At 61.7% G+C, this 53,701-nt stretch carries 56 protein-coding genes (1 of these 56 only partly in view); 25 read left to right on the plus strand and 31 right to left on the minus strand.

What is annotated here, in order from left to right:
- The 3 genes in view from NCT03_RS28905 to NCT03_RS28915 are tightly spaced (at most 18 nt apart) and all read left to right on the plus strand, a layout consistent with a single transcriptional unit that may run on beyond the window.
- A protein-coding gene (locus NCT03_RS28905) for a maleylacetate reductase (RefSeq protein ID WP_250494844.1) crosses the window boundary here: on the plus strand, positions 1–37 show its final stretch. Its footprint begins 1,043 nt before the window's first position; the window shows 37 of its 1,080 coding nt (coding positions 1,044–1,080); its start codon lies beyond the left edge, outside the window; it ends in the stop codon at positions 35–37.
- A 9-nt stretch (positions 38–46) separates the two neighbouring features.
- Entirely contained in the window at positions 47–913 is an 867-nt protein-coding gene (locus NCT03_RS28910) for an intradiol ring-cleavage dioxygenase (RefSeq protein ID WP_250494845.1), read from the plus strand.
- A gap of 18 nt (positions 914–931) precedes the next feature.
- Positions 932–1,738: a sugar phosphate isomerase/epimerase family protein gene (locus tag NCT03_RS28915; RefSeq protein ID WP_250494846.1), complete on the plus strand. Its 807-nt coding sequence runs from the start codon at positions 932–934 to the stop codon at positions 1,736–1,738.
- Positions 1,739–1,740: 2 nt separating this feature from the next.
- Here the strand turns inward: NCT03_RS28915 and NCT03_RS28920 are convergent, their stop codons facing one another.
- Both NCT03_RS28920 and NCT03_RS28925 read right to left on the minus strand, forming a co-directional pair.
- Entirely contained in the window at positions 1,741–2,610 is an 870-nt protein-coding gene (locus tag NCT03_RS28920; RefSeq protein ID WP_250494847.1) for an IclR family transcriptional regulator, read from the minus strand.
- Between the two features lie 13 nt (positions 2,611–2,623).
- On the minus strand, positions 2,624–3,532 hold the full coding sequence (locus NCT03_RS28925; RefSeq protein ID WP_502800437.1) for an alpha/beta fold hydrolase: 909 nt from the start codon (positions 3,530–3,532) through the stop codon (positions 2,624–2,626).
- Between the two features lie 87 nt (positions 3,533–3,619).
- Between NCT03_RS28925 and NCT03_RS28930 the strand changes: the two genes are divergently transcribed.
- From NCT03_RS28930 to NCT03_RS28940, 3 genes are all read left to right on the plus strand, one after another.
- Positions 3,620–4,006, plus strand: a complete 387-nt coding sequence (locus NCT03_RS28930) for a MerR family transcriptional regulator (RefSeq protein WP_250494848.1) — start codon at positions 3,620–3,622, stop codon at positions 4,004–4,006.
- Between the two features lie 65 nt (positions 4,007–4,071).
- Positions 4,072–4,539: a cyanase gene (gene cynS / locus NCT03_RS28935; protein WP_250494849.1), complete on the plus strand. Its 468-nt coding sequence runs from the start codon at positions 4,072–4,074 to the stop codon at positions 4,537–4,539.
- Between the two features lie 237 nt (positions 4,540–4,776).
- Entirely contained in the window at positions 4,777–5,712 is a 936-nt protein-coding gene (locus tag NCT03_RS28940) for a LysR family transcriptional regulator (protein WP_250494850.1), read from the plus strand.
- A gap of 129 nt (positions 5,713–5,841) precedes the next feature.
- On the opposite strand, the gene NCT03_RS28945 is transcribed toward NCT03_RS28940, so the two are convergent.
- From NCT03_RS28945 to NCT03_RS28975, 7 genes are all read right to left on the minus strand, one after another.
- On the minus strand, positions 5,842–7,032 hold the full coding sequence (locus NCT03_RS28945) for an NAD(P)/FAD-dependent oxidoreductase (protein ID WP_250494851.1): 1,191 nt from the start codon (positions 7,030–7,032) through the stop codon (positions 5,842–5,844).
- Positions 7,029–7,199, minus strand: coding sequence for a rubredoxin (locus NCT03_RS28950; protein ID WP_250494852.1), 171 nt, complete (start codon positions 7,197–7,199; stop codon positions 7,029–7,031). Before NCT03_RS28950 ends, NCT03_RS28945 begins: the two co-directional genes overlap by 4 nt.
- 26 nt (positions 7,200–7,225) lie before the next feature.
- Positions 7,226–8,281, minus strand: coding sequence for a Rieske 2Fe-2S domain-containing protein (locus tag NCT03_RS28955; protein WP_250494853.1), 1,056 nt, complete (start codon positions 8,279–8,281; stop codon positions 7,226–7,228).
- Positions 8,282–8,434: 153 nt separating this feature from the next.
- Positions 8,435–9,454, minus strand: a complete 1,020-nt coding sequence (locus NCT03_RS28960; protein WP_250494854.1) for an alcohol dehydrogenase — start codon at positions 9,452–9,454, stop codon at positions 8,435–8,437.
- Between the two features lie 136 nt (positions 9,455–9,590).
- Positions 9,591–10,205: a 3-isopropylmalate dehydratase small subunit gene (gene leuD / locus NCT03_RS28965; RefSeq protein ID WP_250494855.1), complete on the minus strand. Its 615-nt coding sequence runs from the start codon at positions 10,203–10,205 to the stop codon at positions 9,591–9,593.
- Positions 10,202–11,620 carry a 3-isopropylmalate dehydratase large subunit gene (leuC, locus tag NCT03_RS28970; RefSeq protein WP_250494856.1) on the minus strand — a complete coding sequence of 473 codons (1,419 nt, stop codon included), beginning with the start codon at positions 11,618–11,620 and terminating at the stop codon, positions 10,202–10,204. Before leuC ends, leuD begins: the two co-directional genes overlap by 4 nt.
- Before the next feature lie 4 nt (positions 11,621–11,624).
- Positions 11,625–12,503 (minus strand): alpha/beta fold hydrolase, encoded by an 879-nt coding sequence (locus NCT03_RS28975; protein WP_250494857.1) that lies wholly within the window; start codon positions 12,501–12,503, stop codon positions 11,625–11,627.
- A 116-nt stretch (positions 12,504–12,619) separates the two neighbouring features.
- Between NCT03_RS28975 and NCT03_RS28980 the strand changes: the two genes are divergently transcribed.
- The 3 genes from NCT03_RS28980 (at position 12,620) to NCT03_RS28990 (ending at position 15,941) form a co-directional block, all read left to right on the plus strand.
- A complete protein-coding gene (locus NCT03_RS28980; protein ID WP_244831649.1) occupies positions 12,620–13,510 on the plus strand; it encodes a LysR family transcriptional regulator in 891 nt (296 codons plus the stop codon).
- A 261-nt stretch (positions 13,511–13,771) separates the two neighbouring features.
- The gene (locus NCT03_RS28985) at positions 13,772–14,143 is read left to right on the plus strand and encodes a YciI family protein (RefSeq protein WP_244831651.1); all 372 of its coding nucleotides are present in this window, start codon (positions 13,772–13,774) and stop codon (positions 14,141–14,143) included.
- Between the two features lie 316 nt (positions 14,144–14,459).
- Entirely contained in the window at positions 14,460–15,941 is a 1,482-nt protein-coding gene (locus NCT03_RS28990; protein WP_250494858.1) for an FAD-dependent monooxygenase, read from the plus strand.
- A 233-nt stretch (positions 15,942–16,174) separates the two neighbouring features.
- On the opposite strand, the gene NCT03_RS28995 is transcribed toward NCT03_RS28990, so the two are convergent.
- From NCT03_RS28995 to NCT03_RS29005, 3 genes are all read right to left on the minus strand, one after another.
- Positions 16,175–16,504 (minus strand): YciI family protein, encoded by a 330-nt coding sequence (locus NCT03_RS28995; protein WP_244831655.1) that lies wholly within the window; start codon positions 16,502–16,504, stop codon positions 16,175–16,177.
- 261 nt (positions 16,505–16,765) lie between these two features.
- Positions 16,766–17,671, minus strand: coding sequence for a LysR family transcriptional regulator (locus NCT03_RS29000; protein WP_250494859.1), 906 nt, complete (start codon positions 17,669–17,671; stop codon positions 16,766–16,768).
- 79 nt (positions 17,672–17,750) lie between these two features.
- Complete coding sequence (locus NCT03_RS29005) at positions 17,751–18,500, minus strand: SDR family NAD(P)-dependent oxidoreductase (protein WP_250469618.1); 750 nt, start codon at positions 18,498–18,500, stop codon at positions 17,751–17,753.
- A gap of 406 nt (positions 18,501–18,906) precedes the next feature.
- On the opposite strand from NCT03_RS29005, the gene NCT03_RS29010 reads away from it, so the two are divergent.
- The 10 genes from NCT03_RS29010 to NCT03_RS29055 all read left to right on the plus strand — a co-directional run bounded on the left by NCT03_RS29010 (position 18,907) and on the right by NCT03_RS29055 (position 28,113).
- On the plus strand, positions 18,907–19,056 hold the full coding sequence (locus NCT03_RS29010) for an efflux RND transporter permease subunit (RefSeq protein ID WP_250494860.1): 150 nt from the start codon (positions 18,907–18,909) through the stop codon (positions 19,054–19,056).
- A gap of 38 nt (positions 19,057–19,094) precedes the next feature.
- Complete coding sequence (locus NCT03_RS29015) at positions 19,095–19,625, plus strand: DUF1003 domain-containing protein (protein WP_244831662.1); 531 nt, start codon at positions 19,095–19,097, stop codon at positions 19,623–19,625.
- Positions 19,626–19,758: 133 nt separating this feature from the next.
- Positions 19,759–20,613 (plus strand): ABC transporter ATP-binding protein, encoded by an 855-nt coding sequence (locus NCT03_RS29020; RefSeq protein WP_250494861.1) that lies wholly within the window; start codon positions 19,759–19,761, stop codon positions 20,611–20,613.
- Entirely contained in the window at positions 20,606–21,418 is an 813-nt protein-coding gene (locus tag NCT03_RS29025; RefSeq protein WP_250494862.1) for an ABC transporter permease, read from the plus strand. Before NCT03_RS29020 ends, NCT03_RS29025 begins: the two co-directional genes overlap by 8 nt.
- Positions 21,415–22,395 (plus strand): ABC transporter substrate-binding protein, encoded by a 981-nt coding sequence (locus NCT03_RS29030; RefSeq protein WP_250494863.1) that lies wholly within the window; start codon positions 21,415–21,417, stop codon positions 22,393–22,395. Before NCT03_RS29025 ends, NCT03_RS29030 begins: the two co-directional genes overlap by 4 nt.
- Positions 22,396–22,398: 3 nt before the next feature.
- The gene (locus NCT03_RS29035; protein WP_250494864.1) at positions 22,399–23,709 is read left to right on the plus strand and encodes an amidase; all 1,311 of its coding nucleotides are present in this window, start codon (positions 22,399–22,401) and stop codon (positions 23,707–23,709) included.
- Between the two features lie 23 nt (positions 23,710–23,732).
- Positions 23,733–24,395, plus strand: coding sequence for a GntR family transcriptional regulator (locus NCT03_RS29040; RefSeq protein WP_250494865.1), 663 nt, complete (start codon positions 23,733–23,735; stop codon positions 24,393–24,395).
- Between the two features lie 6 nt (positions 24,396–24,401).
- Positions 24,402–25,886, plus strand: coding sequence for an amidase (locus NCT03_RS29045; RefSeq protein WP_250494866.1), 1,485 nt, complete (start codon positions 24,402–24,404; stop codon positions 25,884–25,886).
- Between the two features lie 71 nt (positions 25,887–25,957).
- Entirely contained in the window at positions 25,958–27,259 is a 1,302-nt protein-coding gene (locus NCT03_RS29050; RefSeq protein WP_250494867.1) for an aspartate aminotransferase family protein, read from the plus strand.
- 29 nt (positions 27,260–27,288) lie between these two features.
- Positions 27,289–28,113, plus strand: a complete 825-nt coding sequence (locus NCT03_RS29055) for an amidohydrolase family protein (protein WP_250494868.1) — start codon at positions 27,289–27,291, stop codon at positions 28,111–28,113.
- Positions 28,114–28,142: 29 nt separating this feature from the next.
- On the opposite strand, the gene NCT03_RS29060 is transcribed toward NCT03_RS29055, so the two are convergent.
- Positions 28,143–29,705, minus strand: a complete 1,563-nt coding sequence (locus tag NCT03_RS29060; protein WP_250494869.1) for an FGGY-family carbohydrate kinase — start codon at positions 29,703–29,705, stop codon at positions 28,143–28,145.
- Between the two features lie 123 nt (positions 29,706–29,828).
- Here NCT03_RS29060 and NCT03_RS29065 point away from each other — a divergent pair, with 123 nt between their 5' ends.
- Complete coding sequence (locus tag NCT03_RS29065; protein WP_250494870.1) at positions 29,829–30,599, plus strand: SDR family NAD(P)-dependent oxidoreductase; 771 nt, start codon at positions 29,829–29,831, stop codon at positions 30,597–30,599.
- Positions 30,600–30,603: 4 nt separating this feature from the next.
- Here NCT03_RS29065 and NCT03_RS29070 read toward each other — a convergent pair whose 3' ends face one another.
- Complete coding sequence (locus NCT03_RS29070; RefSeq protein ID WP_250494871.1) at positions 30,604–31,770, minus strand: mandelate racemase/muconate lactonizing enzyme family protein; 1,167 nt, start codon at positions 31,768–31,770, stop codon at positions 30,604–30,606.
- A 97-nt stretch (positions 31,771–31,867) separates the two neighbouring features.
- Here NCT03_RS29070 and NCT03_RS29075 point away from each other — a divergent pair, with 97 nt between their 5' ends.
- Together NCT03_RS29075 and NCT03_RS29080 are read left to right on the plus strand one after the other, a co-directional pair.
- Positions 31,868–32,824: a LysR family transcriptional regulator gene (locus tag NCT03_RS29075; RefSeq protein WP_350030181.1), complete on the plus strand. Its 957-nt coding sequence runs from the start codon at positions 31,868–31,870 to the stop codon at positions 32,822–32,824.
- 112 nt (positions 32,825–32,936) lie between these two features.
- Positions 32,937–34,460: a glycosyltransferase family 39 protein gene (locus NCT03_RS29080; protein WP_250494872.1), complete on the plus strand. Its 1,524-nt coding sequence runs from the start codon at positions 32,937–32,939 to the stop codon at positions 34,458–34,460.
- 9 nt (positions 34,461–34,469) lie between these two features.
- Here the strand turns inward: NCT03_RS29080 and NCT03_RS29085 are convergent, their stop codons facing one another.
- The 6 genes from NCT03_RS29085 to NCT03_RS29110 form a co-directional block, all read right to left on the minus strand.
- Entirely contained in the window at positions 34,470–35,417 is a 948-nt protein-coding gene (locus tag NCT03_RS29085; protein ID WP_244831684.1) for an amino acid ABC transporter substrate-binding protein, read from the minus strand.
- Between the two features lie 13 nt (positions 35,418–35,430).
- Positions 35,431–36,738 (minus strand): dicarboxylate/amino acid:cation symporter, encoded by a 1,308-nt coding sequence (locus NCT03_RS29090; RefSeq protein WP_250494873.1) that lies wholly within the window; start codon positions 36,736–36,738, stop codon positions 35,431–35,433.
- A 278-nt stretch (positions 36,739–37,016) separates the two neighbouring features.
- Positions 37,017–38,087: an ABC transporter ATP-binding protein gene (locus NCT03_RS29095; RefSeq protein ID WP_250494874.1), complete on the minus strand. Its 1,071-nt coding sequence runs from the start codon at positions 38,085–38,087 to the stop codon at positions 37,017–37,019.
- Positions 38,088–38,105: 18 nt separating this feature from the next.
- Entirely contained in the window at positions 38,106–38,897 is a 792-nt protein-coding gene (locus NCT03_RS29100) for an ABC transporter permease (RefSeq protein ID WP_244831687.1), read from the minus strand.
- Positions 38,894–39,829, minus strand: a complete 936-nt coding sequence (locus NCT03_RS29105) for an ABC transporter permease (protein WP_244831688.1) — start codon at positions 39,827–39,829, stop codon at positions 38,894–38,896. Before NCT03_RS29105 ends, NCT03_RS29100 begins: the two co-directional genes overlap by 4 nt.
- 22 nt (positions 39,830–39,851) lie before the next feature.
- Positions 39,852–40,970: an ABC transporter substrate-binding protein gene (locus NCT03_RS29110; protein ID WP_250469634.1), complete on the minus strand. Its 1,119-nt coding sequence runs from the start codon at positions 40,968–40,970 to the stop codon at positions 39,852–39,854.
- Between the two features lie 50 nt (positions 40,971–41,020).
- Between NCT03_RS29110 and NCT03_RS29115 the strand changes: the two genes are divergently transcribed.
- Positions 41,021–41,338 carry a hypothetical protein gene (locus NCT03_RS29115; RefSeq protein ID WP_250494875.1) on the plus strand — a complete coding sequence of 106 codons (318 nt, stop codon included), beginning with the start codon at positions 41,021–41,023 and terminating at the stop codon, positions 41,336–41,338.
- Positions 41,339–41,561: 223 nt separating this feature from the next.
- On the plus strand, positions 41,562–43,025 hold the full coding sequence (gene zwf / locus NCT03_RS29120; RefSeq protein WP_244831691.1) for a glucose-6-phosphate dehydrogenase: 1,464 nt from the start codon (positions 41,562–41,564) through the stop codon (positions 43,023–43,025).
- 3 nt (positions 43,026–43,028) lie between these two features.
- On the opposite strand, the gene NCT03_RS29125 is transcribed toward zwf, so the two are convergent.
- The 9 genes from NCT03_RS29125 to NCT03_RS29165 form a co-directional block, all read right to left on the minus strand.
- On the minus strand, positions 43,029–44,027 hold the full coding sequence (locus NCT03_RS29125; protein ID WP_244831692.1) for a GlxA family transcriptional regulator: 999 nt from the start codon (positions 44,025–44,027) through the stop codon (positions 43,029–43,031).
- Between the two features lie 93 nt (positions 44,028–44,120).
- Positions 44,121–44,882 (minus strand): CbtA family protein, encoded by a 762-nt coding sequence (locus NCT03_RS29130; RefSeq protein WP_250494876.1) that lies wholly within the window; start codon positions 44,880–44,882, stop codon positions 44,121–44,123.
- A gap of 13 nt (positions 44,883–44,895) precedes the next feature.
- Positions 44,896–45,105: a CbtB domain-containing protein gene (locus tag NCT03_RS29135; protein ID WP_244831694.1), complete on the minus strand. Its 210-nt coding sequence runs from the start codon at positions 45,103–45,105 to the stop codon at positions 44,896–44,898.
- 49 nt (positions 45,106–45,154) lie between these two features.
- The gene (locus NCT03_RS29140) at positions 45,155–45,502 is read right to left on the minus strand and encodes a nitrile hydratase accessory protein (protein WP_244831695.1); all 348 of its coding nucleotides are present in this window, start codon (positions 45,500–45,502) and stop codon (positions 45,155–45,157) included.
- A gap of 8 nt (positions 45,503–45,510) precedes the next feature.
- Positions 45,511–46,134 carry a nitrile hydratase subunit alpha gene (nthA, locus tag NCT03_RS29145; RefSeq protein WP_244831696.1) on the minus strand — a complete coding sequence of 208 codons (624 nt, stop codon included), beginning with the start codon at positions 46,132–46,134 and terminating at the stop codon, positions 45,511–45,513.
- Between the two features lie 17 nt (positions 46,135–46,151).
- Positions 46,152–46,895 carry a nitrile hydratase subunit beta gene (gene nthB / locus NCT03_RS29150; protein WP_244831697.1) on the minus strand — a complete coding sequence of 248 codons (744 nt, stop codon included), beginning with the start codon at positions 46,893–46,895 and terminating at the stop codon, positions 46,152–46,154.
- A gap of 28 nt (positions 46,896–46,923) precedes the next feature.
- Positions 46,924–47,427 (minus strand): DUF1097 domain-containing protein, encoded by a 504-nt coding sequence (locus NCT03_RS29155; RefSeq protein WP_244831698.1) that lies wholly within the window; start codon positions 47,425–47,427, stop codon positions 46,924–46,926.
- A 34-nt stretch (positions 47,428–47,461) separates the two neighbouring features.
- Entirely contained in the window at positions 47,462–48,430 is a 969-nt protein-coding gene (locus NCT03_RS29160; RefSeq protein WP_250494877.1) for a CobW family GTP-binding protein, read from the minus strand.
- 369 nt (positions 48,431–48,799) lie between these two features.
- Positions 48,800–50,533, minus strand: coding sequence for a methyl-accepting chemotaxis protein (locus NCT03_RS29165; protein WP_250494878.1), 1,734 nt, complete (start codon positions 50,531–50,533; stop codon positions 48,800–48,802).
- Positions 50,534–50,777: 244 nt separating this feature from the next.
- Here NCT03_RS29165 and NCT03_RS29170 point away from each other — a divergent pair, with 244 nt between their 5' ends.
- Positions 50,778–51,098 carry a hypothetical protein gene (locus NCT03_RS29170; protein WP_250494879.1) on the plus strand — a complete coding sequence of 107 codons (321 nt, stop codon included), beginning with the start codon at positions 50,778–50,780 and terminating at the stop codon, positions 51,096–51,098.
- A 14-nt stretch (positions 51,099–51,112) separates the two neighbouring features.
- On the opposite strand, the gene NCT03_RS29175 is transcribed toward NCT03_RS29170, so the two are convergent.
- Positions 51,113–52,177 (minus strand): polysaccharide deacetylase family protein, encoded by a 1,065-nt coding sequence (locus NCT03_RS29175; RefSeq protein WP_250494880.1) that lies wholly within the window; start codon positions 52,175–52,177, stop codon positions 51,113–51,115.
- A 229-nt stretch (positions 52,178–52,406) separates the two neighbouring features.
- Positions 52,407–53,279 carry an inositol monophosphatase family protein gene (locus NCT03_RS29180; protein WP_350030182.1) on the minus strand — a complete coding sequence of 291 codons (873 nt, stop codon included), beginning with the start codon at positions 53,277–53,279 and terminating at the stop codon, positions 52,407–52,409.
- Positions 53,280–53,701: the final 422 nt, after the last annotated feature.

Raw genomic sequence — 53,701 nt, forward strand, 5'->3', positions numbered from 1 at the left:
CGCATGGAAAGGCCTGCCGCCCGCGCTGGTCGAATAAGGACACTCGATGCGAAATTTCAACGAAGACAACATCACGCAAGCCGTGCTCGAACGCTTGAGCGGTTGCGAGAACGAACGGACGCGGCAAATCAGCGAGGCACTCGTCCGGCATCTGCATGCGTTCTTGAAAGAGATCGAACCGACCGAAGCGGAATGGGCCGGCGCTATCGACTTTCTCACGCGCACGGGCCAAATGTGTTCGGAGACGCGCCAGGAATTCATCCTCCTCTCCGATACGCTTGGCGTGTCCATGCTCGTCGATGCGCTCAATCATCGCTTCACGGGCAACGCCACCGAGACCACCGTGCTCGGGCCGTTCTATGTCGAAGAGGCGCGCGATCTTCCGTTGGGCGCGAGCATTTCGCATGCATCGGACGGGCCGGCAATGATCGTGGAAGGCAGTGTGTCGGATCAACATGGCGAGCCGATTGCGGGCGCGCTGATCGAGACATGGCACGCGGACGATCACGGCTTCTACGACGTACAACGCGAGGCGGGCCTGACCGCGCTCGACATGCGCGCCCGTTTTCACGCCGATGAAAATGGACGTTTCTGGTTCCGTTCGATCGTGCCCGCCTTCTATCCGATTCCGAACGATGGCCCTGTAGGCAAGATGCTCGATGCGCAAGGACGGCATCCTTACCGGCCGGCACATGTGCATTTCAAGGTCAGCGCGCCGGGCTTCGAAACGATCGTCACGCACGTATTTATCGAAGGCGACCGCTATCTGGATTCGGATGTCGTGTTCGGCGTGAAGGATGGCCTGATCGCGCGACTCGAAACGATAGAAGGCAGCATGAGCCCGGCCGGACATGAAGTCACGCCTGGCACGGCCCTCCTTGCTTATCCCTTTGTTCTGCCCGCAAAGCGCTAAAGACTCACGAATACGACAATGCATAAACTGTCCTTGCATCACCTCACCATGCTGGATGCGCATCCGCTGCAACTCGTCGATGCCGCGCACGCCGGTGGCTTCGACTATTACGGCTTGCGCGTCGTGGCGCCCACGGCGGCGGATAGCATCGTCGATGTCGCGGGCAATCCGGCGCTCATCCGCGAACTCGCCGCGCGCATGGAAGCGACGGGCGTTCGCCTGCTCGATATCGAAGCCATCTGGCTGCAAGAGAGCACGAACATAAACCTTCTCTTGCCCGCGCTCGAAGCGGGGCATCGGCTTGGCGCGAAGCATGTGCTTACCGTTGGCTTCGATCAGGACCGCGAGCGTCTCATGCGTAACTTTCGGGCGCTGTGCGAAGTGGCAGCACGCTTCGAAATGACGGTTGGCCTGGAGTTGATCACGTATTGCGCCATCGGCACGCTGGACGATGCGCTCGCCACCATCCAGGCAAGCGGTCAGCCGAACGCGCGGCTTTTGATTGATGCCTTGCAGTACTTCCGCTCGGGCGCGAAGGTTGAGGACATCGATTGTATCGACCCCGCGCTTATCGAATACATGCAGATTTGCGATGGACCGCGTGCCTCGCCGGTTGCAGTGGCCGACCGGCGAACCGAAGCACGCACCGCGCGTTTGCTTCCCGGCGATGGCGAACTTCCGTTGCACGATTTGCTGGTCAAGCTGCCCGCCGACCTGACGCTCGCCGTCGAAGCGCCCACGCTCGCATTGCGCGGACAACCATTCGATGAGCAAGCACGCACGATCATGTCGAGCATGAAGCGCTTCCTTGCAAAAGCGCAGTAACTCTATTCCGCGAGATATTGACGCTGGATGCGCACCGCGGATGCCTTGAGTATCGCTATCGACCGCTCCCCGATTTCCGGCGAGTAACGCACGGCTGGTATCGCGAGATTGAGCGAACCGAGCGGGAACCCGGTGGACGACAAAATGGGCACGCCAAGACCCACGATGCCCGGCGTGAATTCTTCGAGCGAATGAGCGAAGCCGTTTGCACGCACGGATTCCAGCTCGTTCAGCAAGGCTTTCTTGGTGCCGATGGTGTTCTTCGTGAAGCGCTCGAACGACACCGAGCGCATGTATTCGGCGCGCATGACATCGGGCAGGAAGGCGAGTATTGCCTTGCCGCCCGATACCGCATACAAGGGCGCGAGATCGCCGAGCCGCATATGCGATTGCAGGCGCTGCTGACTCACGACCGTTGCAACGACTTCGACCTGCTCGCCCTTGAGTTGATTGAGCGCGCACGATTCCGCCGTTTGCTGCGTAATATCGCCGAGGACCGGCTCGGCGCATGCAATCAAACTGCGCAACTGATTCGACTGCTGCGCGAGTTTCAGAATGGCATCGCCCAGCCGATACCCCTTCGTTTCAGGCACGAAACGCAGATAGCCGCGATCCGTCAGATTGCGGATGAGCTTGGTGAGACTGCTCTTGGGAATGTCGAGCGCCTCGGCAATCTCCGCATGCGACATCTCGCGGCCCCAGCGCGCGAGCAACTCGAAGAGATCGAGTGTGCGGTCCGCCGACTTGACCGTGCTGCTGGCTTCGATTTCCTCACGACGCATGCGCTGCTCCTCGTTCATATAGAGGAACAGTTTAACTGCGCCGTGCTTCGTGTCAAGAATCCGCACGGTAAAGTGCAGATTTTTATTCACGAGTGGGAACTTTTTATTTACCCGATACGGAATCGACGAACGCACCAAGATCGTTATCGAATCGCTTCGGCTCCTCGATGAACGGCGCATGGCCCGACTTCGCATACAGCACGCTCCGCAGGTTCGGGTTGATCTGACGCGCCCGCGCGATAGCCGATTGCGCCTTGACGAGCGCATCGCGCGCGCCGTAGATCAGCAGCACCGGAACATGCGCCTGACCGAGACCATCGGCGGCGGCTACGCTCATCGACTGAACGGCAGCCTGCATGTCCCACGAAGCCATCGCGGCATTGGCGAGCAGGCGCTCGAACGTGACCTTGTCCGGCTGCGTGTCGAAGCAAAGGCTCAGGAAGGTGCGCTCGCCGTCGAGATGCGTCTTGAGATCGGCCGATGTCATGTCGCGATAGACATCGGGATGCGCCACGATCTGCTCGGGCGTAAGCTCGATCACACCATCCACATACACGGCGCCCGCGATCTTGCCGTCACCATAGGCCGCCAGATAGTTCGAGATGACCGCGCCGCCGAGCGACCAGCCAACGAGCACCGGCTTCCTTGCATGCGACGTTTCGATGACTGTTGCAAGATCGTCGGCCCAGCGGCGGCCGTCGGTATAGGCATCGGCATTCGTGGGCTTGCCTGAGCGACCGTGGCCGCGCATGTCGTAAGTGATGAGACGGTAGCCCTTCAGTCGCGCGCTTTTCACCTGCGCATCCCAGTTCAGGCGGCTGCCCAGCAGTCCATGAATGAGCACGACGGCGGGGCCGTCCGGGTTGCCGGATTCCTGCACGGCGAGCGCGACGCCATCCGGTGCATTGACGGTATAACTTTTTTCTTCCGCGAACGCAGCGGGCGATACGGCGCTCAACGCGCCCGTCGCGATCAACGTGGAAATAAGGTAACGAACCATGCGAAAAGACACGATGACACTCCTCATTCATTCGAAAGTCCTGAGTCTCGCGCCTCACACTAGTGTCAGGGTCAAGCGAAAAAGTGCTAGTCTTTTTGCATGACACGATCCGCTGAACACACGCTACTGACTATAGGCGAGCTATCTCGCGAAACCGGCGCGAGCGTTCGTTCGATTCGCCACTACGACGAGCATGGCTTGCTTACTTCGGTTCGCGCGAGCAACGGCTATCGCGTGTTCCCGCACGCGGCCATCTCTCAGGTGAGGCAGATACAGCGCATGATCGCGACCGGCTTCAGCCTCGCCGATATCCTCGCGTTTCCCGACTGCATGCGCCTAATCGAAGGCGCGGTGACGTGTCCGGAGACCACCGCATTGCAACGCGAACGCCTGGTGTCGATAGAGCGTCAGATCGCCGATCTGGAACGGCGCCGCGCACGTCTGCTCAAAACCTTGAACGAAGGCGTCGTGCCGCCGCTGGATTGAGCTTTTTTGCCGTGGTCAACTGTCGGCTTGTTCAACCGACCGGCCATCCGGGCAAAGGAGTCGTCATGCAATCGCAGATTTCGCAGTTGTCGCGTTCCACGCTGACCGAACATATCGTCGATGCCAAGGCGCGCAAGGGACTCACCTACGCCGAACTCGCGGAAGGAACGAGTCTCAGCGTGCCCTACGTGACAGCCGCGCTTCTCGGCCAGCACCCGTTGCCGGAGCAAGCCGCAAAGAGCGTGGCGGACAAACTCGAACTCGGCGACGCCGCCGCCGCGCTGCTCCAGACCATTCCCCTGCGCGGCAGCATTCCGGGCAACGTGCCGACGGACCCGACCATCTACCGCTTTTATGAAATGGTGCAGGTGTATGGCACGACGTTGAAGGCGCTCGTCCACGAGCAATTCGGCGACGGCATTATCAGTGCGATCAACTTTCGTATCGACATCAAGAAGGTGGAAGATCCCGAAGGCGGATCACGCGCCGTGATCACGCTCGACGGCAAGTTCCTGCCGTACAAGCCGTTCTGATCCTTTACGTCATGGCGATGGCGCGTTGTGCACACAGCGGCGCGCCTTGCATAACCCTGCGACCATTCTCACCATAAACGCGGTGCCATGAGTCAGACGGCACAAGGCTTTCGCGGCGACATACGCGTTTGCCCCAGCGTTGACCTGCGCTATATCCGTCCGTATATTTTGCGCAGCCGGGCGCCATAACGAATCACAAGATCGCCCGCGCATCCCCCATGTCAAAGGTGACGCCGCATGATGTCCAGGGAAAGCATCGACTCCCATATGATCCGCGTTCTGCATACGCTCCTCACGGAGTCGAGCGTCTCGGGCGCCGCCAAGCTGCTCGGGCAATCGCAGCCGACTGTGAGCATTGCGCTGCGCAGGCTGCGTGAAATGACGGGTGATCCGCTTCTAGTGCGCAGCGGCAGCCGCATGGTGCCGACGAGTCATGCGCTCACGCTGATCGAGCCTGCCGCGCAGGCGCTCAGTCATATCGACGCGATCCTTCATCCCAACACCGAATTCGATCCGGCGTCGAGCAACTGCACGTTTCGAATCGGCTCGCCGGATTATCTCGATGTGTTCTTCGTGCCCGCCGTGATCGACGCGTTCCATCAAGCCGCGCCATCCGCGAAGCTCGAATTCAAGCACCTCATGATGGTCGATGGCGGCTACGAAAACGGCCTCGAAACAGGCTTGCTCGATCTCGTGATCGGCAACTGGCGCACGCCGCCCGCGCATCTGCATCTGCAACCGCTGTGTCAGGACGAACTGGTTTGCCTGATGCGCGCGAATCATCCGGTCAAGCCGGGCGAACTCACGAAGGACGCCTTCGAGAAAGCCGAGCATCTCGCTGTCACGACCTACAACACGACCGCGTGGGGCACCATCGATACGGAACTCGCGCGCAACGGTCTTACGCGCACGGTCACGACCACGCTGCCTTACTTCGGCATGGCGCCCTATGTGCTCGTGCGCTCGGACCTTATCTTCACGACGACGCGCGCGCTCGCTTCCCACTACGCGCGCCTCTTGCCTTTGAAGATGGAGCCGATTCCCGGCGCAACGCCCGCACTCACGTATTACCAGTTATGGCATGAGAGAACGCATCGCAGCGCGGCCACGCGATGGCTTCGCCGCCTCGTCACGAACGTTGCGCGCAAGCTCGCGGCCACACCCGGCGCATAAGCACCATGAAAAACGACGCCGCAAGCTTTTGGCTGCGGCGTCGAAACGTCTACCGTGCGGCATCGAAGTGACAGGTTCTTCAAGCCACCGGCAAGCGCGACGCTGGTCGGTCAGAGGCAAGCTGCGTCGTTATCGTTGTAGAGCGGACTCGAAACTTCCCGATGTCATCGCCTTGAGAAGCGCGGCCTTGGCTTGCGTGGCCGAACCCAGCAAGGCGAATCCGAGTGGCCGGCCATCGGCGGCATGTTCGCAAAGCGCGTGCAGACCGTCGAGCGATTCGTCGGATACGTTGCTTGCATAGCGCCATGTCCCGGTTTCGTCGGGCAGCACGACTACCGTTGGAGATGCGGGCGCTTTAACCGTCACCGGCATGATCGGAAACGCGACGCGCGTTGCCTCGCCCGCGAGCGTGCGGGCAAGCGCGCGTGCTGCGTGCATGATCGGCAACACATACGGCTGCACTTTTCCTTCGATAGCCGCGCAATCGCCGAGTGCGTAAATATCGGCCGCACTCGTGCGGCAATAGGCGTCCGTACGTATGCCGCCTTCTATCGCGATGCCCGCTTGTTCCGCGAGCTGCGTGCGCGGCGCGAGACCTATCGCCGATAACACGACGTCGGCATCGATTGCCTCGCCATCGGAAAGCGTGAGCGCGTAGCCGCGTTCCGCGCGATTCACCGTTGCCACCGAACGCCCGAGACGCAGCCGCACGCCATGTCGTTCGAGCGCTTGTGCAACCGCATGACCCGCGCGTTCGGGCAGTAGCCGTGACAGCGGCGTGGCCGCGGGATCGATCAGCGTGACCTTGTAATTCGCGAGCGCGAGATCGTTGGCGAACTCGCAGCCGATCAGGCCCGCGCCGAGCAGCGCGACCGACTGCGCGCCTTCGAGCCGCTTTCTGAAGCGCACGTAGTCGTCGAGCGAATTCACCGACAGCACGTCGCCTGCGCTATCGCCCGCGAGCGGAATGCGCCGCGCATCCGCGCCCAATGCGAGCACGAGCTTGCCGTAACGAAAAGATTGTCCATCGACGATGAGTTCGTGCGTATCCGCGAGAATGCGCTCCACCTTGCTGTGCGACAAAATGCTCGCGTTCAGCTGCGTGCCCATGGCGCGCGCATCGAAGGTGACGAGCGCGTGCGGCGCCTTGTTCATGGCAAGCGCGTTGGAAAGCGTCGGCTTCGAATAGAAGCTGCCGTCGTCCTCGCTGATGAGCGTGATGGGCACTTGCGCGTCGAGCTTGCGCAACTCCCGCGCCACCGTATAACCGGCGAGCCCCGTTCCCACGATAATGACCGGTAGATCCATATCGTGACTCATGCCGACACCTCCTGCATCTCGAAGTCCTGCTTGCCCGTGCCGCAATCGGGACAGAGCCAGTCGTCCGGCACGTCTTCCCAGCGCGTGCCGGCGGCAAGACCCGCTTCCGGCAAGCCCAGCGTTTCGTCATAGCGAAAGCCGCAGATCACGCATTCCCAGATTTTCATGATGCTCTCCGTATCCGCCATGGCGATCAGCGGACGTACGCCTGACCGAGACCGATCTCGGCTAGCGCGCGGCGATAGGCGCCCGAGGAACGATCCGCGAGAATCGGTGCTTCGGCGGCGCGGTCTATCGGCAGATCTTCGGGACATTGCAATTCGACGATCGCGCGATCTTCCTCGAACACCTGGCGATTGAACTCGTAGACATCATCGAGCGGCAGATCCTTGTCGAAGTTGCGCGCAATCGGCACGAACAGACGCGTCAGACGCGCGGATACCGGGCTCGCGGCGTTGAGAATCGAGAGCCGGCCGCCTTCGGGAAAGAGCACAGTGAGACGTGCAAAGAACGGCACATCCACTTCGAAGATACGGCGCCACAAGAAGCCTTCGGGCGCACGATGCTGCATCGACTTCGGAAAGTTGCTGACGGTGCTGACATACTCCGCGCGCATGCCGTTGCCGCGCCGCTCGACCGTGTAGCTCGGCACCACGGGATTGCGCCGGTCCGCGAAGCTGCGATGATGAATCCACGCGAAATGCGCGACATCGATGAAGCCTTCCGTCTGACGTCCCGCGGATGCCTTGATGTCGATCGAGGGTGGCAAGATCTGCTGGAACCCTTCGCTGTTCCATGCGGGGAAATCGGGCAGCGCTTGCTCTCCACCGCCGAGCGACACCCAGATCAGGCCATAGGCTTCCTGCACCGCGTAAGTGGTCAGGCGCAGACGGTCGGGAATCGTGCCGCCTTCCTGCGACGGAATATGCTTGCACTTGCCGTCCGCACCGTATTCGAGGCCGTGATAAGGACACACGAGATGGCCGTTCTCGACCCAGCCTTGACTCAGCGGCGCTCCGCGATGCGGACACACATCGCGCGCGGCGACGAGTGCATCGTTCGCACGAAACACGACGAGCGGCTCATCGAGCAGCGTGACGCTCAACGGTTTGTCCGCAACCTGCGAAGCAAACGCGACCGGATGCCAGTATTGGCTGAGGATTTGCCAGTCGTGCGGATCGAAAGTGCAATTGCGTGGAAGATTGGGCGCGCGCCGAAACGTCAGCGGCGCGACGGTGGGGGTCGCCATTTTCGTGTCTCCAAGGAACTGGATCGTGTTGAAGCGGCCGGGATGGATTCGACCGCATGAACACTACGATAGCGACGTGCTACATGTCGCCCAATGGTTCGGGCGACATTGACTCTATGTTCGTTGGTCAATGAAACGATGCTTCGGCGGAGGTCACTTGCCAGGAATGAGCACTACTCTGAAACGCGCCTTGCCGCTCATCATGCGGTCGTAGGCTTCGGCCGCGCGCGAGAGCGGGTACTCTTCGGTCATCGGCTTCACGCCCGACAAAGCGCTGAACGCGAGCGTTTCCTGCGAGTCCGCCGCCGTGCCGGACGGCCAGCCTTGCACCGAGTTGCGACCCATGATGAACTGCGCGACGGGCACTTCCAGGGGCTCTTGCGAGATGCCGACCATGATCAGCTTGCCGTTGATGCCGAGCCCGCCGATAGCCGCGCTCATCGCCTTGCCGCTCGTGGCGGTGGCGAGAATTACGCGTGCGCCGCCGAGTGCTTGCAGCGTTTCGCCGACGTTTTGCGATTCGCTGTCGATATAGTGATGCGCGCCGAGTTGCTTCGCGAGCGGTTCCTTGTCCTTGCCGCGCGCGATGGCGACCGTGACGAAGCCCATCTTGCGCGCGAACTGCACGCCGAGATGCCCGAGTCCGCCGATGCCGAGGATCGCCGCGACATCGCCCGCGCGGGTGCCGCTATTGCGCAGCGCGTTGAACGTCGTGATGCCGGCGCAGAGAAGCGGCGCGGCGTCGATATCGGAGAGATCGTCGGGCATGCGCGCGAGTGCTTCCTGCGGCGCCACCATGTATTCCGCGTAACCGCCGTCGTAGCTGATACCGGGAACGAGCGCGTTCTTGCAAAGCACGAAGTCGCCGTGACGGCAATTTTCGCAATGCCCGCAATGCCCGCCATGCCAACCGACGCCGACCCGCTGCCCGGCCTGCCATCCCTCGACGTTCGCACCGAGTTTCTCGATGACGCCTGCAATTTCGTGACCGGGTACGCGCGGAAACTCGAGACCCGGCCATTGGCCTTCTTTCGTGAGGGAATCGCTGTGGCAGATGCCACAGGCTTGCACTTTGATGAGCACGTGTCCTTCGGGCGGATCGGGTATGTCGCGTTCCACGAGTTCGAGCGGACCGCCGGCTTTCGCTACTTGCACTGCGTGCATCGTTGGCATCGTTTGCTCCTTGGTGTGGGAGGAACTTCGCGGCGTTGGGCGAGCCGCGTGCATGCTGTTCGGCACTGCAATGGGGATGCTATACGTAGTTGGGGGAAAGTTCAGGAAAGAGGTTGCTAAAGCGCGCTTCATGAATTCACATCACCCGCGCCCATCCCCGTCGTCCAAAATGCGCCGTCTCGAACGCGTCGATCTGCGCCAGCGACTGAAGCGTCAAATCGACCGTATCCATTCCTTCCATCACCATGCGTTTCTGACGCGCGCCGATGGAATACGCATATCGCTTACCCGATGCCGACACCACCGTCTGCCCTTCCAGATCGATGGAAATAACAGCACCCGGCGTCTCGGTCACTTCACGCGCAAGCATATCGACGACATCGCGTTCCAGTTGCACGAGCAGCAAGCGGTTATTCATCGCGTTCGAATAGAAAATCTCCGCGAAACTCGGCGCAATCACCGCAGCAAAACCATATTGCTGCAAACCCCACACCGCATGCTCCCGGCTGGAACCACATCCGAAATTCGCGCCGCCAATCAGAATGCGCGCCTTTGCAAACTCCGCCCGATTGAGCACGCAATCCCCACGCGGCGCGCCGTTTTCATCGAAACGCAAGTCGTACAGCAAACCATCCGCTAGACCCGCCTTGTCGATAATGCGCAGAAACTGCTTCGGCATGATCTGGTCGGTATCCAGGTTGTCGATGGACAACGGCGCCGCGCTGCCTGCAATCTTCGTCAGTCGCGTCATGATGCCTCTCCCATGAGCGTTCGAACGTCGGTGATACAGCCGGTCATCGCGGCCGCGGCCGCCATTGCCGGGCTCATCAGATGCGTGCGGCCGCCACGTCCCTGTCGACCTTCGAAGTTGCGGTTGGTGGTCGATGCGCAACGCTCGCCCGCGTCCAGCACATCGTCGTTCATGGCAAGGCACATCGAGCAGCCAGGCTCGCGCCATTCGAAACCCGCATCGATCAGCGTCTTCGCCAGACCTTCACGCTCCGCCGCGCGTCGCACGCTGCCCGAACCCGGCACGATCATCGCGCGCACGCCGGGCGCCACGCGCTTGCCGCGCACGATGTCCGCCACCACGCGCAGGTCTTCGATACGCCCATTCGTGCACGAGCCGATAAACACACGGTCGATCGGCGTTCCCGCCAACGCACGGTTCGCCGTGAGCCCCATGTAATCGAGCGCACGTCGCAACGATGCCGCCGCTTCGGGAGTGGCCTGCGCGGCTTCGTCGGGAATGGGCTCGTCTATCGCGACGGCCTGATCCGGACTCGTGCCCCATGTGACAAAAGGTGCGATGGCATGCGCGTCGAAGCGATATTCGGCATCGAAGGTCGCATCTGCGTCGGAGTAGAGTTCGCGCCAGTCCGCGAGTGCGGCTTGCCAGGCGGCCTCATCGAGTGATTTTGCATGGGTGCGCACATAGTCGAACGTGGTCCGATCCGGCGGGATGAGCGCGGCGCGCGCGCCCGCCTCGACGGTCATGTTGCACAAGGTCATGCGCGCCTCGGCCGACAGCGACGCAATGGTCGAACCACCGAACTCGACAGCATAGCCACGCGCGCCTTGTGCGCCGATCTGGCTGATGATCCAGATCACCACGTCCTTGGACGACGTGCCGTAAGGCAGCGCGCCATCGATATCGATGCGCATGGTTTTCGCCAGCCGATAGACGAGCGTCTGCGTGGCGAGCACATGCTCCACTTCCGATGTGCCAATTCCAAAGCCCAACGCGCCAAGCGCGCCGTATGTCGTGGTGTGACTGTCACCGCACAACACGACCATGCCCGGACGAATGAGCCCGAGTTCCGGCGCCACGATGTGTTCGATACCCTGCAAGGGATCATTGGCCGCGAGAAGCCGGATGCCCGCGCGCTCGCAATTGCGCGCGAGATTTTGCGCCTGCAAATACGACGCTTCATCGCGAATCACGCGCGGCGACTCGGCGTGCGTCGGAATGATGTGGCTCACGACCGCAAGCTGCTGATGCGGGCGTCGCACCGCGCGGCCACGCGCATCGAGCGCGCTGAACGCTTGCGGACTGGTGTACTCGTTCATCAGATGCAGATCGACATAGAGCAGCACATTCTGTTCGTCGATACGCGAGACGAGGTGAGAATCGACGAGCTTCTGGTACAGGGTTCGGTTCGACATGGCGTTAGTTGGTCAGAAAGGGCAGGACGTGCTCGAGCAAGATCGCCGGCGCTTCCTCGGGAATGTAGTGGCCGCAAGGCAGCGCCTCGCCCTCGACTTGCGGCGCATAAGCACGCCATTCGCGCAGCGGATCGAAGCATTGTTCGATGACGCCCTCCTCACCCCATAGCGCCATGAATGGGCATTCAATTCGCTCGTTCGAAGCCAGCGTCGCGCGGTCATGTTCGAGGTCGATGCTCACGCTCGCGCGATAGTCCTCGCAAATGCCATGCGCCGTGGCGGGATCGGACAAGCAGCGCAGATACTCGGCGTAAGCCTCTGCCGTGAACGGCGCGAGACCCGCGCTGCGCGCGCCGATGGTCTGCCTGAGATACAGGTCCGGGTCCGCGCGAATGAGCGTTTCCGGAAATGGCGCGGGCCGCACGAGCATGAACCAGTGCCAGTAGGCACGCGCGAAATCGAACGAGGTCTGCTCGTACATGGCGAGCGTCGGCGCCACGTCGAGCGTGACCAGACGCGTCACGACAGCCGGATGATCCAGCGCCATGCGAGCCGCGACACGCCCGCCACGGTCATGTCCGATGACCGCGAACGACGCATGGCCCAATGCGCGCATCAGCCCGACCTGATCGAGCGCCATGCGGCGCTTCGAATAATTCGAGTGATCGGGCGCGCCTGCGGGTTTGTCGCTGTCGCCATAGCCGCGCAAGTCGGCGGCGATCACCGTGAAATGCTCGGCGAGTGCCGGCGCCACTTCGTGCCAAATCGCGTGCGTCTGCGGATGCCCGTGCAGTAGCAGCAACGCGGGGCCTTGGCCGCCCTTGATCGCGTGAATCCTGATGCCATCGACGGAAATCGATAGCTCATCGAAGCCTTCGAACATGGTTGTCTCCCAACGTTGATTCGAGTCTAATTGATGCCTTAAGAGATTGGGTTTCCGCGAAAGCATTTCGGTCGTAACCGGCAGGAACGAATCAGGCAGATTTGGAGCGACGCGAGATGGATGGCTTTTCTGACCTCAACCTGTTTGCGCTTGTGGCGCGGCATCGCAATCTGGCTGCGGCGGCGCGCGAGTTGGGTGTGACGCCGCCAGCCGTGAGCAAGCGGCTCGCGCAACTGGAGCGGCGTCTGGGCGTGCGCCTGATGAATCGCACGACGCGGCGTCTGAGCCTCACGCCCGAGGGCGAGTTGTACCTGTCGAACGGCTCGCGCATTCTCGATGAGCTCTCGGAACTCGAACAGCTCGTCACGCAAAGTCGCGGCGAACCGACTGGTCTTCTGCGTGTGAACGCGTCGTTTGGATTCGGGCGGGCGCGTATAGCGCCTGCGGTGTCGGAGTTCATTGCGCGCTATCCGGCGATGAAGATCGTCCTGCATCTGACGGACCGTCCGGTGAGTCTTCAGGAAGAAGGTTTCGATGTCGGCATCCGCTTCGGCGAAGTGCCGGACGCGCGCATCAACGCGCGTCTGCTGCTGGCGAATCGGCGCATCTTGTGTGCATCGCCGGCTTACGTCGCGCGGCATGGCCGACCATCGGCGCCGCATGATCTCGCGCGTCACGCGTGCATCGTGTTGCGCGAAAACGAGTCGGCTTACGGCACGTGGCATTTCTCGCGCGGCAAGCGCACGGAGACGGTCAAGGTCGATGGCTCGTTATCGAGCAACGACGGCAGCGCGGTGTTGCAGTGGGCGCTGGACGGTCGCGGCATCGCGACGCGCTCGCAATGGGAGATAGACGAACATCTCGCGCGCGGTGAGCTCGTTTCCTTGCTCGATGAATGGGCTTTGCCGGACGCGAACATTCACGCCATTTACCTCGAACGCAATCAGCTTTCGGTCAAGCTCAGGACGTTCGTGGAATTTTTGGGGGAGTATTTGCGCGGGGCGTGATAGTCGTTTGAGCTTACCGTAGCGGCACATCTTCCGGCCAAATGATTTAGAGCGGCTTGGAATTTGGGTCCCGAATTCGTATCGGCCCGCTGGCCAGGGCCGGTTGCCCCGTCATTCGTTCGATGCGAACCTTGGCTTTGTTGACCGCATCTGGACTTGCTCATCGGTGAAGCGGTTTGATTGAGCGCAATTGGTACACCGCCGTTGTCGATTTCCGCTCAACAAATTCGTCGTCAGTAAACCTCATCAAAAGGATTTGCCATGAAATACCTCGGCCTCGCCTACTTCACCCCCGAAAAGTTCGCCGCGATGACACCGGACGAAATCAAGGCGCTAGTGAGTCAATGCCCGGCATTGGACGAGAAGATGCGTGCCACCGGCAAGGTCGTGGTTTCCGCCTCGCTCGGCGATCTGGAAAACTGGAAGACGCTTCGCCCACTTGGTGGCACGACGCGCGTTACCGACGGGCCTTACACCGAAGCGAAGGAAGTGGTGGGAGGCATGTTCATCATCGAGGCAGATAGCCCTGACGAGGCGGTGCGCATCGCGTCCATGCATCCGGCCGCGACATTGGGCGAAGAAGGCGGATGGGCCGTGGAGCTTATTCCCCTGGATTTTTATCTGGCGCCATGAGTTGAACTGCTACGCGGCGCTATTGCTCCGCAATGCCGTGACCCTTACCGCAGACAAAAACCGGAAAAAACGTTTTCCATATACGTCAAGCTTTCGTTCATCTTCAGGTTTTCTCGAGGCTGCCGTAAGCGTTGCAATGACTGCTCTTTCGTCATCGCACTCTTGGTCTAAGCGCGCGGAGCCTGCCGTTGCTCCCCGACCGATAGCGGACGATCAAGAAGGCGCGGACATGGACGTCATGCTCGTACTCGCGCCACGGCGCCTATCCTGAAGACTCCGACTGAATCGCTCAATTCTTTGCTTTGAGAGGACGTATATGACTGCTTCCGTTCTGATCGTTGGCGCCGGTCCAGTCGGCATGACGCTCGCCTCCGAACTCGCCCGCTACGGTGTCCACGCGCGCATCGTAGACAAGGCGCCGCACCGTACCGATAAATCCAAAGCCATGGTGCTTTGGAGCAGGACGCTCGAACTGCTCGACCGGGGCGAAGGCGGCGCCGCGCCGTTCGTGAACGCAGGATTCAAGATCGACGGCGTCGTCTTCATGGCGCAGGACGAGGTGGTCGGTCGGGTTGCAATGGACATGATCCCCAGCACGCACAACTATGCGCTGGCACTGCCGCAATCCGAGACCGAGCGTTTGCTGGAGGAGCGTCTGGCGAGCCAAGGCGTATCTATCGAGCGCGGCGTCGAAGTAACGATGATCACGCCCGATGCCTCTGGCGCGGATGCGGTGTTGCGCCATCCGGACGGCCGCGAAGAGGCCGTGCGTGCCGACTGGCTGCTTGGTTGCGATGGCGCGCACAGCATCGTAAGACACGCCTTGAACGTGCCTTTCGAGGGGGAAACGCTGCTGAGCGATTGGTTCCTTGCTGACGTTCACATGACGGGGTATCCGCGCCCTGACACGGACGCTTCTGTCCACTGGCATAAGGATGGCGTCTTGCTGATTTTTCCCATCCAGGCTGGCCGTTACCGCGTCATCGGCGACTTGCCGGCGACGGCGGATAAGGTTCCACCGACGCCAACGCTCGCACAAGTGCAGCAGCTCGTAGACCGGCGCGGCCCGGCCGGTACCAAACTCCACGATCCCGTATGGTTGTCCGGCTTTCGCATCAACGGTCGCAAGGTCACGGGCTATCGACACGGCCACACGTTCCTTGCGGGCGACGCGGCGCATATTCACAGTCCCGCTGGCGGCCAAGGCATGAACACTGGCATGCAGGATGCGATCAACCTTGCCTGGAAACTTGCACTCGTGCTGCGCAACGAAGCGGACGAGTCGCTCCTCGACACCTACAGCCCGGAGCGCAGCGCGGTTGGCGACGAGGTACTGAAAGCCGCGGAACGACTGACATCGGTCGCCACGCTTCGCAACCCGATTGCACAGCGTTTGCGCAACCTTGCCGGGCACTTTGCCTTGGGCTTCTCGCATTTCACCCGTGGCGTTGCTCAAACCATGTCGGAAGTGACGGTCCACTATCCGCATAGCCCGCTCAACGGCCCATCCGTGCATGGGATGAAGCCTGGCGAACGCGTTGCGCCGACGTCCGACCACGCACCAGCAGGTTCAGGCGTGCGGCCGGTATTCGCGCTGTTCGCGGCGCCGACTGCGGCAGTGAAGCAGTTGATCAACGCCTATCCGGGCCTGCTCGACGACAACGTCCGACCACCATTGCAAGCCGACACGATCTCGCTCGTGCGGCCCGATGGATATCTCGCCTGCTCGGCTAGTGAAGCAGATACGATAGCCGCGTATCTCGATCGTTTGACGGCACGGCATGGCGTTCCTGCCTGATCCGTTCGTCGCTTGATCGGGGGAGAAGCATTCTCCAGCATTAAACGGCTTGCCGCGAGTGGTGGCGGCAAGCTAGCTGCATGTTGCTTGACAGCCGTTCGCTGAACACTGCACGAAAACGCCGGCTTCTCGCAAAGGTTGCGAATAAGTCATTCACAGCCTCATACCGTGTTACTGCTCACCAAGCGCACGCCAAATCAACGCTCGCCCGGCAGCATCGCTAAATGCGTTGGCTAATCGTGGAACGGAACCCAGAGCATTTTTACATCGACGTTGAGCATGCCCGACTGTACTGTCGGATCATCGGTTGCTATTTTTCGGGCATCCGCAAGATCAGCAGCCTTGAAAATCGTCATGCCGCCGTCCGCCAGAACACCGGAGAGACCGCCGGCTTTCTCCATGAACGGACCGCTCATCACGGTCAGCCCTTTGTCCTGCATCTCGGCCATATAAGCCACGTGTTTCATGAAGTCCGGTTGCTCGTTGTACTTCACGCTTTGAATCCACTTCGGACCCGGCGTTTGAAACGCCACGAAATAATGAGGACCATTTTCATCGACCATTTTCTACTCCTGGGAAGGCTATTCGAAAGAGCACTTGTCACTAAGACGTGATGCGTTGCCGGAGCAAGTCATCGGAAAGTGCCTGAAGGGGAGGAGTTCGGCGAATGACGCCTCGACTCCGACATCTGCCTGTCGCCGTATATTCTTTCGCGGCGGCTTGAAATCAAAGATAGTCTCGCGCGGACGCTTTCGGTAGAGGGCGTGTTGGCATAGGACGTATTCAGTCTCCGAATAGCGTCGCTTGCACTATCCACACGAGAGTTATCGAACCTTCAACCGGGGATCGGCGGCGAACAGGTCCGCTAAAAATTCGATGAAAACGCGGGTCCTGCCAGGCAACTGCCTGCTTCCGGGCCACACTGCGTTGATCGGAAAAGGCGCGGGCCGAAATGCCTTGAGAAGCGGTACGAGCCTGCCCTCCTCGACGTCCCGCGAATAAAGCCAGCCTGCGTTATGCCCAATGCCCAAGCCCGCAATTACCGCCGCTCGAACATATTCGGCGTCGTTGCTTCTTACTGGACCTTGCGGCACGTGTTCCATCGCGCCGTCGGGGCCGGCAAACGGCCAGACTCGCGGAGAGTCGCGAGACATCAAAGCAATGCATTCGTGATTGACGAGATCATCTACCGTCTTTGGCACGCCCATGCGATCGGTATAAACCGGCGAAGCGACAGTAAGGTACTCGGTGCTGCCAATTCGACGCACAATTTGAGTCGAGTCGCTCAGCGGACCAATTCGTATGGCGACGTCGATGCCTTCTTCAATCAGATTGATGTAGCGCTGCGCAACCGTGAACTCGACGCGGACGTCCGGGAACTGAGCGCAAAAGCGCGGCAGGTGCGGAACAATGCACATACGCCCAAAGGCTGGAGACAGGGCAACCCGCACCATGCCGGACGGCGACGCTTCGCCACTGCCGACGCGAGCCTCGACATCGTCCACGCTCTCGACGATCGCAACCGCACCTTCGTAGAAGCTTTGGCCCGCCTCTGTCAGGCCCAGGCCTCGCGAGCTTCGGCGCAACAGTTGCGCGCCGAGCCGTGCTTCGAGACCCGCAATCGTCTTGCTTGCCGTTGGCTGACTGATCCCGGCCGCACGCGCCGCCTTCGAGAAGTTGCCAGTGTCGGCAACACGGATGAAGAGCCGCATGACATCGATTCGATCCACTGCAACTTTCCTCCTACGATATAAACGCCGCGGGACGAACGAGAAACGCAAGGCATCAGCACGGCTTATGGCATGCAGTTTATAGCTGGGTGATTCCTCCGTCCGCGATCAGATCGATGCCTGTGCTGTAGCTGCTTTCGTCCGAGGCGAGGAACAGCGCCGCCGCGGCGATCTCGTCAGCGCGGCCGATTCGGCCCAGTGGCGTGATCTGCTTGAACATTGCTCGTGCGCCGTCCGCCTCTTCCTTCGAACTGAACAGGCCGTCTACGATCGGCGTTTCGATCATTCCCGGACTCAGCGTGTTGACGCGAATGCCGCGGCCTTTGAATTCCGATGCCCAAGTCCGCGTGAACGAGCGGATCGCCGCCTTCGTTGCGGCATATACGCCGAAGTCCGGGAATCCCTTGATGTGCATCCCGGAAGAAACGATGACGATGGAGCTGTTATCGCGCAGCAGCGGCAGCGCCTTTTGCACCGTGAAGAACGTGCCCCGTGCGTTGATGCCGAAGGTCTTGTCGAAGTGTTCGGGTGTCACGGACTCTGTTGGCAACACCTCGACAAACCCCGCACTCGCGACGACGATGTCCAAGCCGCCTTTCGCGCGTCGCACCGTCTCGTAGAGGCGGTCGAGATCTTCAAGACTCGAGATGTCGCCCTGAACAGCCGTTACGTTCGAGCCGATGACAGTCTTCGCCTTGTCGAGTTCAGTTTGACGACGCCCCGTAATGAAGACATACGCGCCTTCCGCGACGAACCGCTTTGCGGTTGCGAGTCCAATCCCGCTACTTCCGCCCGTGATGACCGCAATCTTGCCTTGAAGCTTACCCATGATGATTCTCCGAATGATGTGGATGGTGCTCGACGCGAAGCTAGCTTCGCGACAAGCCGAGGCAAGAGAATGGAGTTGGCGGGCATGGATGAACAGAGGGGGCGGCGGCGTAGCACGTATGCCGCGCAGGCATGAGGTACAGGGAGACTCGAAGGACGGCAAGGGCCTATGTTTTGAGTTGGACGAATCTCGACGGTTTCCGCCCGCGCATCGGGGCCGATTAAACACGAGCGCGTAGAAAGCAGCCGACCGCCGCTCATAAAGAACCTCCAACGCGCGCCCACCGTGCGAATCGGCAACGACCGTGCGCCTTACGGAAATTGCCGCCTTCAAAAGCCCTAAGCTTCGTTCAACCCAACCGCACGCCGGCGCGCCAGTGCGTCACTCGAAACCATTGGAAACCGTCATGCGGATCGTCCGACTCGCCTTGAAAAGACCGCACACTTACATCGTGCTCGCCGTGCTGCTTATCATTCTCGGCTCGGTCGCGATCGTCCGTACGCCGACGGATATTTTCCCCATCGTCAGCATCGGCTGGTCGGATAACGGCAGTTGATACGGCAAACGCCTGCACCAACCCATCGGCAAGGAAACATGGCTCACGCAACCGAACCCGCGCCCGAGGAAGCAAGGCATCCTCTGCGCTTTCACGCACCCCACGCGCATCTGTCGAGCGTGTTCGGCAACGACTGGTTCGCATTGAAGGCCGAAGCCTTCGCGCGCTTCTTCGGCACGCCCACGTTTCTCATCGCGCAGACGCTGATCGTGGGCGGCTGGATCGTGGCGAACATGCTCGGCATATCGCGCTTCGATCCGTATCCGTTCATTCTCCTGAACCTCGCGTTCAGCTTGCAGGCCGCTTATGCCGCGCCGCTCATCTTGCTTGCACAAACGCGTCAGGCCGATCGCGACAAGGCGCTCGCTGAAGCCGACGCGCATCATCGCGAAGATATCGCGCTCGCGTGCCAGCAACGTGAAACCGAGCTTGCGCGCGAGACGTCGCAGATGGCCGAACTCCTTCGACGCAACACCGAACTCACCGAGCTTACGCGCCAGTTGGCCGAGCGCATCGAAACGTTGACGCGCGAGCTTCACGAGCATCTGACACCAACCCGGCACTTCTGAAGCAACCCGATTCCCGCGCGTTCGTCTGCCTGCTTTTCACACGCTCGTCAATTTTGACAAACCCCTACCGTCATTTTTGATTGTGCATTATGTGTTGTGCATCGCAATAACCGACGACTCGCGAGGATTGAAGATGAACCCCACCGAAGCACCCGCGCGTGCGGCGTCGCCCGACGCGAACCGGCTGCACGTGCGCCAGTTGAGTCACGCATTCCAGACCGCCGACGGCGTGAGCACCACCATCTTCGACCGCCTGGACTTCGCCGTGCGCGAAGGCGAGATCGTGTCTATCGTCGGGCGCAGCGGCGCGGGCAAGAGCACGCTCTTCAACCTGGTTTCGGGCCTGCTGACGCCGCAATCCGGCCACATAGCGATAGGCGCGCGCACCGACGGCTCGCCCGGACGCATCGCTTATATGCTGCAAAAAGACCTGATGATGCCGTGGCGCACCGTGCTGCAAAACGCGCTGCTCGGCGTCGAACTGTATCGCAAGGTGCGGCCCGACGACATGACTCGCGCTCGCGACATGCTCGCGCGCTACGGTCTTGCAAGCGTCGCCGACGCATATCCGCATTCGCTGTCGGGCGGCATGCGTCAACGCGTGGCGCTCACTCGCACGCTGCTCGTCGAGCCGACGCTCGTATTGCTCGACGAGCCCTTCTCCGCGCTCGACTACGAGACGCGCCTCGCGCTCGAAGACGACATCATCGCGCTGCGCGAGCAGACCGGCACGAGCGTGGTTCTCGTCACGCACGACATCGAGGAAGCCATTGCCATGAGCGACCGCGTGATCCTGCTCGGCGGGCGCCCCGCACGCGTGCAGGACGAAATCGACATCACGCTGAGCACGCACGGCCCGCGCACCGCCGTCTCCGCGCGCGAAGCGCCCGAGTTCCGCGCCTATCACGCGCGCGTCTGGAACGGCTTGCGCAGCGGCGCCACCGTGCAATCCGACTCACGTACACCACAAGGAGCCGCACATGAGTGAAGCCGTGCTGTCCACCACCGTCACGCCCGGAAAGACCACGCGCCGCGCGCCGCGCAAGCTCGGCACGACTGGCGCCGTGATCGGCATCGTCGTGTTACTGGTGGCGTTGTGGCAATTCGCCGTCGCCTCGGGCTGGATCAACGGCAAGCTGCTCGGCTCACCCGCCGGCATCTACGACGCCGCCGTGTTCGGGCTGTCGCAAGGCACGCTTGCATCCGATACCTGGGTCACGCTCTACGAGACGCTCGCGGGTCTTGCCATAGGCAGTGCGCTTGGCATCGGGCTCGGTTTGCTGCTGTGGTTTCTGCCCGCGATCTCCGGCGTCGCCGAAGGCCTCTCGGTCATCCTCAACAGCATTCCGAAGATCGCGCTCGGGCCGCTCATCGTCATCTGGTTCGGCTCGGACGCGTCGTCGAAAATCTGGCTCGCGGCGATCTCCACTTTCGCCGTCGCGATGATCTCTTCATGCGCCGCCGCGCGCGAAGTCGATCGCGATTTACTCAACCTCTTCCGCTCGTTCAAGGCGCGGCGCACGATGATCTTCATGAAGCTCATCGTGCCGAGCGCGTTGCCGTGGATCTTCTCGACACTGCGCGTGAACATCGGCTTCGCGCTGATCGGCGCCGTGGTCGGCGAGTACATCGCGTCGCAGGCGGGGCTCGGGCACGCCGTGTTCGTCGCGGGCTCGCTCTTCGATCTGAACACCGTCTGGCTCGGCATCATCGTGCTGACCTTGATGGCATCGGTTCTTAGCTGGATCGTTCAATTTGCCGAAGCAAAGATCATTTCATGGAAGAGAAAATGAAGAAAAACGTTCTGCTCACGGGTGTCGCGGCTGCCTGCATGGCCGTCTTTGGATTGCAAGGCGCGCAGGCGCAATCGTCCGAACCGGTCGTCGTCTATCAGGCGTTCCAGTCGATTCAATACTTGCCGCTCTATGTCGCCATCGACAAGGGCATCTTCACGAAGAACGGCCTCACCGTGCAGAAAATCACGGCGGGTAGCGGCGCAGCGGGCGTGGCGGCGGTGATCGGCGGTCACGCGGACTTCTCGTTGCAAGACCCGATGACCGCGATGCTTGCAAACCTAAAGGGCGCGTCGCTCATCAACGTGGCCAACGTCGTGGCCGGCGTGCCGGTGTGGGTGATCGCGCCGCAGGATTCGCCGGTCAGGAATCTGAAGGACTTGAACGGCAAGAGCGTCGCCACGGCCTTGCCGCCTTCTACGAGCACATACCTGCTGCAACGGCTCATCAACGACGAAAAGCTTGCCGACGTGAAGATGAATACCGTGCAGATCGGCACCGAACTCGCGCCTGTCACGGCGGGACGTTCGGAAGCGGCAGCGCTGTACATGCCGCAAGCGGAAACCGGCATCTCGCAAGGCTATCGCATCGTGTATGCGTTTCCGAAGGCTTATCCGGGCGGCTATGCGTTCTCGACCCTCGACACGCTTACGTCCACGATCAAGAACAAGCCGAAGATGGTGGAGGCCTTCGTGAAGTCGATAGGCGAAGCCGAAGCGCTGATTCAGCAATCGCACGATACGGCCAAGGCCGTGGCGCGCACGGAGTTCCCGTCGCTCGACCCGAAGATCGTGGATTCGGCGGTGCAGCGTCTGATCGATCAGAACATCTACGCACCCACGCCTGAAATATCGGAACAGGCGTTCAAGAACGCGCTCGCGTTGCAGGAATCCATCGGCAACATCAAGCCCGGCGCGATTACCTATGCGGGCGGCGTCGACAACTCGTTCGCGGCAGCTTCGGTGAAGGCCAAGTAAGCGATGACCGATCAGCCTCGCTCATTGCTCGCGACTCTCTTCGCCAATCGCCACGACGAAGCGGCGGTGAGCGCCACCTTGCAAGAGGCGCAGACGCGCGCCGACTTGCTCGATCCGTGGCTGCGCGCCTTCGTGCATCGTCCGGATGTTTATAGCGTGCGCGATGCCGTAACGGCCCCGCTTGCGGGCGTGCCAATCGGCGTGAAGGATCTCGCCGATACGCACGACATGCCCACGTCCTATGGTTCGGCGATTTACAGCGGCCATCGGCCGGCTCATGACGCGCGCATCGTCGCTTCCATTCGCGCGCTCGGCGGCATCGTCTTCGGCAAGACCGCGACGACGGAGTTCGCCTGGCGCGGTCCCGCCGCGACGGTCAATCCGTGGAACCGCGCGCATACGCCGGGCGGTTCGTCGAGCGGCTCGGCGGCGGCGGTGGCAGCGGGCATCGTGCCGCTTGCCATCGGCACGCAGACGGTCGGCTCGGTCATTCGTCCGGCTGCTTATTGCGGCGTGGTCGGCTACAAGCCCACGTATCGCAAGATCGCGACCGAAGGCGTGCATCCGCTTGCGGCTTCGCTCGATCACATCGGCTTCTTCGCGCGCTCGGCGGAAGATGTCGCGGTAGCCCATGCGCTTTTCGTCGATGCCGCGCCCGAGACCATCGCCGATAAAGCCTCCTGGCGCGCCTATTTCGATGGCGGCAACGGAGCGCCCCGGCTTGGCGTCGTACGCACGCCGTTCTGGGACCAACTGATCGCGCCGCATCAACGCGCGAGCTTCGAGGCATCGCTGCAACGTCTGCGCGAAGGCGGCGCGCGTATCGTCGAACTGGACTACGGCGCGGACCTGCAACAGATGCGCGAAGCCACGCTGACGATACTCGCGATCGAAGCGCATCGCGCTATTGGCGACGCGGCCGCGCGCAAGCCCGAACTGATCAGCGAGCACATGCGCGCATTGCTTGCCGAGAGTGCCGCCATGCCGCTCACACGCTATCAGGACGCGTTGCTGTTGCAAGCCGAACTGCGCGTGCGTTCGCAGCAATTGCTCGAAGGTTGCGACGCGCTCGTAACCTTGCCATCGAGCGGCGCGGCGCCCGAAGGTCTGGGCGATACGGGCGACGCACGCTTCTGCGCGCCGTGGAGTTTGATGGGTGCGCCCGCCGTCACGGTGCCGTCCGGTTGGACCGATGCGGGCTTGCCGCTCGGCTTGCAACTCGTCGGCGGATATGGCGACGATCTGAAGCTGCTCCGCATCGCTGCATCGGTCGAAGGCATGCTCGGGTTCGAGCGACGCGCGCTGCCCGACTGAACACACAAATCAAGGAGACGACGTTGAGCCAGCCATTTCGCACCATCGCGCAATATGTTCTCGGCACGCTGCGCGCGGAAATCTTGCAGGGTATTTATCCGCCGAACACGCGGCTTCGCCAGGAGGAAGTGGCCAAGCGGCTCAACGTCAGCACGACGCCTGTGCGCGAGGCGTTTCGCGACTTGCGCGCCGAAGGGCTCGTCGCTATCGATCCGAACAAGGGTGTCGTCACGCGTGAACTCACTGCCGCCGATGTCACCGAAATCTACGAACTGCGCATGGTGCTCGAACCGATGCTCGCCGAACGTGCCTGCGCCAACGCAAGCGAAACGAGTCTTGCCGCCGCCGAAGCCGTGCATCAGACGATGTGCGCGACGACCTCTTCCGAGACCTGGGCCATTCTCAACGAAGAGTTCCATCAGCATCTGATGGCGAGCGAAACCGGCACGCGCCTTTTCGATCTAGCCGAAGGGTTGTCGCTCGTCGCACGGCCTTATGTGTCGCTGTCGATGTACGTCAAGGGCGATATCATGGACAGCAACAATCACGAGCACGCGGGCTTGCTGCATGCCTACCGCGCGCGCGATGGCCGCGCCGTGCACGAACAGACACGCGCGCACCTCGAAAACACGCGCAATGCCATAGCTGCGTGCGTCGAACAATCTTTCGCCCAAGCGGCGGCCTGACCGATCATGGATGACACGCTCGCTTCTCTTTCCGCTGTCGATGCACGCAGGCTCATCGCCACTCGCGAAATCTCGCCGGTGGAATTACTCGATGCGAGCATTGCGCGTATCGAGGCCCTCAACCCTTCGGTCAATGCGATGGCCGCGACATGCTTCGAGCGCGCACGCATCGAGGCACGGCACGCGGAACACGCGCTCATGCGCGGCGAAACGCCGGGCTTGCTGCATGGTCTGCCCATCGGCGTGAAAGACCTCGAAGAGACCGCGGGCGTGCTCACGACATATGGCTCGGCGATGTATCGCGACCACGTGCCCGAGGCCGACAACGCCATGGTCGCGCGCATTCGCGCGGCAGGCGCCATCGTCACGGCCAAGACCAATACGCCGGAAATGGGCGCGGGCGCGAACACGCGCAACGTCGTGTGGGGCGCAACCGGCAACCCCTTCGCGCCGTTGCTCAACGCGGGAGGATCGTCGGGCGGGTCGGCAGTTGCGCTTGCCACCGGCATGTTGCCGCTGTGCACGGGCTCGGACACCGGCGGCTCGTTGCGCATTCCGGCCGCGTATTGCGGCGTCGTGGGCTTTCGGCCATCGCCGGGACTCGTGCCTGGCGATCGCAAGAACCTGGGCTGGGCGCCCATCACCGTCAGTGGACCAATGGCGCGTACCGTCGCCGACACGCGTCTGTTGCTCGCCGCGCAAGCGGGCTTCGATGCGCGCGATCCGCTTTCCTACGAAGTCGATGCTGATACCTTCACGAAGCATCGTCCAATCGATGCCGCTACGTTGCGCATCGGCTTCACGGAGGACTTCGGCACCTGCGCGCTCGACGACGCCACGCGCGCCACCTTTCGCAAGAAAATGGCAGCCGTCGCGCGGCATGTCGCGGTGTGCGAGCCGGTCGATATCGACATGCGTGACAGCGACCGCTGCTTCGACGTGATCCGCGCGCAGAACTTCGTCGCGCAGTTTCGCGAAGCCTATGAGCGCGATCGGTCGCTGCTCGGCCCGAACACGCGCGCGAACTACGAAATGGGCGTGAAGATGACGCTCGCCGATGTCGTGGGCGCGCACGTCACGCAGACCCGTTTGTACCGGCGCTTTCAGGAACATGTGCAACGGTATGACGTGATCGTGTCGCCGACCACTTCCATTACGCCATTTCCATGGTCGCAATGGCATCTGGAAGCGATCAACGGACGGCCGCTCGACACGTACTATCGCTGGCTCGGACTCACATACGTCATCTCGATGATGACCAATCCCGCGCTCTCGTTGCCTTGCGGAATGGATCACGCGGGCATGCCCTTCGGTCTGCAACTGGTCGGCGCGCTGCGTGGCGACGCGCGCGTGCTCGATATCGCCGAAGCACTCGAAACCGCGTTTGCCGGGGACGAATCGCTCGAGCGCCCGACGCCCGACTTGAGCGCCTTGCGCGCGCCGGTGCCGCAATTGAAGTCGATCGTGACGCATCCGCCTGTCATCGTCTGAAGGGAAGGTGTGGGCGATTCGCGAAGCGTCGTCTAGACTGCAGGTTCTTCCCATTCGCGAGGAGATGCACGGTGTCCCGGAATAACGACGCAACGTTTTGGCGCAACGCGAAGCAGCATCTGATCCGCTACGGCGGCACGTTCGAACCCATGATCATCGAACGTGCGAAGGGCAGCTTCGTCTACGACGCGGATGATCGTCCCATTCTCGACTTCACCTCGGGACAGATGAGCGCGGTGCTCGGCCACAGCCATCCCGAGATCGTCGCGGTCATCAGCGAATACGCCGGCAAGCTCGACCATCTCTTCAGCGGGATGCTTTCGCGGCCTGTCGTCGATCTGGCGACGCGCCTCGCCGACATCACGCCCGAAGGCCTCGACCGCGCGCTGTTGCTCAGCACGGGCGCCGAGTCGAACGAAGCAGCTATCCGCATGGCGAAGCTCGTCACCGGCGGTTATGAGGTCGTCGGCTTCGCGCAGTCGTGGCACGGCATGACCGGGCACGCGGCCGCCGCGACCTACAGCGCGGGCCGCAAGGGCGTGGGCCCGGCTGCGGTCGGCTCGTTCGCGATTCCGGCTCCGTTCACTTACCGGCCGCAGTTCGAGCGCAACGGCGCCTACGATCACCTCGCGGAACTGGACTACGCGTTTGCACTCATCGACCGGCAGTCGAGCGGCAATCTCGCCGCGTTCATCGCGGAGCCGATCCTGAGTTCGGGCGGCATCATCGAATTGCCCGAAGGTTACATGGCAGCGCTCAAGCGCAAGTGCGAGGAGCGCGGCATGCTGCTGATTCTCGACGAAGCGCAAACGGGCATCGGCCGCACGGGCAACATGTTCGCGTGCCAGCGCGACGGCGTCACGCCCGACATTCTCACCTTGTCTAAGACACTCGGCGCGGGGCTGCCGCTCGCGGCCATCGTCACGTCGGCGGCCATCGAGGAGCGCGCGCACGAACTCGGCTATCTCTTCTATACGACGCACGTGTCCGACCCGCTCCCCGCCGCCGTCGGTCTGCGCGTGCTGGACGTCGTCGAGCGCGAAGGACTCGTCGCGCGTGCGAACATCATGGGCGAAAGACTCAGGCGCGGCTTGCAAAATCTGATGGAACGCTTCGACTGTATCGGCGATGTTCGCGGACGCGGTCTTCTGCTCGGCGTGGAGATCGTCAAGGATCGCCGAACCAAGCAGCCCGATGACGGCCTCGGCGCGAAGATCACGCGCGAGTGCATGAATCTCGGCCTCAGCATGAATATCGTGCAGTTGCCGGGCATGGGCGGCGTGTTCCGCATTGCGCCGCCGCTGACCGTGCGCGAGGAAGAGATCGACCTCGGTCTCGATTTGCTCGGACAAGCCATTCAGCGCTCGCTCTGAGCGGGTCAATCTTCCAACCGGATCAACCCATGAGCCTTTTCGATGAGGACAGGATCGACTGTCATTGCCATATCTTCGATCCTGCGCGCTTTCCGTATCGCGACGACACGCCGTATCGCCCTGAAGGTCAGGAACTCGGCACCGCCGCGCAACTGATTCGCGTAATGGATGCCTACGGCGTGCGTCATGCGCTGCTGGTTGGCCCGACGAGCGGCTACCGGACCGACAACCGTTGTCTCGTCGACGCGTTGCAGACTTACCCGGCGCGGTTTCGCGGCATTGCGGTGGTGGATAACGACATCGGCCGAAGCGAACTGACTGCGCTGCGCAATGCGGGTGTGGTCGGCGTCGCGTTCAACCCGGCGATGGAAGGTGTCGAACTCGTGCTGAATGCAGGCGAGCTTTTCGCGTCGCTCGCGGACCTCGAGATGTTCGCGCAGATTCAGGTGGTTGGCGATCAGATGGCGACGCTCGAGCCCTGGCTCGCGCGGCAACCGGTGAATGTCTTGATCGATCATGCCGGCCGGCCCGATAGCGCGGATGGCATCGATCAGAAAGGCTTTCAGGCGGTGCTTCGGCTCGCAGAGACCGGGCGCGCGACGGTCAAATTGTCGGGCTGGCAAAAGTATGCGCACGAAGCCTATCCGTATGAGGACGTGTGGCCCTACGCTCACGCGTTGTTGCGCGCATTCGGACCGGAGCATTGCATTTGGGGCTCCGACTGGCCGTTCTTGCGCGCGTCAGAGCGGATGGATTATGGGCCGCTGCTTGCGCTCTTCGAGAAGATCGTCCCGGACGCGCAGGTCCGGCGGCAGATTCAGTGGGAGACGCCGCGTCGGCTATTTGGCTTTTGAAGGCGTGCGCCCGAACGCATTGAATCGAATCACCGAGGTAACGCAAGCCGCGAAACCACGTGCATGGCCTCCCGCAATTCCGCACGCGAGGCAAGCATCCGATACTGCTCGAACAACGCTTCATAAACATCCGCCGACGCGGCGTCCGGTTCGAAATGCTGGAACGCCCGCGCGCCGAAGCGAGCCGCACCGTCCGTGAAATCCCGCACCACGCCCGCCGCGACGGCGCCATGAATCGCGGCGCCGACCGCCGTTGCGTTGTGCATGTCGGGCACCGAGACCGGCTTGCCGAGCACGTCCGCCATCAACTGAAGCAGGAAGCGATTATTCTCGCTCAAGCCGCTCGCGAGGATGGTCCGCGTGACCGGCGCGCCCTCGCTCTGCATCAGCTCGATGATCGTGCGTGCGCCGAAGCACAGCGATTCCATCATCGCCCGATAAATCTCCGCGCGTGTCGTGGTCGTGCGCAAGCCAAGCAGCATGCCGCTCACCTGCGGGTCGGAAAGCGGCACGCGGCAGCCGTTCCACCAGTCGAGCGCGAGCAGTCCTGACTCACCCGGCCGCAAACGCGCCGCGCTCGCGTTGTACGCCGAGAAGTTCGCCGGCAAGTCCTCCGCCAGCGGCGCGGTTTTGACGAACCACGCGAGCGCATCGCCGAAACCGGCCTGCCCTGCTTCGTAGCACCATAGACCGGGAAGCGCCGCATCCTTCGCCACGCCTTCGATACCGTCGGGCAAGGGACGCTCGGTGTCATCGAGCAACATGTACACCGCCGATGTCCCCAGCGCGCCGACGAGCGTGCCCGCTTGCGTCGCGCCGAGCGCGGGAAGAATCACGTGCGAATCGATAGCCGCGACCGCCACGGCCGGTTCGCCGAGCATGCCTGTGCGCTCGATCCACTCGCGCCGCACCGTTCCCGCCGACGATCCAATATGCTTCGGCGCGCTCGATCGCGTGGCGAGTCCATCGACGCCGAGGGGTGGATAACCCGCATCCGAATAGTGGGCCTTGTAGCGCGCCATATCGGAGCTTCGCGACTCCGTTCCGGTGAGCTGCCACACAAGCCAGTCGCCCGCCTCGATGAATCGCTCCGTCTGCGCCCAAAGTGTGGGCGCTTCCGCGGCAAGCTGCGCCGCCTTCGCGGGCAACCATTCGCCGGAAGTCTTGCCTCCCGACTTAGTCAGATGCACGCCGCGTTCACGGCTGATCTCGTCGGCCCAGGGCTGCGCCGAGTGATGCTTCCAGAGCTTGACGTAAGCGTGCGGATCGTCGGGGAATCGCGTGGAAAGCGGCGTTCCGTCCGCCGACGCAGGCAATGGCGAACTCGCCGTGAACCCGATGCCGATAGCCTCGATACGCTTCCCACGCCCGAGCTCCGCGAGAACGACCTCGGCGCATTCGAGATAATCCGGCGCGTTTTGCAAAGCCCAGCCCGCCTTCAGCGGCAACCCGCCCGGAAGCGCGTCTATGAGCGTGCCATGCCGATACCGATGCGCATGCGTCGCGCACACCTCGCCGCTTTCGATATCCACCAGCACGCCTCTTGCCGAATCCGTTCCGTAGTCCAGGCCGATCAGGTAGCCACCGCTCATCGTCGCGATCCATGAGTTGAAGAAATTGAAATATAGTGCAGCGAGGGTTCGCGCGTCATCGAAACGACGCGCATGAGGCCGAACCCGTTTCCCTATCTCAACACAACCCGTGGAAAGATTCGCATGAAAGTGGACAAGCAAAGCTTCGCAGGGCGGCACGCGTTCATCACCGGCGGCAGCCGGGGCATTGGCTTTCAGACCGCCATCGCGTTAGGCGAAGCGGGCGCGGCGGTGACCGTATCGGACCTGACGGATCATGCGGTGAGCGAAGCCGTCGACAAGCTGCGCGCGGCCGGCGTCGATGCCAGCGGCGTGGTGCTCGACGTCACCGACCCGGATCAATGCGACCGCGTCGCGCTCGAACTGAATGGCGGCGCAGCGGTGGATGTGCTCGTCGCCAACGCAGGCATTGCGTGGCCCGACACGCCCGCCGAGGAGATGAGCAACGAAGCGTGGCTCAAGGTGATCGACACCAATCTCAACGGCACGTTCTGGACGTGCCGCGCGTTCGGGCGTCATATGCTCGCCAAGGGCAAAGGCTCGATCGTGACCGTGGGTTCCATGTCCGGCGTCATCTCCAACAAACCGCAACGGCAGGTGCAATACAACGCGTCGAAAGCGGCGGTGCATCATCTGACGAAGTCGCTTGCGGGCGAATGGGCGGAGCGCAACGTGCGCGTCAATTGCGTCGCGCCGACCTACGTCAACACGGTCATGTCGAACGTGACGGCAAAGGACGAGCGCTTCTTCAAACCGTGGATGGACAACACGCCGATGCGCCGCATGGTGGAACCGGAGGAAGTGGCATCGGCGATTGCGTTTCTGGCGTCGGACGCGGCGAGCGCAATCACCGGCACCATCCTGCTCACCGATGCGGGCTACACCATCTGGTGACGCGTCACGCCGACAGCTTCGTCATCTCGGCGTAAAGGTCGGCCTTGCCCTCGAAACCGATGCCGGGCAAGTCGGGCATGGTGATATAGCCGTTTTCGACCTTCACGCCATCCGGGAAACCGCCGTAGGGCTGGAACAGATCAGGATACGACTCGTTGCCGCCAAGCCCCAGCCCTGCCGCGATATTCAACGACATCTGGTGCCCGCCGTGCGGAACGCAGCGGCTCGGCGACCAGCCGTGCTGACGCAGCATGTCGAGCGTGCGCAGATATTCGACGAGACCGTAACTCAGTGCGCAATCGAACTGCAGCCAGTCGCGGTCGGCACGCATGCCGCCGTAGCGAACCAGGTTGCGCGCGTCCTGCATCGAAAAGAGGTTTTCGCCGGTGGCCATCGGCTTGTCGTAGTAGTTGCGCAGCGTGGCTTGCAACTCGAAGTCGAGCGGATCGCCCGGCTCTTCGTACCAGAAGAGATCGTATTGCGAGAGCGCCTTGGCGTACTGAATGGCCGTGTCGAGATCGAAGCGGCCGTTGGCGTCCACCGCGAGCTTCTGGCCGTCTTGCAGAATGCTCAGGATCGAATCGATACGGCGCAGGTCTTCATCGAGCGAAGCGCCGCCAATCTTCTTTTTGACGACCGTATAGCCCCGGTCGATGTAGCTGCGCATCTCGTCCTTGAGCTTGCCGTGGTCCTGGCCCGGATAGTAGTAGCCGCCTGCCGCATACACGAATACCTGGCGGTCCGGCTGGCCATTGCCATGACGGTCCGCGAGCAACTGAAAAAGCGGCTTGCCTTCTATCTTCGCGACCGCGTCCCAGATCGCCATGTCGATGGTCCCGATAGCCACCGAACGCTCGCCGTGACCGCCCGGCTTCTCGTTCATGAACATGGTCGCCCACACCTTGTGGGGATCGATGTTGTTGCCGGTATCGTCGAGGAGCGTGCCCGGGTCTGCTTCGAGGATGCGCGGAATGAAGCGCTCGCGCATGAGTTTGCCCTGACCGTAGCGGCCGTTCGAGTTGAAACCGTAACCGACGACAGGCTTGCCGTCGCGGATCACGTCGGTCACGACCGCGACGAGACTCAGCGTCATCTTGCTGAAGTCGATATATGCATTACGGATGGGCGAACTGATCGGAACGGTCTTTTCGCGGATTTCGACGATCTTCATGAATGTCTCCTGACGGCACTCGCTCATTGAAGACGTTAGGTTAGCCGCGAAGTGCCGGGTTAAGATTCACCCACATTCATTTCATTTTTTACTTAAAGTGAATACTGATTCGGCAACGGACTTCGAGTTCTTCATCTTGCTCGCGAAACTGAAGAGCATGTCCGGCGCGGCGCGCGCACTCGATCTCACGCCGCCCGCAGCGACCAAGCGGCTCGGCATCATGGAAAAGCGGCTGGGCGCGCAGCTCGTCAACCGCACCACGCGCAGCATCAGCCTCACGCCGGAAGGCGAAACCTATCTGCGCTATGCAACGCAGATCGTGGAGAAAGTGCGCGAAATGGAAGAAGCGATCACGGGCGCGCGCACCGATCCGCAAGGGCTGCTGCGCATCAACGCGACGCTCGGCTTCGGACGCACGACCATTGCGCCGCTCGTGTCCGAGTTTGCTAAGCGCTTTCCTCAGGTCGAGGTTCAGTTCGAAGTGACGGATCGGCCCGTCGATCTGGTCGAAGGTGCGTTCGATATGGCGATACGCTTCGGCGAACTGCCCGACAGCCGCTTGAGCGCGCGACGCATCATGAGCAACCGGCGCTTTCTTTGCGCATCGCCGAAATATCTCGAACGCTTCGGCACGCCCGAAAAGATCGAAGACCTGCTGCAGCACCGCTGCATCATTCATCGGCAGAACGACGATGCCCATGGCGTATGGCGATTCATCGACGAAGACCACACGGAAGCGCTGAAAGTGCGCGGCGCGTTATCCAGCAACGATGGCGATATCGTCCTGCGCTGGGCGCTCGACGGACACGGCATTCTTATCCGCTCGGAATGGGACCTGGCGAAGTATGTACAGAGCGGACGGCTCGAAATCGTGCTGCCGAACGCCGTGCTGCCATCGGCCGATCTCTTCGTCTATTACCCGCGGCAACGCAACCAGACCGCACGCGCCCGTGCGTTCATCGACTTCCTGGTTGAGCGCTTTCAGGCGCCGTTCATTCCCGTCGATGCCGGCAAGCTCGTGCGCGACCGCAAAAAACGCGGCGAACGCCGTTGATCCGCTTGTGTACAGGCACGAACGTTCGCATCACGCGCGCCACGCGACTTGCCTCGTGCGTCGGACGATGCGAGACTCGGCACGCTGAAGTCGCCCGCGAAACGGAGGAGACATGCGGCCAGCCGGTAGCCTGAAAACGCATTCACTCGCCGACACCGCGCCACTGCTTCCATGGGCTGCGGCGCTGGTGATTTTGCATATCGCGACCAATGGCGAATACGGCTTTCATCGCGATGAGCTCTCCACGTTGGAAGACGCGCGCTCGCTCGCGTGGGGTTACGTCGGCGTCCCGCCGTTCATTCCGTTTCTTGCGCGAGGCGCGTTCGCGCTGTTCGGGCCGTCGCTGACCGGCTTGCGCTTTTTCTCGTCGCTGGCAATGGGCATCGCCTTCGTGCTCACGGGCCTGATTGCGCGCGAGCTCGGAGGAAGCAGACGGGCGCAGATCGTCGCCGCATTGGCCGCCGCTATTAGCAGTGTCGCGTTGAGCGCGGGCGCGCTTTATCAGTACGTCAGTTTCGACTATCTATGGTGGGTCGCCGCCGCATACTGCGCGGTGCGCCTGCTGTCCACGGACGATGCACGATGGTGTCTCGGCGTTGGCGCTGCCATCGGCATCGGCTTGTTGACGAAGTACACCATCGCGTTTCTGGCAGCGGGTATCGCCGCGGGCTTGCTCTTCACACCCGCCCGTCGATACTTCCGCAGCGCGTGGCTATGGCTCGGCGTCGCGCTCGTCGGCGTGATCGTGCTGCCTCACTTGATCTGGCAGTTTCAGCACGACTTCATCACACTGGATTTTCTGCAGAGCATTCACGCTCGCGACGTCCGCATGGGACGCGGCAACGGGTTCCTGCTCGGTCAGTTCTGGATCACGACAAGCCCGTTCACGGTTCCCTTGTGGCTCGCGGGACTCTACTATCTTTTCGCCGTCGGGGAAGGCAAGCGGTTTCGCGTGCTTGGCTGGATGTTCGTCGTGCCGCTCGTGTTGTTCGTCGTGGCGAAGGGCCGCGACTACTATATGGCGCCTGCTTATCCGATGTTGCTCGCGGCGGGCGCGGTGTGGGCGGAGCAACGGATGGCATCGCTCAACATGCGCCACGCAGCGGCGATTCGCTGGTCCGTGTGCGTCGTGCTCGCAATCGGCGCGGTGCTGGGCGCCGCACCCGTACTGCCGATTGCTCCGGTCGGATCGACATGGTGGCGCTTTGCGGATCGCGTCAATGGCGGCAACTTCAACGAAGAGCTCGGGTGGCCCGACATGGCGGAAAGCGTCGCGCGCATTCGCGACACACTTCCGGAGGGGCAACGTGCGAGCGCCGGCATTCTCGTCGCCGATACGGGCCAGGCCGGCGCCATCGATCTATTCGGCGCGCGCTTGAAGCTGCCGAGCCCGATCTCCGGCACCAACTCACACTGGTTTCGCGGATACGGCGACCCGCCGCCGAAGCCGCTGATCGTCGTGGGTTTTCCGAGCGATATCGTGCAGCGTGAGTTGGCGTCGTGCCGTATGGCCGAGCGTCTCACGAACCGCTTCGGGATTGCAAACAGCACGGTAAGTGGCCGCGATATCTTCGTATGCGAAGCACCGCGCCAACCGTGGCCGCAATTCTGGCGCGGCATACAGGTCTATGGATAGCGCGCATCTTCATTGCGCGTCCGTGCCTGCGGTCGTCTGAATGATAGTCTCGAGTTGCGCGCTCATCGGCAGATTGATGCTCGTGCCCGATGGCAGGCGGCGCAAAAACCAGCGCTTGTATTGCCGGTCCATTTCGCCATCCGCCGCGAGTTCCTGGAACGTGTCCTTCACCACTTGCGCCAACTGCGGATCGTCCTTGCGAAACATGATGCCGTACGGCTCATACGAAAGGTAATCGCCGACCACGCGGTACGAGCCGCCCGCGCCCGCGTGCTCGGCAATCAGCCCGTAGAGCAAGACGTCGTCGGTGGCGAATGCGTCGGCATGGCCGTCGGCCACTTGCGCGAAGCCTTGCGCGTGGTCTGGCACGATCTGCAACTGAATGCCGAGCCGGAACTTGCTGTCCAGATCGCGCAGCGCCTTCTCGTTCGTGGTGCCGGCGGTCAACGTGACCTTCTTGCCCGCGAGATCGCGAAACGAGCCGATAGGCGAGCCGCTCTTGACCATCACCTTCGTGCCCGCGACGAAGATGATCGGCGAAAACGCCACGCGTTTCTGGCGTTCGATATTGCTGGTCGTCGAGCCGCATTCGAGATCGACACGGCCGCTCGTCACGGCGTCGATACGATTATCAGGCGTAACCGGCACCCACAGGATGGTCGGCGTCAGGTTGATCGCATCGCCGATGGCCGTCACCAGCGACTTGCATAACTCGATGGAATAACCGATAGGTTCATGGCGCGCGTTCAGATACGAAAACGGCACCGACGCCTCGCGATAACCAATCGCGACGACACCGCTCTTTCGCACCTTCGCGAGCGTTCCCGTGAGCGCGACGGGCGCGAAGCTATCGGGAATAGCGCGTGACGTTTGCGGATCGTCCTGCGCTCGCGCTCCGGCACAGGCGATCAAGGTCCCCGCGAGCGCGAGCATCGAGCAGAATCGCTGCATCTTCATGGCGCGGCTCCGCTTAACCTTCTGCCGGATGGGCGATGGTCGCTTCGAGCTCGGTTTCGATGCGCGCCGCGTTGGCGTCGGCTTCCGCTTGCGTCATCAGTTCGCCCTCCCACTTGGCGACCACCGCGCTCGCAATCGAATTGCCCACCGCGTTCGTGGCCGAACGGCCCATGTCGAGGAACGTGTCCACGCCGAGAATCAACAACAAACCCGCTTCGGGAATGCCGAACTGGTTGAGCGTCGCCGCGATCACGACGAGCGACGCGCGCGGCACGCCGGCCATTCCCTTGGATGTCAGCATGAGCACCAGCAACATGGTCAGTTGCGTGCCGATGGAAAGCGGAATGTTGTAGGCCTGCGCGATAAACAACGTCGCGAAGGTGCAGTACATCATCGAGCCGTCGAGGTTGAACGAATAGCCCATCGGCATCACGAACGCGGAGATCTTGCGCTTCACGCCGAAGCGGTCGAGCGCATCGAGAATCTTCGGATACGCAGCTTCCGAACTCGCGGTCGCGAACGAGAGCATGAACGCTTCTCTTATCAGTCCCAGCAGCTTGAGCACGCGTGGTCCGAGAAACAGGAAACCCGCGAGCGCCAGCAACGCCCACAACATGAACAGGCTCAAGTAGAAGTCGCCCATGAAGACCGCGAACTTGAGCAGAATGGTCAGGCCATTGACGGCGACAGTGGACGCCATTGCGGCCAGCACGGCGAGCGGTGCGAGCTTCATCACGTAGCCGGTGATCTTCAGCATGACGTGCGAGAGCTGGTCGATGGCGGCGACGAGAATCTTGCCCTTGTCGCCCAGCGCGGCGAGCGCCACACCGAAGAACATGGAGAACACGACGATCTGCAGCACTTCGTTATTGGTCATCGCTTCCGCGAACGACCTCGGCACCATATGACTCACGAAGTCCTTGAGCGTGAACTTGGAAGTCGCGAGATTCGCCGACGCGCCGATATCCGGCAACGGCAGCCCGAGATTCTCGCCCGGCCTGAGCAGGTTCGACATCATGAGACCGAGCAGCAACGACACGAGCGACGCGGTGACGAACCAGCCGAGCGCCTTGGCAAACACGCGCCCGACCGAGGCTGCATCGCCCATATGCGCAATGCCCACGACGAGCGTGGAGAACACGAGCGGACCGATCACCATTTTGATCAGTCGCAGAAACACGTCCGATATGAGCGAGATGTAGCCCGCGATTTCAGTAGCAGTCTTCTTGTCCGGAAAGCTCGAGTAGATCATGTAGCCGATCCCGATGCCCAACAGCATGGCGACCAGGATCCAGATGGCCGCATTATTTTTTCGGTTCATCTCGAAGCCTCCATTCACTGCCTTGATGGTTTGCGGGATGCAAAGCTCGAAACCGGTTGCTGCCGCTTAGTGTGCCTTAACAAAAAGGGAATTGCATTGGCGTAATCCGCCATGCAAGGTGTCTGAATTGCCGGAATCGAAATGCGCGGCGATGACATCGATGCATCGCGTATATATTCGCTACGCGTGCCGCAATGCAGCGACGAGATCGAGTCTCGCGCCTGCCGAACGGCGCCGCGACGCTGGTGCGCTGCGCAACGGCACGTTTGGCGCGTTGCCTAACGCGCGTCCTCGTCGAGCACGAGGAGATTCTCGTGCGAAAAGCCGAGCGCGACCGGCTGGCCGCGTTCGGGCAGCAACCGGTTCGGGTCGTTGAAGACATCGAGCGAGACTACCGCGTCTTTCACACGCGCGCGGATACGCACCACCGCGCCGAGGAAGCTGATTTCCTCGACGGTTGCCGCCAGCGAATTGCGGCCGCTCGCGGGCGGTTCGAGCACGATCGCTTCGGGACGCAAGGCGAGAAGCCGCTCCCGGCCGGCATCGTCCGATGGCAACTGGCGCGACGTCACGAGTTCCTGACCGTCCACGGCCATGCGTCCGGTCGCGGGATCGATCACGCGGCCCGCAAGAATGTTGAGCGTGCCGACGAAGGAGGCGACAAAGCGCGTGCGCGGAAAGTTATAGATGTTGAGCGGCGGCCCGACCTGTTCGACGCGCCCCTCGTTCATCACGACGATGCGATCCGAAATGGATAGCGCCTCTTCCTGATCGTGCGTGACGAAGATCGACGTGATTCCAAGTTCGCGCTGTAACGCGCGAATGTCTTCGCGCAACGAGACGCGGATCTTCGCATCGAGCGCGGAGAGCGGTTCGTCGAGCAGCAACACTTGCGGCTTGCTCGCAAGCGCGCGCGCCAGCGCCACGCGCTGTTGCTGGCCACCCGACAGTTGCCACGGATAACGCTCGGCAAGATGCGGCAGCTTGATCAGTTCGAGCATTTGCGCCACGCGCTCGTCCATCTCCTTCTGCGGACGCTTCGCCACTCGCAGCGCGAAGCCTATGTTCTGCGCCACCGTCATGTTCGGAAAGAGCGCATACGATTGAAACACCATGCCGACGGCTCGTTCGCGCGTACGCAGATGCGTGACGTCGCGGCCATCGAGACGAATGGTGCCGCGCGTGGGCGTCTCGAAGCCCGCGATCATGCGCAGCACGGTCGTCTTGCCGCATCCAGAAGGACCAAGAAATGTGATGAACTCGCCGCGCTCGATCTTCATGTCGAACTGATGCAGCGCGATGTTCGGCCCGAACGCCTTGTGAAGATTGTCGATTTCGAGAAATGCCATGCGTCGCGTGCCTCAGGCTCAAGTTTTCTGGCCGGCCAGCGCGCGCGCCGAACCGAATACCTGGATCAGCCCCATCGAGGCCCAGGTGACGACGAACGCGATGATCGCGAGCGCCGACGGCTCGTAGGCACGGTTCGCACCGATCAACTGCAGATACGGGCCGAACGCCGGACGATCCAGCAGGCTCGCGAGCGTGAACTCGCCGATGACGACCGCAAAGGTAAGGAACGCGCCCGACAGAATGCCCGAGCGCACATTCGGGAAGATCACTTTGAAAAGTATGGTCGCGCGGCCCGCGCCCAGACATTCGGCGGCTTCGGTGAGCGAGCGGATATCGACGGCGCGCATGCCGGCATCGACCGCGCGATACATATACGGCAGCGACAGCGTGACATAGCCGAACACGAGCAAAAGGTCGGTCGCGCGTTCGTTACCGGTGAGCGGCAGGATCGAACTGCTGTTGTAAATGCGCAGATAGCCGAACACGATGACGATGGCCGGAATCACGAGCGGCAGCAACGTGATGAACTCGACCACGGGCCGCAGCTTCGGCAAGCGCAGCTGCACCCAGTAAGCGGTCGGCACCACGAGCAGCACGCCGATCACGATGGTGAGAAAGCCCATCAGCACCGAATAGCCGAACGACGCCTGAAAATGCGGATCGCCGAGTACGACGCGATACGCGTCGAAGCTGTATTCGCCACGACGCATGCGCAGACTGAACTCGAATGTGGCGATCAGCGGAATCAAAAAATATAGCGAGCCGACGATCATCGCGATGGCGGCGCCCGCGCGCGACTGCGATTTCATCGGCGTCCCCTTTCGGCGCGCGCACGCAACCAGATATAGCCGCCGTTCGAAAGCCCCGTCACCACGATCATGCCGAGCGCGAGCGCGTAACCCAGGTTCTGGTTATGCAGCACGTCGCCGCGAATCTGCGCGTACAGCAGAATGGTCACGATATTGAGCGAGCTGCCGGTCAACGCATAAGCCGTGGCGACCGCGCCGAACGCGTTGGCGAACAAGAGCAGCGCCGCGCCCAGCAAGCTCGGCCACAGCACCGGCAAGCCGACATAACGCCAGTACTGCGCCGATGTCCCGCCGAGGCAATCGCAGGCTTCGCGCCATTCGCGCTTCAGACCGTCGAGCGCGGGCGTGATGATGAGCACCATCAACGGAATCTGGAAATACAGGTATGTGATGGTCAGTCCGGCGAAGCTCAGAATGCTGAAGCCGGTGGAATAGAGATTGAAGCCGAGGTACTTGCGCGCCAGCACAGTGACGAGACCCACGCGCCCCAATGTGCAAATGAAAGCGAACGCGAGCGGCACGCCCGCGAAGTTCGACGCCACGCCGGAGAAGGTCATGAGCGTCGGGCGAATCCATGCGGGTAACTGGCCTTTCACCGCCGCCCACGCGAGCAGCGAGCCGAGTATCGCGCCGCCCGCCGCCGACGCCGCGCTGACTTTCATGCTGATCCAGTAGGCATCGAGCACGCCCGGCTGGAACAACTCGCGGAAATTGACGAGCGTGAAGTGTCCCTGCGGGTCCTGGAACGCGCCCACCATCAAGAAGCCCGTAGGCAGCAGTAGGAATAGCAGCGCGAACACGAAGAACGGCAGCACGCCGATATACGTGAGCCAACTCGCGCCGCCGCTTGCGCGCGCGGCACCGGCCGGCGGCACGGGCGCGGCCGGCGCCAGCAGATCCGGCCCGGCGCCTTGCGGAGGAGAGACGCTCATTGCAGGATCTCGTGCGTCACGCTTACTTCACGTTCGCGCCGACGATCTGATCCCAGCCCTTGGTGACGACGTCCTTGGTGGCGTCCTGTTGCGGCAGCGTCGGGAACACGACGCCTTTATACGCCGATGCGGGCGGCAGCTTGTCGAGCAGCGCCTGCGGCACCTTCTTCTGCGCCACGAGTTCGTTGTAGCGCATTGGATGGCAATAGCCCGCAAGCCAGCCGAGTTGGCCTTCGTCGGAATAGAGGTATTCCATCCACAGCTTCGCGGCGTTCGGATGCGGCGCAAACGCGCTGATCGCCTGAACATAAACGCCCGCCACGACACCCGTCTTCGGCACGATCACCTGCACCTTCGGGTTGCCCTTGAGCGTGTCGCGGTCGGCGAGCGCGTTGTAGTCCCAGCGCACGATGATCGGCGTCGTGCCTTGCGCCAGCGACGCCGCCTTGCCGATCACCGGCACGAAGTTGCCGCTCTTGTTCAGATCGGCGAAAAATTTGAGGCCTGCCTGATCCGCCTTGCTTGCGTCGCCCTTGGTCTGCGACAAGCCCGCCGCATAGACGCCCTGAATGGCCTGATTCGCCGAACGTGGATCGCCCGCGAGCGAAACCGCATTGCGATAGTCGGCCTTCTGCAAGTCGCTCCAGTCGGCTGGCGGCTTGTCGATCATGTCGGTGTTGACTTCGAATGAAAGCACGCCGTAATAATCGCCGTACCAGTAGCCTTCGGCGTCCTTGGATTCGGCGGGAATCGCGCTCCACGTCGACACCTTGTACGGCTGCAACAAGCCTTCTTTCTTCGCCGTCGGGCCGAACGAAAGACCGACGTCGATCACGTCCGGTGCCTGCGGTCCCTTGTTGCCTTTGTTGGCCTTGATCGCTTCGATCTCGTCGCCCGAGCCTGCGTCGGGGTTGAGTTCGTTGACGTGAATGCCGTACTTCTTCTGGAACCCGGCGATGACCGCGCCGTAACCGCACCAGTCATGCGGCAGTGCGATGGTGGTCAACTGCCCTTCCTGCTTCGCGGCTGCGATGAGCGCATCCGTTGGCGCCGCCACAGCCTGACCGATGCTGCCCGCGGCCAATCCAGCCGTGGCGCAGATGCACAAAACACGGCCTGTCCCGATACGCTTCATCGTCATTCTTGTCCTATACCGGAAGGTATTGCGTTGATGAGTTCCGCCGATTGCCGATGCAGGCTAAAGTCAATCAGCGCGTTTGGCAAGCCGCCAAAAAAGCCGGCTCCATGCGCGTCATCGGCGGCACCCTTCAGTTCCTCGAAGGCTCGCTGGGCGGCGCGCGGCCCGTGCCGAACGTCGCGACCACGATCGGGCTCAGCGCCGTGGGGATCGCGCTGAAGTGCATCGTCGAAGCAATGCCGAGATGTTCGACGACCGCGCCGCCACCGAGCGAACCGAGCGCGATCGCGCTCGCGCCGCTGCGTGCCGGCTTGGCGCCGAGGGCGTGCCCATTCGCGCGGTGTCTCCCATGCGACGGCATCCGAGTTTGAAGGTGCGGCTCTTTATCGGCCGACTCGTCGATGCATGGCAGCCCGACCCATCGTGGGAACACGAGCCACGTGATTCACGATCCCGCAATGTGGACCACCCGCGAACGCGCTTCGAATGCGCTTTATTGAATCGCGCACGCCTGAGCGATACTGACACTGTCGGAACGCATGAGACGCGACGCTGTTGCTGAAGAGCCGTGACAACCCACCGAGGATTCGCACGATGGCCAAGATCTCCGCAGGCGTAGGTCCCAAATTTCCGCAAGTGGTCGTGCTGTTCGGCGCCACGGGCGATCTCGCACGACGCAAGCTGTTGCCTGGCCTCTTCCATCTGTCGAATGCGGGGTTCATCCCCGGCTGCAAGATCATTGCCGTCGCGCTCGACGACATTCACGTGGACGACTTCCGCGTCACGGCGAAAGGCGCGCTCGACGAGTTTTCGAGTCGTAAGGTGACGCCGCAAGAGTGGGACACGTTCGCCGCCAATCTCGATTACGTGCCCCTGACAGCCGGCGCCGCAACGCTGAAGGCGGCGGTCCTGAACGCCGAGAAAAGCTTCGGCGGCGAATGCCGGCGCCTGCATTATCTGAGCGTTCCGCCCAACGCCGCGCTTTCGGCGGTCGGCATGCTTCATGAAGCGGGACTCGTGGAACGCTCGCGCATCATCATGGAAAAGCCTTTCGGCACCGATCTGGCAAGTTCCGTGTCGCTCAACGCTCACTTGCACGAGGTCTTCGAAGAGGCGCAGATTTTTCGCATCGATCACTTTCTCGGCAAGGAACCGGCGCAGAACATCCTCGCATTCCGCTTCGCCAACGGCTTGTTCGAACCGATATGGAATCGCAATTTCATCGATCACGTGCAGATCGACGTGCCGGAAACGCTCGGCCTCGGCAAGCGCGCGGGCTTCTACGAGCAGACGGGCGCGTTTCGCGACATGGTCGTCACGCACCTGTTCCAGATTCTCGCGTTCATGGCAATGGAGCCGCCCACATCGCTGGAACCTTCGCCTATCAGCGAGGAGAAGAACAAGGTCTTTCGCAGCATGTTGCCGATTCAACCTAACGATGTCGTGCGCGGTCAGTACACGGGTTATCGGACAGAGGAAGGCGTGAGCGCCGAGTCGGAAACAGAGACCTTCATTGCGCTGAAATGCTCGATCGACAACTGGCGCTGGGCGGGTGTGCCCTTCTATCTGCGCACCGGCAAGCGGCTCGCGGAAGGCCAACGAATCATTTCCATTGCGTTTCGCGAGCCGCCGAAGAGCATGTTTCCGGCAGGTTCGGGCGTGGGTTCGCAGGGACCGGACCATTTGACCTTCGATCTCGCCGATGCCTCGAAGATGTCGCTCTCGTTCTACGGCAAGCGGCCCGGCCCCGGCATGCGTCTCGACAAACTGAGCCTGCAGTTCGCCATGCGCGACACGGGCTTGATCGGCGAAGTGCTGGAAGCCTACGAGCGCCTGATTCTCGACGCCATGCGCGGGGATCGCACGCTGTTCACGACTGCGGAAGGCATCGAGCGGCTGTGGGAAGTATCCACGGCGCTGCTCGAATCGCCGCCGCCCGTGCGGTTTTACGCGCCGGGTTCGTGGGGGCCGAATGCGATTCATCAGCTCGTCGCGCCGCGTGCCTGGCGGCTGCCGTTCGAGCGTGCGTGGCGCGATCCGAACGCGCTCGGAAGCTGATCCTCAGGCGCGTCCGTTGGCTGCCTGAACCGTGTCGGCTTTCGATCTGAACCGGTCGCGATAATCCACCGGATTGATACTGAGCCGCCGAAAGAAGGTTCTGCGAAAGCCGTCGGTATCCTCGAAGCCGCAGCGGCGCGCGATTTCCCGCATCGGCAATTCCGTGGCTTCGAGATAGTGCCGCGCCGCGTCGATGCGCGCATTGGCAAGGAAGGTCATCGGCGTCGTGCCGCAGTCCTTGGCGAAGATGCGCGAGAGATTGCGCGCGCTCATATGCGCGCGGTCCGCAAGCGATGCCACTGTATGCGCGACATGCAGGTTGTCGAGCATGAACTCCTGCAGCGCCATGGTCTGCGAGCCGGGCGCGGCCTGCGTTTCAAGGAGCGGGCTGAACTGCGACTGACCGCCCGCGCGCCGCAGATATACGACCAGATATTTGGCGACATCCAGCGCCATCTGACGGCCGAAGTCGTCTTCGATCATTGCGAGCGACAAGTCGATACCCGCCGTGACGCCCGCCGTCGTGAAGATGTTGCCGTCACGAACGAAGATGTGGTCCGGCTCGATCCGCGCGCGCGGAAACGTCGCGGCGAGCCGCGGCACGTCCATCCAGTGCGTAGTCACGACTTTGTTGTCGAGCAGTCCCGCCGAACCGAGCGCGAAGAGACCATTGCAGATCGCCGATACGCGGCGGCATTGCTTGTGCTGCGCGCGCAGCCATTCGCTGAGCGCGGGATCGTCGAAGGCGTCGAAGATACCGAGCCCGCCCGGAACGATGATGGTGTCGAACTCCGGGCAGCGGTCGAAGATGGTGCGGTCCGGTACGGTCGTGAGGCCGCTCGACGACTGCACGCTGCCGCGCGTGGTGCCGACCGTCATCATTTCGTACTCGCATTCGCCCTTGCTCAACACGCGGACTTCGGCAAAGGCGTCCTTCGGCCCGGCGATATCGAGCAACTGGAACCCGGGAAAGACGAGCATGCCGACCTTGATGCGTTTCATCGGAGTTTTGGTGTCCGTCTGAAAGCGGGCGGCGGCGGAACACCGTCGCCCTGAACGATTAGTCTAACCGCCCAAAAAACGCGGTCGCGCATGTCATCGATTGCGCACCGTCGAAGCGAAAGCCGGTGCCTTGCGAGGCTGGCGAGCGCCGGCGAGTTCGCTACGCTCGGCGAGCACACCGAACAGCGCGCCAATGGTCGTCCAGACGATCGCCTGCATGCCGATGGACGCCATCCTGAACTTCCACAGCAGCGTGGCGGGAAAGCCGGCCGGCACTTCGTCGATCCCGGGCAGCACGACGATCATCACGGCAAGCATGACGGCGAACGCGAGAATGCCGACGAGCGTTCCGTTCCACTGCCCGAACTTCCTCGCTGCGACACCGCGCACGTTGAGCGACATCAGCATGATCGCAAGCGAGATGGCGATGGTCAGAAAGAACAGCGCCGTGCGATAACCGATGGTTTCCGGGTCCCCGACCGATGGCGGATTCGCCGGATAGACGAGGCTCGGCACCACGACGAGCGATACGAACGCCGCAAGCGCCATCCACGCGGCAAGCGGCCGTGCGCCGAGCTTGCCCACCCTGCCCCACGCATATGCGAAGGCAAGCGCGAAGAGCCCGCCGAAAGCCGCACCATAGGCCACGACACCCGTCAGCAAGCCCATGCCCGCCTGCGTCTCGCGACTGACGAGTTCGGGCTCAAGCGCATCGCCGTGAGCGGCGTGCGCGTGCTCTTCAATTGCAATCGCGCGTTCGACTTGCGGTTCGCCCACCACTCTCGCGAAACCGAACGCAAGCAGTCCCGCGACCACGCCCGCGAGCATGCCGCGCATCAACAGTTTGCCGACCATGATCGTCTCCGCGTCAATGACAGGGAAAGCCGAGCAGATGGCGTCCATCGTGCACGAACTCGTGAACGTACATGCCGGACACGATCGAGGTCGCGCCCTCTTCCGCGCCGACGAAATACAGCGCGAGCAACATCAAGAGACCGCCGAACACGATCCAGGGTAGTAGCTCGCGCAACGGGATTGGCGTGACCGGTTCGGTAGGAAAAGCAATAGCGTCGTTCATTGAAGACCTCGTTTGAATCGATGATGATGATTGGATGGATGCGCAAGACTCAGGCGTCAACGTTGACGCGCCGCGCCGTCACGACCTTCAGGAGTTCATCGCGCGACAACACGCCGCTCGTTTCGACCACGTTCAAAAGCGCTTCGAGAAAGCGTTCGTAGTAGTCCCAGCGCGGCTGGTCGATGCAACCGATAGCTTCCCACTGTGCAATCGATGCAATCAAGCTCTGCCGGAAGTCCTCCCACTCGAAGCAGCCCGCTTTCGATAACGACAGCGCAAGCCCGAACACATCGCGCTCCCAGCGGTTGGTGAAGAACAGCTTGCCGTCGAGACGCGGCGGCGAATCGGGCGCGCCGAGCATCGACGTCGCCGCGTATTCCTCGAATCGAGTGAACATGACGGGCCTCAGGTCGTGGGCGCTTCGATGAGGGCGACGCCCATCATCGATTCCGGCGTCACGAGCGCGGCGAGTTCCGCTTCGCTCATGTGCTCCGTGTTGGCGGGACGCTCGGGCACGACGAACCAGCGGATTTGCGCGCTGCTGTCCCACACTTTCACTTCCTTGTCTGCAAGCACGTTCACGCCGAATTCCGCCAGCACGGCACGGGGCTCGCGCACGCCGCGTGCACGAAACACGGGGTCCTTGTACCAGTACGGCGGCAAGCCGAGAACCGGCCACGGATAGCACGAACACAACGTGCAGATGATGAGGTTATGCACGTTCTCGTCGTTGGCGACGGCGGCCATGTGCTCGCCTTCCGCACCCGTCATGCCGAGCGGCAGTGCAAGCTCCGCGATGGCCTTCGGTGTGTCGTCGACGAGGCGCTTCTTGTACTCCGGATCGGTCCATGCGCGCGCCACGATCTTCGCGCCATTGAACGGCCCGGCCATGGTTTCGAAGTGCTTGAGCACGGCATCGACGGAATCGCTCGCGATCACGCCCTTCTCGATCAACAATGCTTCTAGCGCGCGCACCTTTGCCGCGCTCGACGCTTCGCGGTCGTCGGGAAATTCAAAGAGTTGGCTCATGCTGCGGTGGCTCCGGATCAGTTGGCCGCTTGTACGTAGGCTTCGTACAAGTCGGCATAAAGGGTGGTGTTCGCTTCGCTCTTGTCGGCGCCCCAGATGTCGGCGGTATCGAACGCAATGCGATACACGGGCATGGGCGCGCCTATACCGTCCGGTCCCGTCGATACGAAATACGAGAACGCGCCCGGATACACGAGATCGACGACGCCGGTCTTGTTGCGCAGATAGCCGGGCAGACGCGTGTGATCGACCGCTTCGGGGTCGGCTATGCGTACCGCGTCGCCCTTCGCAAAACGCGCGGCGCTTTCGAGCGCGTGATAACCGGAGTCGCCGTTCGTCAGATACGCGTCGATCTGCGCGGTGAGCGCGGCGTCGGGTTTCCCAGGCAGCGCGGCATCGGGGTTCGCGCGGTAGTGCGCGGTCTTTTGCGCGAGTTCGTCGGCCGAGATGTAGCCTTGATCGACGAAGAACTGCGAGATGCCGCCGAGCCACTTCTCGTAGTACCGATACTTGAAATACTCGAACGGCTGCATGTCTTCCGCGCCCGTGCGCAGCGACGCCCACGTCCAGTCGTTCTTGAATGTCGTCGGCAGCGTGTCGACAGGATAGCGATGCAGCGCATTGGAGAGATGCGCGCTTTCCGCCATCATCACGGTATGAATACCGAAGATGCGCGTCTCCCACGGTTCCACGAACACGCGCCGTTCGGTGCTGACGGGGCCGAGATTTTCGATGCCGCCAAGATGATGCTGTAGTTTCACGATGTGCTCCGTGCGTAAAGAAACGAGTTCAGCTCAGCCGATGCTCGCGTTTGAACAACAGCGCTTCGCCGACCACTTCCGACACGAAGCCGAAGACCGCGCCCGTCACGAGCGCCGCTGCGGCCACGAGTGCAGGATTGCCGATGCCAGCGGTCGTGATCGCCTTGCCTGTTGCCACCGTCGTGCCGACCGTCGATGCAAAGCCCCACACGATGGCCGGCAAGACATCGAGTAATCTGATCTTTGCTGCCTGCACCATCGCCGCGCTGCCGATGCCGACGAACACCGCCGCCGCAAACGCGCCACCGCTCGTCGTCGCAATGCAGAGCAACGTGAGCGATGCGATGACCAGCCCCGTGAGATTCGACGCGACGCTCTTCACGAAGCCCGCGCGACCGCCGCCAAGCACGAAGAACGACGCCCATGCAATGAACGTCACCCAGACGGGTACGGGAAATACGGTCCCGGTGAGCCATGTATCCGCGACGGCCAGTACGCCAATGCTCAATGTGTATGCTTCGGGCTTTTTCATGCGCGTGCTCCTCGATAAGAAATGAATGAATGGGTCAATGCATGCAGGAAAGAAGTCCATCGCGCATGTGCCGTGAGTCGATGTTTCTGCCGATCATCACGAAGCGGTTCTCACGCGCTTCGTCGCGCTTCCATGCGCGGCCGAAGCTCGCATCGAGCAGCATGTAGACGCTATGAAAATGCAGACGCCTTGCTTCCTCGTGCACGTTGAGCACGCCTTTCATGCGCAGCAGTTGTTGCCCCTGCGTCTGCACAAGCTGGTTGATCCACTGATTGAAGCGGCTTGCGTCAATGGCGCCTGGAACGACGATCGCGCAAGAAGCGATGCTGTCGTCGTGTTCGTGATCGTGGCCTTCTTCATCGAGCAAACCGGGTTCGACGGCGAGCAGGTTATCGAGCGAGAAACTCCGCACGCCGAGCAATGCATCGACGTCGACGGCTGAATGGTTCGCGAAGTCGATCTGCGCGGTGGGATTGATTTGCCGGAGTTCTTCGACGAGCGCGGCCACTTTCGCGGGCACGGCCACATCCGTCTTGTTGATGATGATGCGGTCCGCAAACACGATTTGTTCGCGCGCGATGTCATCGTAAAGCTGGGCGGATGCGTGCATTGCATCAACAACGGCTACGACGGCTTCGAGTTCGAGACGTTCGCGCACGTCGGGGTCTGCGAGAAAGGTCTGTAGCACGGGCGCGGGATCGGCGAGCCCGGACGTTTCGATGATCAGCCGTTCCAGCCGGTCGCCGAAGCGTGTAAGCAGATCGCGCACGCTTGCGACGAGATCCGTGCGGACCGTGCAGCACACGCAACCGTTATTGATCTCGATGACGGCTTCTTCGTCGGTGACGATCAACTGACCGTCTATGCCGACTTCGCCGAACTCGTTGACCACGATGCCGATCTGCATCGGCCGCGTTGCATCGAGAATGTGATTGACGAGCGTGGTCTTGCCCGCGCCAAGAAAGCCGGTGACGACGGTAGTGGGAATTCTGCGGATTTGCATGGCGGAGTCATCCTTGGCGCGTGCTTCGCAGCGATGCGCGGTTTGTGAACGGATGACTTCTTTAGCGACTTCCACGCCGTGTTTGGCGAGGTGGCTGTGTGCTGTCGATTGTTGGCGGGGTTGGGAAGGGTTTGTGGCCGTTTCGGTTGCTAGCGGCTGAGACGGACACAAGTGGCCGTTTGGTGGCGTGCTCGAGTTAGCGCCGCGTTGCGCGATGGCGGCGCATGGTGGAGCGGGAATGGTGCGGGACGTGCTGCCTGGGTGTGCACTTGAAGAGGTGTGAGGAATGGTTGCGATTGCTTCGTGAGAGCGCCACGATTCCCACCATCCACGCCTGCTGACGTGGATGGTTCTCTCGCTCTTGAGCTCTCAGAACGTCTGCCAGTCCCCTTCCGCGCTCGCAGTCGCTGCATGCGTCGGCGCAGGTTTCGGCGCTGTCTTCGCTGAGGCGCGAGGCTTGGTCGGCGCTGGAGCGCGAGGTTTGAGAGCGACGCGAGACGCGCTCGTTGGCTTCGCCGCCGTGGATACCGGAACCGCGCGCGCAGCCGCTGCATCCACCTTGAATACAGCGACGAGATCACGCAACGAAGCCGACTGCGACGCCATGGACTGCGCGGCCGCCGATGCTTCCTCGACGAGCGCCGCGTTCTGCTGCGTCATTTCATCCATCTGCATGACTGCGGTGTTGACTTGTTCGATGCCATGATGCTGCTCGCCCGATGCCGAGCTGATCTCGCCCATCAGATCGGCCACGCGCTTCACGGCCTGCACGATCTCCGTCATCGTGCGGCCCGCGTTGTCCACGAGCGCCGAACCATTGTTCACGCGTTCCACGGACTCGGTGATCAGATCCTTGATCTCCTTTGCGGCCGTCGCGCTGCGCTGTGCAAGCGTGCGCACTTCGCCCGCCACCACCGCGAAACCGCGACCTTGTTCGCCTGCGCGCGCGGCTTCCACTGCCGCATTCAATGCGAGGATGTTGGTCTGGAACGCGATGCCTTCGATGACCGAGATGATCTGCGCGACTTGCTCCGAGCTGCCGGAAATGCCGTGCATCGTATCGACTACGCGGCTGACCAGTTCGCCGCCGCGCGCTGCTGTTTCCGACGCCTGCGCGGCCAGCGCGTTGCCCTGACTCGCATTGTCGGCGTTTTGCTTGACCGTCGTGGTGAGCTCTTCCATGCTCGCGGCCGTTTCTTCGAGGGAAGCGGCCTGCTCTTCCGTGCGCTGACTCAGATCGGTGTTGCCCGATGCGATTTCCGCCGACGCCGTCGCGATGCCTGCGCTACTCGTCAGCACGCGGCTCACGAGATCGACGAGGCGCTCGTTCATGTGGCGCAGCGCGCCGAGCAACTGACTCGTCTCATCGCTGCCTTGCACTTCGATCACTGCGGTGAGATCGCCACGCGCGACCGTTTCCGCTATTTCCACCGAACGGCGGATGGGCCGCGTGATCGACACCGTGATTGCAGACGCGATTCCCGCGCCCAGCACGATTGCCACCGCGATGAGAGCGGCCGTCCATGCCATCGTGCTTTGATAGGACGCATGCGCCTTTCCCATCTCGGCGGTCGAGCCCTCGTGATTCAGCTTGATGTCGACGTCGATCAACTCCTGCACGTCTGCAAATGCCTTCGCGGAAGGGCCGCCGGCCAAGTTGCGAGCCTCGGCCATGCCTGTGTCGCCGGATTCGGTGAGCGATTGAATCTTCGCATCGAGTTCAAGATACTGCGCCCATGCCGACTTGATGCCGCTTGCAACCCGCTGCTCTTCGGGCGACGAGACGAGTTGCGCATAGCCGTCGAATGCCCCGGCAAATTTGGAAATTAGCTGCGTATGCTGGTTAAGCACGGTCTTGCGATCGGACGCGTCGCTCGTGACGAGCGCACGTAAGGACGTGCGTCGCACATCGTCCGCGAAACCGCGCACCTTACCGAGCGCCTCGACGCTCGGCAGCCAGTTCTGGCCCATCTCGCGCGTACCGTCATAGATGCGCGATGCCTGAACGAGACCGATGCCACCGACCGCGCACAGCAGCAACAAAACGACTGCAAAACCAGCGCCCAGGCGCCGGCCGATTTTAATGTTGGAAAGGAATGCCATTGGAGATCGAAAGGGGACGTTGTAAAAAGATCACTGCATATCGTCACTGCCCCCGCTCGACTGGAGCTTTGTTTCAAATCTGACTAAACACATACTGATTGCTTTCGATGCCATGTTTTGCTTGCGATGGCATTGAAGTAATCCATGCATATGCTGACAATTTTTCGAAGCGGCCTGTCAATCGCTATCGGCAGGGCCTATAACTTACTTGAGGCAGCATGCACTGCCCGGTTCATTTCTTCTGTTGAAGTTCCTCGATGCAATCACCGAGGCTTTGGCCATCGTCCAAAGTGGAGGTCGTATGCGACTCGTTATCGTGTTGCCGACAGCGGCTGCGGCCGTCTTCTATAGCGCGCTTGCAAACGCCTATTCGCAAGAAGAGGTGAATATATTTGCGCCGCCTGGTAACGAGGTCGTGGAGAAACCGGGCGTTGGATCGATAAAGGCCGTGAGTGCGGAAATGAAAACGGGTGCGCCAACGGATGGAGCGATGCAAACCCCGCACGCCACGGCACCTGGACCTAACGGAACCAATCAGCCTGCTGCGCCTGAGATCGTGAAGTGACCAGGCTCAAACGCTCAAGCTGGCAGCCCCGTCACCGCCGCTCGGCCACGTGTTAGCACCGGCGTATCCGCGCGATGCGCGAGCACCCATTGCGCTATCTCGTCCTTTCGCGCGAACCATACGTCGGGTTTGGAGCGTGCATAAGTAAAGAAGCGGTCCAGCATGCGGATGCGGTTTGCGTGACCGTTGATGCGGTCGTGGAAACCAACGAGCATCATGCGACGACGGTTCGCGCCTTCCTCGTATAACTGTTCGAACTCGTCTTTCAAGGCCTGTTCATAGGCCATCGGGTTATAGCCTTCGAACGGGAACGACGAGATATCGTTCATATGAAACGTGTACGGCACCGTGACGAAATCGCGGCCACGCACGGGGACGATGAACGGTTCGTCGTGGCTCGGTTCATCGATGTGATAGACGAAGCCGAGGTCCTGCAAGGTTTCGAGAATGTGTACGGAATTGCGCAGCCAGTATGCGTTCCAGCCTACTGGACGATGACCCGTGATTCGCTCGATGGTATCGGCAGATTCGGCGATGAAGCGCTTTTCCGCATCGCGCGGCATGTTGTACGAGTTGGACCAAACCTGACCGTGCGCGGCTGCTTCATGACCACGCCGCACGATTTCTTGGGCGAGATCGGGCACTTGCTCGATCGCCTTGCCGATCATGAACGACGATACCTTGATGTCGTGCTTATCGAACAAATCCAGCGCACGGGGTATGCCTTCGTAGTAGCCATACGCGAAGAACGCGTTGGTCGGCAGATCGGGCACGCCCTTCGCGATCGGTTCGGGAATCGGGCCGCCTGCACCGGATATGGGCTGGCCACCGCCTTCGAACATCATCGACACGCTGACGGCGAGGCGCGCTCCGTTGGGCCAAAACCCTTTTCCCGTGGCGTTGGAAGGCGGGTTATTCGACGCGGCATTGACGCCTGCGAAGCTCTGCTCGGTTGCGCCGATTCCACCGGCCGCGACCAGGCCCGCGACGGTGAGACCCGCTTGCGCCAGGAACGTGCGACGGCTCGTTTGAGTCGCAGTGGTGTGACGTGCGTCGTGATCGGAGGTATTGTTGTTCATGGCTTGCTTCCATTGAGTGATGAAGGACTGAGCGATCGTGCTGTTGGGACTTGCCGATGCGCTTTGTTCAACGTCGATGCATGGAAGCAGTTTGGTCGCAATGATGCGCTTTGATAATTGGGCTGGGTTGGTAATCAGTTTCAAAGGATGGTGAAGAATCGTCTTGCTGAAGACGCTATGTCGCCGCCAGCTTCGGCAGGCGACTGTTGCGTTCCAAACCAGGCCGAAACTACGCAGCGCGCGTCAATCTAGGATGCGCAGCGAAAGTTTCGATGATGCTTTCCGATACGCCGCTCGATGCAGCGACGATGCTCGCCGACTTCAACCCATAAGGCTCGCCGATAGCGTTGGTCGCGCGACCGCCCGCCATTTCGACAAGCAAAGCGCCTGCAACACAGTTGAATGTATCTTCTCCGAATTCCCAGAAGCCATCGAGCCGCCCACACGCGACATAGGCGAGTTGCAGCGATGTGGGTCCGAGATTGCGGACAGCGCCCGCTTTGGCAAGCATCGCGCTTAACGACTCGCCTGCGGCTTCGACGACTGCTGGTTTATTCCCGATGAACGGCGGCTGACTGGTGGCGAGCATTGCGCCTGCGTGGTGTTTGCGGCCGTTCACGGCTATGCGGTCGCCGTTTAGAAACGCGCCTTCATCGCGCACGGCGTGGAAACATTCGTTGCGGATGGCATCGTAGGTCATCGCGAAGACCGTGACGCCTTCTTCCACGAGCGCGATGGTGATGCACCATGAGGCGATGGAACGCAAGAACTGGACGGCGCCATCGATCGCGTCGCAGATCCAGAAGGCTTTCTTGTCGCTTGTCTGGGCGTCAGCTTCCGCGAGTTCTCCTTCGAGCCACGCGATCTCAGGATAACGAGCGGCGAGCGCTTCGCGGATGGTGTTGGCGGCTTGATCGTCGAGGGACTTGAAAACGCGCATCATCTCGGCGTTTTCGTAGATGGGGTTTTGGGTGTTGAAAGTTTGAAGCAGTGATTGGCCGACGTCTCGCAGAAGGGCTTGTACTTGGGGTACGTCGATTTTCGGGGTCATTGGTGGGGGCTCCGGGGGGCGTTGTTTGTCGGTTGCCGGGAATGATGCCATTGATGGTTGGGAGGTGCACGGTGAAGGACCTGCGCCGCGACCTCACGGTTCTCAGCCGTGCTGTATTTTGCTCAACCTTTTAGCGCCTTCAGAGCGAGCGTAATGCCTTCAGAGCGAGCGCTAGTTTGCGTCGAATTGGTCGACTTTAAACCAGCTATGCACGCTCCATGACGTTCGATTAATGGCGTTCGCCCGGTTTAAAGAAGGTCGAGGTTTGGGGATTGCGGCTTGCGGCTTGCGGCTTGCGTTCGCATGCTGCGGTGACGGCGTCTTTTCGGCCATAGCCGAACCTGTCCGCATTTTTGTGTGCGAGGCGGTTAGCGGAGTCACCCGCGTGCGTTGGTAAAACGCTCTCCAAACAGGATGGCAAACTGGTTCATCGCGGACGACCAGTCGAACGCCGCGCGTACTGACTTTGCCAG

Origin of the sequence: Caballeronia sp. GAWG1-1 (assembly GCF_023631465.1) — a bacterium.
GTDB lineage: Bacteria > Pseudomonadota > Gammaproteobacteria > Burkholderiales > Burkholderiaceae > Caballeronia.

What these genes read in the sequence shown, in the direction of transcription:
- NCT03_RS28910 (WP_250494845.1), top strand. Translation starts at nt 47, where the DNA reads ATGCGAAATTTCAACGAAGACAACATCACGCAAGCCGTGCTCGAACGC.
- NCT03_RS28915 (WP_250494846.1), top strand. Translation starts at nt 932, where the DNA reads ATGCATAAACTGTCCTTGCATCACCTCACCATGCTGGATGCGCATCCG.
- NCT03_RS28930 (WP_250494848.1), top strand. Translation starts at nt 3,620, where the DNA reads ATGACACGATCCGCTGAACACACGCTACTGACTATAGGCGAGCTATCT.
- cynS (WP_250494849.1), top strand. Translation starts at nt 4,072, where the DNA reads ATGCAATCGCAGATTTCGCAGTTGTCGCGTTCCACGCTGACCGAACAT.
- NCT03_RS28940 (WP_250494850.1), top strand. Translation starts at nt 4,777, where the DNA reads ATGATGTCCAGGGAAAGCATCGACTCCCATATGATCCGCGTTCTGCAT.
- NCT03_RS28945 (WP_250494851.1), bottom strand. Translation starts at nt 7,032, where the DNA reads ATGAGTCACGATATGGATCTACCGGTCATTATCGTGGGAACGGGGCTC.
- NCT03_RS28950 (WP_250494852.1), bottom strand. Translation starts at nt 7,199, where the DNA reads ATGAAAATCTGGGAATGCGTGATCTGCGGCTTTCGCTATGACGAAACG.
- NCT03_RS28955 (WP_250494853.1), bottom strand. Translation starts at nt 8,281, where the DNA reads ATGGCGACCCCCACCGTCGCGCCGCTGACGTTTCGGCGCGCGCCCAAT.
- NCT03_RS28960 (WP_250494854.1), bottom strand. Translation starts at nt 9,454, where the DNA reads ATGCCAACGATGCACGCAGTGCAAGTAGCGAAAGCCGGCGGTCCGCTC.
- leuD (WP_250494855.1), bottom strand. Translation starts at nt 10,205, where the DNA reads ATGACGCGACTGACGAAGATTGCAGGCAGCGCGGCGCCGTTGTCCATC.
- leuC (WP_250494856.1), bottom strand. Translation starts at nt 11,620, where the DNA reads ATGTCGAACCGAACCCTGTACCAGAAGCTCGTCGATTCTCACCTCGTC.
- NCT03_RS28975 (WP_250494857.1), bottom strand. Translation starts at nt 12,503, where the DNA reads ATGTTCGAAGGCTTCGATGAGCTATCGATTTCCGTCGATGGCATCAGG.
- NCT03_RS28980 (WP_244831649.1), top strand. Translation starts at nt 12,620, where the DNA reads ATGGATGGCTTTTCTGACCTCAACCTGTTTGCGCTTGTGGCGCGGCAT.
- NCT03_RS28985 (WP_244831651.1), top strand. Translation starts at nt 13,772, where the DNA reads ATGAAATACCTCGGCCTCGCCTACTTCACCCCCGAAAAGTTCGCCGCG.
- NCT03_RS28990 (WP_250494858.1), top strand. Translation starts at nt 14,460, where the DNA reads ATGACTGCTTCCGTTCTGATCGTTGGCGCCGGTCCAGTCGGCATGACG.
- NCT03_RS28995 (WP_244831655.1), bottom strand. Translation starts at nt 16,504, where the DNA reads ATGGTCGATGAAAATGGTCCTCATTATTTCGTGGCGTTTCAAACGCCG.
- NCT03_RS29005 (WP_250469618.1), bottom strand. Translation starts at nt 18,500, where the DNA reads ATGGGTAAGCTTCAAGGCAAGATTGCGGTCATCACGGGCGGAAGTAGC.
- NCT03_RS29010 (WP_250494860.1), top strand. Translation starts at nt 18,907, where the DNA reads ATGCGGATCGTCCGACTCGCCTTGAAAAGACCGCACACTTACATCGTG.
- NCT03_RS29015 (WP_244831662.1), top strand. Translation starts at nt 19,095, where the DNA reads ATGGCTCACGCAACCGAACCCGCGCCCGAGGAAGCAAGGCATCCTCTG.
- NCT03_RS29020 (WP_250494861.1), top strand. Translation starts at nt 19,759, where the DNA reads ATGAACCCCACCGAAGCACCCGCGCGTGCGGCGTCGCCCGACGCGAAC.
- NCT03_RS29025 (WP_250494862.1), top strand. Translation starts at nt 20,606, where the DNA reads ATGAGTGAAGCCGTGCTGTCCACCACCGTCACGCCCGGAAAGACCACG.
- NCT03_RS29030 (WP_250494863.1), top strand. Translation starts at nt 21,415, where the DNA reads ATGAAGAAAAACGTTCTGCTCACGGGTGTCGCGGCTGCCTGCATGGCC.
- NCT03_RS29035 (WP_250494864.1), top strand. Translation starts at nt 22,399, where the DNA reads ATGACCGATCAGCCTCGCTCATTGCTCGCGACTCTCTTCGCCAATCGC.
- NCT03_RS29045 (WP_250494866.1), top strand. Translation starts at nt 24,402, where the DNA reads ATGGATGACACGCTCGCTTCTCTTTCCGCTGTCGATGCACGCAGGCTC.
- NCT03_RS29055 (WP_250494868.1), top strand. Translation starts at nt 27,289, where the DNA reads ATGAGCCTTTTCGATGAGGACAGGATCGACTGTCATTGCCATATCTTC.
- NCT03_RS29060 (WP_250494869.1), bottom strand. Translation starts at nt 29,705, where the DNA reads ATGAGCGGTGGCTACCTGATCGGCCTGGACTACGGAACGGATTCGGCA.
- NCT03_RS29065 (WP_250494870.1), top strand. Translation starts at nt 29,829, where the DNA reads ATGAAAGTGGACAAGCAAAGCTTCGCAGGGCGGCACGCGTTCATCACC.
- NCT03_RS29070 (WP_250494871.1), bottom strand. Translation starts at nt 31,770, where the DNA reads ATGAAGATCGTCGAAATCCGCGAAAAGACCGTTCCGATCAGTTCGCCC.
- NCT03_RS29080 (WP_250494872.1), top strand. Translation starts at nt 32,937, where the DNA reads ATGCGGCCAGCCGGTAGCCTGAAAACGCATTCACTCGCCGACACCGCG.
- NCT03_RS29085 (WP_244831684.1), bottom strand. Translation starts at nt 35,417, where the DNA reads ATGAAGATGCAGCGATTCTGCTCGATGCTCGCGCTCGCGGGGACCTTG.
- NCT03_RS29090 (WP_250494873.1), bottom strand. Translation starts at nt 36,738, where the DNA reads ATGAACCGAAAAAATAATGCGGCCATCTGGATCCTGGTCGCCATGCTG.
- NCT03_RS29095 (WP_250494874.1), bottom strand. Translation starts at nt 38,087, where the DNA reads ATGGCATTTCTCGAAATCGACAATCTTCACAAGGCGTTCGGGCCGAAC.
- NCT03_RS29100 (WP_244831687.1), bottom strand. Translation starts at nt 38,897, where the DNA reads ATGAAATCGCAGTCGCGCGCGGGCGCCGCCATCGCGATGATCGTCGGC.
- NCT03_RS29105 (WP_244831688.1), bottom strand. Translation starts at nt 39,829, where the DNA reads ATGAGCGTCTCTCCTCCGCAAGGCGCCGGGCCGGATCTGCTGGCGCCG.
- NCT03_RS29110 (WP_250469634.1), bottom strand. Translation starts at nt 40,970, where the DNA reads ATGACGATGAAGCGTATCGGGACAGGCCGTGTTTTGTGCATCTGCGCC.
- NCT03_RS29115 (WP_250494875.1), top strand. Translation starts at nt 41,021, where the DNA reads ATGCAGGCTAAAGTCAATCAGCGCGTTTGGCAAGCCGCCAAAAAAGCC.
- zwf (WP_244831691.1), top strand. Translation starts at nt 41,562, where the DNA reads ATGGCCAAGATCTCCGCAGGCGTAGGTCCCAAATTTCCGCAAGTGGTC.
- NCT03_RS29125 (WP_244831692.1), bottom strand. Translation starts at nt 44,027, where the DNA reads ATGAAACGCATCAAGGTCGGCATGCTCGTCTTTCCCGGGTTCCAGTTG.
- NCT03_RS29130 (WP_250494876.1), bottom strand. Translation starts at nt 44,882, where the DNA reads ATGGTCGGCAAACTGTTGATGCGCGGCATGCTCGCGGGCGTGGTCGCG.
- NCT03_RS29135 (WP_244831694.1), bottom strand. Translation starts at nt 45,105, where the DNA reads ATGAACGACGCTATTGCTTTTCCTACCGAACCGGTCACGCCAATCCCG.
- NCT03_RS29140 (WP_244831695.1), bottom strand. Translation starts at nt 45,502, where the DNA reads ATGTTCACTCGATTCGAGGAATACGCGGCGACGTCGATGCTCGGCGCG.
- nthA (WP_244831696.1), bottom strand. Translation starts at nt 46,134, where the DNA reads ATGAGCCAACTCTTTGAATTTCCCGACGACCGCGAAGCGTCGAGCGCG.
- NCT03_RS29155 (WP_244831698.1), bottom strand. Translation starts at nt 47,427, where the DNA reads ATGAAAAAGCCCGAAGCATACACATTGAGCATTGGCGTACTGGCCGTC.
- NCT03_RS29160 (WP_250494877.1), bottom strand. Translation starts at nt 48,430, where the DNA reads ATGCAAATCCGCAGAATTCCCACTACCGTCGTCACCGGCTTTCTTGGC.
- NCT03_RS29165 (WP_250494878.1), bottom strand. Translation starts at nt 50,533, where the DNA reads ATGGCATTCCTTTCCAACATTAAAATCGGCCGGCGCCTGGGCGCTGGT.
- NCT03_RS29175 (WP_250494880.1), bottom strand. Translation starts at nt 52,177, where the DNA reads ATGAACAACAATACCTCCGATCACGACGCACGTCACACCACTGCGACT.
- NCT03_RS29180 (WP_350030182.1), bottom strand. Translation starts at nt 53,279, where the DNA reads ATGGCATCATTCCCGGCAACCGACAAACAACGCCCCCCGGAGCCCCCA.